This window comes from Trebonia kvetii, from assembly GCF_007827045.1.
Taxonomy (GTDB): domain Bacteria; phylum Actinomycetota; class Actinomycetes; order Streptosporangiales; family Streptosporangiaceae; genus Trebonia; species Trebonia kvetii.
This window is the reverse complement of the sequence record NZ_RPFW01000004.1, coordinates 742139-796226: the sequence shown is the minus strand read 5'-3', so window position 1 is coordinate 796226 and position 54088 is coordinate 742139. Positions and strand designations below refer to the sequence as shown.

The 54088-nt window shown below is 71.3% G+C and carries 56 protein-coding genes and 1 pseudogene (2 of these 57 cut by a window edge); 29 read left to right on the top strand and 28 right to left on the bottom strand.

What is annotated here, in order from left to right; genetic code table 11:
* Window positions 1-541, top strand: the 3' portion of a protein-coding gene (locus tag EAS64_RS23610) for a TetR/AcrR family transcriptional regulator (protein ID WP_145856108.1). Its footprint begins 152 nt before the window's first position; 541 of the gene's 693 nt are visible here — the last part of the coding sequence; its start codon lies off the left edge, out of view; the stop codon is at window positions 539-541.
* Here EAS64_RS23610 and EAS64_RS23605 read toward each other — a convergent pair.
* The 3 genes from EAS64_RS23605 to EAS64_RS23595 are packed head-to-tail and all read right to left on the bottom strand — an operon-like array spanning window position 538 to window position 3517.
* Entirely contained in the window at window positions 538-924 is a 387-nt protein-coding gene (locus tag EAS64_RS23605) for a nuclear transport factor 2 family protein (RefSeq protein ID WP_145856107.1), read from the bottom strand. The genes EAS64_RS23610 and EAS64_RS23605 overlap by 4 nt on opposite strands.
* A complete protein-coding gene (locus EAS64_RS23600) occupies window positions 921-1931 on the bottom strand; it encodes an LLM class flavin-dependent oxidoreductase (protein WP_145856105.1) in 1011 nt (336 codons plus the stop codon). The genes EAS64_RS23605 and EAS64_RS23600 overlap by 4 nt, the downstream gene beginning before the upstream one ends.
* On the bottom strand, window positions 1928-3517 hold the full coding sequence (locus EAS64_RS23595; protein ID WP_145856103.1) for a class I adenylate-forming enzyme family protein: 1590 nt from the start codon (window positions 3515-3517) through the stop codon (window positions 1928-1930). The genes EAS64_RS23600 and EAS64_RS23595 overlap by 4 nt, the downstream gene beginning before the upstream one ends.
* A gap of 47 nt (window positions 3518-3564) precedes the next feature.
* Between EAS64_RS23595 and EAS64_RS23590 the strand changes: the two genes are divergently transcribed.
* From EAS64_RS23590 to EAS64_RS23570, 5 genes are all read left to right on the top strand, one after another.
* The gene (locus EAS64_RS23590; RefSeq protein WP_246115825.1) at window positions 3565-4950 is read left to right on the top strand and encodes an aromatic ring-hydroxylating dioxygenase subunit alpha; all 1386 of its coding nucleotides are present in this window, start codon (window positions 3565-3567) and stop codon (window positions 4948-4950) included.
* Window positions 4947-5480 carry a 3-phenylpropionate/cinnamic acid dioxygenase subunit beta gene (locus EAS64_RS23585; RefSeq protein WP_145856101.1) on the top strand — a complete coding sequence of 178 codons (534 nt, stop codon included), beginning with the start codon at window positions 4947-4949 and terminating at the stop codon, window positions 5478-5480. The genes EAS64_RS23590 and EAS64_RS23585 overlap by 4 nt, the downstream gene beginning before the upstream one ends.
* Window positions 5477-5710 (top strand): dihydrodiol dehydrogenase, encoded by a 234-nt coding sequence (locus EAS64_RS23580; RefSeq protein ID WP_145856098.1) that lies wholly within the window; start codon window positions 5477-5479, stop codon window positions 5708-5710. The genes EAS64_RS23585 and EAS64_RS23580 overlap by 4 nt, the downstream gene beginning before the upstream one ends.
* On the top strand, window positions 5710-6489 hold the full coding sequence (gene hcaB, locus EAS64_RS23575; protein ID WP_246115824.1) for a 3-(cis-5,6-dihydroxycyclohexa-1,3-dien-1-yl)propanoate dehydrogenase: 780 nt from the start codon (window positions 5710-5712) through the stop codon (window positions 6487-6489). Before EAS64_RS23580 ends, hcaB begins: the two co-directional genes overlap by 1 nt.
* 122 nt (window positions 6490-6611) lie before the next feature.
* Window positions 6612-6977: a YciI family protein gene (locus EAS64_RS23570; protein WP_145856094.1), complete on the top strand. Its 366-nt coding sequence runs from the start codon at window positions 6612-6614 to the stop codon at window positions 6975-6977.
* Window positions 6978-6984: 7 nt separating this feature from the next.
* On the opposite strand, the gene EAS64_RS23565 is transcribed toward EAS64_RS23570, so the two are convergent.
* The 3 genes from EAS64_RS23565 to EAS64_RS23555 all read right to left on the bottom strand — a co-directional run bounded on the left by EAS64_RS23565 (window position 6985) and on the right by EAS64_RS23555 (window position 9703).
* Window positions 6985-7926: an RNA polymerase sigma-70 factor gene (locus tag EAS64_RS23565; RefSeq protein WP_246115823.1), complete on the bottom strand. Its 942-nt coding sequence runs from the start codon at window positions 7924-7926 to the stop codon at window positions 6985-6987.
* Window positions 7919-8482 (bottom strand): carboxymuconolactone decarboxylase family protein, encoded by a 564-nt coding sequence (locus EAS64_RS23560; protein ID WP_145856091.1) that lies wholly within the window; start codon window positions 8480-8482, stop codon window positions 7919-7921. The genes EAS64_RS23565 and EAS64_RS23560 overlap by 8 nt, the downstream gene beginning before the upstream one ends.
* A gap of 93 nt (window positions 8483-8575) precedes the next feature.
* On the bottom strand, window positions 8576-9703 hold the full coding sequence (locus tag EAS64_RS23555) for an alpha/beta hydrolase (RefSeq protein WP_246115822.1): 1128 nt from the start codon (window positions 9701-9703) through the stop codon (window positions 8576-8578).
* A gap of 102 nt (window positions 9704-9805) precedes the next feature.
* Between EAS64_RS23555 and EAS64_RS23550 the strand changes: the two genes are divergently transcribed.
* The 6 genes and pseudogenes from EAS64_RS23550 to EAS64_RS47560 all read left to right on the top strand — a co-directional run.
* A complete protein-coding gene (locus tag EAS64_RS23550; RefSeq protein ID WP_145856090.1) occupies window positions 9806-10387 on the top strand; it encodes a VOC family protein in 582 nt (193 codons plus the stop codon).
* On the top strand, window positions 10387-11880 hold the full coding sequence (locus EAS64_RS23545; protein ID WP_145856088.1) for a class I adenylate-forming enzyme family protein: 1494 nt from the start codon (window positions 10387-10389) through the stop codon (window positions 11878-11880). The genes EAS64_RS23550 and EAS64_RS23545 overlap by 1 nt, the downstream gene beginning before the upstream one ends.
* A gap of 21 nt (window positions 11881-11901) precedes the next feature.
* On the top strand, window positions 11902-12522 hold the full coding sequence (locus EAS64_RS23540; protein ID WP_145856085.1) for a TetR/AcrR family transcriptional regulator: 621 nt from the start codon (window positions 11902-11904) through the stop codon (window positions 12520-12522).
* Window positions 12523-12611: 89 nt separating this feature from the next.
* Window positions 12612-13850 carry an acyl-CoA dehydrogenase family protein gene (locus EAS64_RS23535; RefSeq protein WP_145856083.1) on the top strand — a complete coding sequence of 413 codons (1239 nt, stop codon included), beginning with the start codon at window positions 12612-12614 and terminating at the stop codon, window positions 13848-13850.
* Window positions 13847-14866, top strand: coding sequence for a phosphotransferase family protein (locus tag EAS64_RS23530; RefSeq protein WP_145856081.1), 1020 nt, complete (start codon window positions 13847-13849; stop codon window positions 14864-14866). The genes EAS64_RS23535 and EAS64_RS23530 overlap by 4 nt, the downstream gene beginning before the upstream one ends.
* Window positions 14866-15159, top strand: a pseudogene (locus EAS64_RS47560) (DUF6285 domain-containing protein); the annotation flags it as partial. The gene EAS64_RS23530 and the pseudogene EAS64_RS47560, both read left to right, overlap by 1 nt.
* A gap of 84 nt (window positions 15160-15243) precedes the next feature.
* On the opposite strand, the gene EAS64_RS43765 reads toward EAS64_RS47560, so the two are convergent.
* From EAS64_RS43765 to EAS64_RS23515, 3 genes are all read right to left on the bottom strand, one after another.
* Window positions 15244-15414, bottom strand: a complete 171-nt coding sequence (locus EAS64_RS43765; RefSeq protein ID WP_187366130.1) for a DUF8730 family Cys-rich protein — start codon at window positions 15412-15414, stop codon at window positions 15244-15246.
* Between the two features lie 39 nt (window positions 15415-15453).
* Window positions 15454-15834 (bottom strand): carboxymuconolactone decarboxylase family protein, encoded by a 381-nt coding sequence (locus EAS64_RS23520; protein ID WP_145856079.1) that lies wholly within the window; start codon window positions 15832-15834, stop codon window positions 15454-15456.
* Between the two features lie 102 nt (window positions 15835-15936).
* The gene (locus EAS64_RS23515) at window positions 15937-17238 is read right to left on the bottom strand and encodes a PucR family transcriptional regulator (protein WP_145856077.1); all 1302 of its coding nucleotides are present in this window, start codon (window positions 17236-17238) and stop codon (window positions 15937-15939) included.
* Window positions 17239-17396: 158 nt separating this feature from the next.
* On the opposite strand from EAS64_RS23515, the gene EAS64_RS23510 reads away from it, so the two are divergent.
* The 4 genes from EAS64_RS23510 to EAS64_RS23495 all read left to right on the top strand — a co-directional run bounded on the left by EAS64_RS23510 (window position 17397) and on the right by EAS64_RS23495 (window position 20387).
* A complete protein-coding gene (locus EAS64_RS23510) occupies window positions 17397-18392 on the top strand; it encodes an esterase/lipase family protein (RefSeq protein WP_145856075.1) in 996 nt (331 codons plus the stop codon).
* A 274-nt stretch (window positions 18393-18666) separates the two neighbouring features.
* Window positions 18667-18834, top strand: a complete 168-nt coding sequence (locus tag EAS64_RS23505; protein ID WP_145856073.1) for a MerR family DNA-binding transcriptional regulator — start codon at window positions 18667-18669, stop codon at window positions 18832-18834.
* 192 nt (window positions 18835-19026) lie between these two features.
* The gene (locus EAS64_RS23500; RefSeq protein WP_145856070.1) at window positions 19027-19572 is read left to right on the top strand and encodes a cupin domain-containing protein; all 546 of its coding nucleotides are present in this window, start codon (window positions 19027-19029) and stop codon (window positions 19570-19572) included.
* The gene (locus EAS64_RS23495) at window positions 19572-20387 is read left to right on the top strand and encodes an SDR family NAD(P)-dependent oxidoreductase (protein WP_145856068.1); all 816 of its coding nucleotides are present in this window, start codon (window positions 19572-19574) and stop codon (window positions 20385-20387) included. Before EAS64_RS23500 ends, EAS64_RS23495 begins: the two co-directional genes overlap by 1 nt.
* Before the next feature lie 117 nt (window positions 20388-20504).
* On the opposite strand, the gene EAS64_RS43760 is transcribed toward EAS64_RS23495, so the two are convergent.
* A complete protein-coding gene (locus EAS64_RS43760) occupies window positions 20505-20648 on the bottom strand; it encodes a hypothetical protein (RefSeq protein WP_187366129.1) in 144 nt (47 codons plus the stop codon).
* Between the two features lie 233 nt (window positions 20649-20881).
* Here EAS64_RS43760 and EAS64_RS23485 point away from each other — a divergent pair, with 233 nt between their 5' ends.
* Entirely contained in the window at window positions 20882-21130 is a 249-nt protein-coding gene (locus EAS64_RS23485) for a hypothetical protein (protein ID WP_145856066.1), read from the top strand.
* Window positions 21131-21135: 5 nt separating this feature from the next.
* The gene (locus tag EAS64_RS23480) at window positions 21136-21471 is read left to right on the top strand and encodes a hypothetical protein (protein WP_145856064.1); all 336 of its coding nucleotides are present in this window, start codon (window positions 21136-21138) and stop codon (window positions 21469-21471) included.
* A gap of 113 nt (window positions 21472-21584) precedes the next feature.
* Here EAS64_RS23480 and EAS64_RS23475 read toward each other — a convergent pair whose 3' ends face one another.
* Window positions 21585-22391 (bottom strand): DedA family protein, encoded by an 807-nt coding sequence (locus EAS64_RS23475; RefSeq protein ID WP_145856063.1) that lies wholly within the window; start codon window positions 22389-22391, stop codon window positions 21585-21587.
* A complete protein-coding gene (locus EAS64_RS23470; protein WP_145856061.1) occupies window positions 22388-22825 on the bottom strand; it encodes an SRPBCC family protein in 438 nt (145 codons plus the stop codon). The genes EAS64_RS23475 and EAS64_RS23470 overlap by 4 nt, the downstream gene beginning before the upstream one ends.
* 215 nt (window positions 22826-23040) lie before the next feature.
* Between EAS64_RS23470 and EAS64_RS23465 the strand changes: the two genes are divergently transcribed.
* Window positions 23041-25059, top strand: coding sequence for an IPT/TIG domain-containing protein (locus EAS64_RS23465; RefSeq protein ID WP_145856059.1), 2019 nt, complete (start codon window positions 23041-23043; stop codon window positions 25057-25059).
* Here EAS64_RS23465 and EAS64_RS23460 read toward each other — a convergent pair.
* The 3 genes from EAS64_RS23460 to EAS64_RS23450 are packed head-to-tail and all read right to left on the bottom strand — an operon-like array spanning window position 25053 to window position 27258.
* On the bottom strand, window positions 25053-25652 hold the full coding sequence (locus EAS64_RS23460; protein WP_145856057.1) for a TetR/AcrR family transcriptional regulator: 600 nt from the start codon (window positions 25650-25652) through the stop codon (window positions 25053-25055). The genes EAS64_RS23465 and EAS64_RS23460 overlap by 7 nt on opposite strands.
* A 2-nt stretch (window positions 25653-25654) precedes the next feature.
* Entirely contained in the window at window positions 25655-26125 is a 471-nt protein-coding gene (locus EAS64_RS23455; protein ID WP_145856055.1) for a nuclear transport factor 2 family protein, read from the bottom strand.
* Between the two features lie 59 nt (window positions 26126-26184).
* A complete protein-coding gene (locus EAS64_RS23450) occupies window positions 26185-27258 on the bottom strand; it encodes an MBL fold metallo-hydrolase (RefSeq protein ID WP_187366128.1) in 1074 nt (357 codons plus the stop codon).
* 88 nt (window positions 27259-27346) lie between these two features.
* Between EAS64_RS23450 and EAS64_RS23445 the strand changes: the two genes are divergently transcribed.
* The 3 genes from EAS64_RS23445 (at window position 27347) to EAS64_RS23435 (ending at window position 29649) form a co-directional block, all read left to right on the top strand.
* Window positions 27347-27787, top strand: coding sequence for a GNAT family N-acetyltransferase (locus EAS64_RS23445; RefSeq protein WP_145856718.1), 441 nt, complete (start codon window positions 27347-27349; stop codon window positions 27785-27787).
* Between the two features lie 180 nt (window positions 27788-27967).
* Window positions 27968-29140, top strand: a complete 1173-nt coding sequence (locus EAS64_RS23440) for a hypothetical protein (RefSeq protein ID WP_145856053.1) — start codon at window positions 27968-27970, stop codon at window positions 29138-29140.
* 287 nt (window positions 29141-29427) lie between these two features.
* The gene (locus tag EAS64_RS23435) at window positions 29428-29649 is read left to right on the top strand and encodes a hypothetical protein (protein WP_145856051.1); all 222 of its coding nucleotides are present in this window, start codon (window positions 29428-29430) and stop codon (window positions 29647-29649) included.
* 174 nt (window positions 29650-29823) lie between these two features.
* Here the strand turns inward: EAS64_RS23435 and EAS64_RS23430 are convergent, their stop codons facing one another.
* The 3 genes from EAS64_RS23430 to acnA all read right to left on the bottom strand — a co-directional run bounded on the left by EAS64_RS23430 (window position 29824) and on the right by acnA (window position 35684).
* Window positions 29824-31233: an alkaline phosphatase family protein gene (locus EAS64_RS23430; protein ID WP_145856049.1), complete on the bottom strand. Its 1410-nt coding sequence runs from the start codon at window positions 31231-31233 to the stop codon at window positions 29824-29826.
* Window positions 31234-31301: 68 nt separating this feature from the next.
* On the bottom strand, window positions 31302-32732 hold the full coding sequence (locus EAS64_RS23425) for a hypothetical protein (protein WP_145856047.1): 1431 nt from the start codon (window positions 32730-32732) through the stop codon (window positions 31302-31304).
* A 264-nt stretch (window positions 32733-32996) separates the two neighbouring features.
* Entirely contained in the window at window positions 32997-35684 is a 2688-nt protein-coding gene (acnA, locus tag EAS64_RS23420) for an aconitate hydratase AcnA (protein ID WP_145856045.1), read from the bottom strand.
* A gap of 429 nt (window positions 35685-36113) precedes the next feature.
* On the opposite strand from acnA, the gene EAS64_RS23415 reads away from it, so the two are divergent.
* Window positions 36114-36950 (top strand): LLM class F420-dependent oxidoreductase, encoded by an 837-nt coding sequence (locus tag EAS64_RS23415; RefSeq protein ID WP_145856043.1) that lies wholly within the window; start codon window positions 36114-36116, stop codon window positions 36948-36950.
* Between the two features lie 122 nt (window positions 36951-37072).
* On the opposite strand, the gene EAS64_RS23410 is transcribed toward EAS64_RS23415, so the two are convergent.
* The 4 genes from EAS64_RS23410 to EAS64_RS23395 all read right to left on the bottom strand — a co-directional run bounded on the left by EAS64_RS23410 (window position 37073) and on the right by EAS64_RS23395 (window position 43545).
* A complete protein-coding gene (locus EAS64_RS23410) occupies window positions 37073-37852 on the bottom strand; it encodes an NAD(P)-dependent oxidoreductase (RefSeq protein WP_145856041.1) in 780 nt (259 codons plus the stop codon).
* A gap of 74 nt (window positions 37853-37926) precedes the next feature.
* The gene (locus tag EAS64_RS23405) at window positions 37927-40953 is read right to left on the bottom strand and encodes a hypothetical protein (protein WP_145856039.1); all 3027 of its coding nucleotides are present in this window, start codon (window positions 40951-40953) and stop codon (window positions 37927-37929) included.
* A 1315-nt stretch (window positions 40954-42268) separates the two neighbouring features.
* The gene (locus EAS64_RS23400; RefSeq protein WP_145856037.1) at window positions 42269-43198 is read right to left on the bottom strand and encodes an LLM class F420-dependent oxidoreductase; all 930 of its coding nucleotides are present in this window, start codon (window positions 43196-43198) and stop codon (window positions 42269-42271) included.
* Window positions 43199-43203: 5 nt separating this feature from the next.
* The gene (locus tag EAS64_RS23395; RefSeq protein ID WP_145856035.1) at window positions 43204-43545 is read right to left on the bottom strand and encodes a hypothetical protein; all 342 of its coding nucleotides are present in this window, start codon (window positions 43543-43545) and stop codon (window positions 43204-43206) included.
* A 97-nt stretch (window positions 43546-43642) separates the two neighbouring features.
* Here EAS64_RS23395 and EAS64_RS23390 point away from each other — a divergent pair, with 97 nt between their 5' ends.
* A complete protein-coding gene (locus EAS64_RS23390) occupies window positions 43643-43933 on the top strand; it encodes a GntR family transcriptional regulator (RefSeq protein ID WP_145856033.1) in 291 nt (96 codons plus the stop codon).
* A 73-nt stretch (window positions 43934-44006) separates the two neighbouring features.
* Here the strand turns inward: EAS64_RS23390 and EAS64_RS23385 are convergent, their stop codons facing one another.
* Window positions 44007-45416: a class I SAM-dependent RNA methyltransferase gene (locus EAS64_RS23385; protein ID WP_145856031.1), complete on the bottom strand. Its 1410-nt coding sequence runs from the start codon at window positions 45414-45416 to the stop codon at window positions 44007-44009.
* A gap of 114 nt (window positions 45417-45530) precedes the next feature.
* On the opposite strand from EAS64_RS23385, the gene EAS64_RS23380 reads away from it, so the two are divergent.
* Entirely contained in the window at window positions 45531-46196 is a 666-nt protein-coding gene (locus tag EAS64_RS23380) for a potassium channel family protein (protein ID WP_145856029.1), read from the top strand.
* Window positions 46196-46855 carry a potassium channel family protein gene (locus EAS64_RS23375; RefSeq protein WP_145856027.1) on the top strand — a complete coding sequence of 220 codons (660 nt, stop codon included), beginning with the start codon at window positions 46196-46198 and terminating at the stop codon, window positions 46853-46855. Before EAS64_RS23380 ends, EAS64_RS23375 begins: the two co-directional genes overlap by 1 nt.
* 122 nt (window positions 46856-46977) lie before the next feature.
* Here the strand turns inward: EAS64_RS23375 and EAS64_RS23370 are convergent, their stop codons facing one another.
* Both EAS64_RS23370 and EAS64_RS23365 read right to left on the bottom strand, forming a co-directional pair.
* Entirely contained in the window at window positions 46978-47790 is an 813-nt protein-coding gene (locus EAS64_RS23370; protein WP_145856025.1) for a DUF3710 domain-containing protein, read from the bottom strand.
* A gap of 138 nt (window positions 47791-47928) precedes the next feature.
* Window positions 47929-49407 carry an AI-2E family transporter gene (locus EAS64_RS23365; protein WP_145856023.1) on the bottom strand — a complete coding sequence of 493 codons (1479 nt, stop codon included), beginning with the start codon at window positions 49405-49407 and terminating at the stop codon, window positions 47929-47931.
* 150 nt (window positions 49408-49557) lie between these two features.
* Here EAS64_RS23365 and EAS64_RS23360 point away from each other — a divergent pair, with 150 nt between their 5' ends.
* Window positions 49558-50094: a DUF3093 domain-containing protein gene (locus EAS64_RS23360; RefSeq protein ID WP_145856020.1), complete on the top strand. Its 537-nt coding sequence runs from the start codon at window positions 49558-49560 to the stop codon at window positions 50092-50094.
* Window positions 50095-50129: 35 nt separating this feature from the next.
* Window positions 50130-50399 carry a DUF4235 domain-containing protein gene (locus tag EAS64_RS23355; protein ID WP_187366127.1) on the top strand — a complete coding sequence of 90 codons (270 nt, stop codon included), beginning with the start codon at window positions 50130-50132 and terminating at the stop codon, window positions 50397-50399.
* A gap of 174 nt (window positions 50400-50573) precedes the next feature.
* On the opposite strand, the gene EAS64_RS23350 is transcribed toward EAS64_RS23355, so the two are convergent.
* The 3 genes from EAS64_RS23350 to EAS64_RS23340 all read right to left on the bottom strand — a co-directional run bounded on the left by EAS64_RS23350 (window position 50574) and on the right by EAS64_RS23340 (window position 53167).
* Window positions 50574-50873: a DUF4193 domain-containing protein gene (locus EAS64_RS23350; RefSeq protein WP_145856016.1), complete on the bottom strand. Its 300-nt coding sequence runs from the start codon at window positions 50871-50873 to the stop codon at window positions 50574-50576.
* A 291-nt stretch (window positions 50874-51164) separates the two neighbouring features.
* The gene (locus EAS64_RS23345; RefSeq protein ID WP_145856015.1) at window positions 51165-52079 is read right to left on the bottom strand and encodes an inositol monophosphatase family protein; all 915 of its coding nucleotides are present in this window, start codon (window positions 52077-52079) and stop codon (window positions 51165-51167) included.
* A complete protein-coding gene (locus tag EAS64_RS23340) occupies window positions 52076-53167 on the bottom strand; it encodes a ferrochelatase (protein WP_145856013.1) in 1092 nt (363 codons plus the stop codon). The genes EAS64_RS23345 and EAS64_RS23340 overlap by 4 nt, the downstream gene beginning before the upstream one ends.
* 128 nt (window positions 53168-53295) lie before the next feature.
* Between EAS64_RS23340 and EAS64_RS23335 the strand changes: the two genes are divergently transcribed.
* Window positions 53296-54088: the 5' portion of an MFS transporter gene (locus EAS64_RS23335; protein WP_145856010.1), read on the top strand. It continues 494 nt past the right edge of the window; the window shows 793 of its 1287 coding nt (coding positions 1-793); its start codon is at window positions 53296-53298; its stop codon lies off the right edge, out of view.

The window sequence follows — 54088 nt, the reverse complement described above, 5'->3', positions numbered from 1 at the left end:
GAGCAAGGACGACCTGATCCTGGCCATCGCGGACGCGATGATCGAGGAAGGTCTCAGCGGGATCGAGCCCTCCGAGTGCTGGATCGAGACGCTGCGCGACCTCGCCCGCCGAGCCCGCCACACCTCGCTGGCGCACCCGGCCGCCGCTTCGCTGACCAACTACCGGACCACGCAGGGGCCCGCGGAGATGCGCGCGGTCGACATCATCATCGGCGCGCTGCACCAGGCCGGCTTCACCGGGAAGGAGGCGGCGGTGGTCTACCGGGCGTTCGGCGACTTCACGCTCTTCTGGTCCGGCGGCGAGGCGACGTTCCTGGCACTCGACGAGGCCGCGCAGCGCAAGGACAGGGAAGCGTGGACGCGCGCGTACCTGGTCGCCGACCGCACGGTGTACCCGGACATCTGGTGCGTCCGCGAGGAACTGCCCGTCGTCAAGGACGACGACATCTTTGAGACGATCCTGTCCCTCGTCCTCGGCGGCATCGCGGCGCGCGCGCCGCGCCCGTGCGCGTGCGAGGCGCACGCGAGGGCGCCCCGCTAGCCCGCCATCCGTTCCCTGGCGGCCTTGATCGTCGCCCGCTGACCGGAATCGAGGTACTCCTCGATCCTGGTGATGTGCCCGTCGCCGACCCGCAGGTACATCGCGGCGTGCAACGCGACCTCGGCGCCGTCGGGCAGGCGGCCGCGCAAGACATGCTGCTGCAGCACGCCGTCCGGCGCCGGGACCCGCCGGATCACGTCATAGCGCAGGCCGGACACCACCCGGTGCAGGCCCGCGAGGACCTTCAGGTTCTCCTCCACGGGCTGCTCGAGCAGGTCGTCGTTGTGCCAGATCACGGCGTCCGGCGCGTAGATCTCGCGCAGCGCGGCGATGTCGCCTGCCTCCAGGGCGGCGAAGAAGCGCACCACCAGTTGCTCGCTCATCGCAGCACCTTTCCTGCCAACGCGGCGATCGTCTTCTCGTATCCCCAGTCGCCGCCCGCGGGCACCGGGAACAGGACCGGCAGGTCGACGCCCGCCGCCTGGTACTGCGCGACCCGTTCCAGGACCTCATCCGCGCTGCCGTGCGCCACGAACCCGTCGGCGACCTGCTGCGGCACCAGGGCGGCGGCGCCCGCGCGGTCACCCGCGAGCACCCGCTCGCGGGCAGCCCGCAGGCTCGGGCCGCCGTCAAGCTCGCCGAACAGCCGCGGCGCCGCGGGATGCAGCACGTAGCTTGGCACGATGCCCCGCGCCGCCGCCGCGGCCGCGGCCCTGCCATCGGCACCGTCGTCGGCGACGCGGCAGTGCACGACGCAGGCGACCTCGACCGACGCCGGGTCACGCCCGGCGGCCAGCGCCGCCGCGCGGACGGTCCGCGCCGCCTCGCCCGCCTGGGCCGGCGTCATGAGGTTGAGTATCACGCCGTCGGCGATCCGGCCTGCCAGCTCGAGCATCCGCGGCCCGAGCGCGGCCAGGTAGACGGGCAGGTCGGCGCGCACCGGCGGGCTGTCAAGGGGAACCATGCCCGCCCGGAAGACCCGGCCCCGGTACCCGCCCGTACTGCCGCCGAGTACCGAGCGGACCACAGCCGTGTATTCCTCGATCATCGTCAGCGGCGGGAACGGCTCGATGCCGAAGCGCGCGTTCATCACCGTGTTCGCCACGCCGAGGCCGAGGACGAGGCGGCCGCCGCTCGCGTGGTCGAGCTGCGCCGCGGTCTTGGCGGCAAGCACGGGCGGGCGCAGCGCGGCGTTGGTGATCGCGGTCCCGATCCGGACCTGCCGCGTCGCGGCCGCCACCGGGTGGCACAGCGCGAGCGCGTCACCGTGCCCCTCCGCGACGAACACCGCGCCGAAGCCGGCCAGTTCCGCGGCCTGCGCCACCGCGCCGACCCCGGCGGGCGGCAGCCCGCTGTGCGAGGCGATTGACAGGCCCAGGGGCATGGTCATGGACGCGCCTCTCCCATCTTCTCTGGCCCCCTCATTTCCTGTCGCGCCAGCTGAGCCCGCAGCTCTCGCTTGAGCACCTTGCCGGTGCTGGTGCGCGGGAACGAGTCGGCGAATTCGACGCTCTTGGGGCACTTGAAGTGCGCGAGCCGCTCCCGGCACCAGCCGATGATCCCGGCGTCCGACAGGGCGTCCGCCTGACCGGCCCGCGGGATGATCACCGCGTGCACGGCCTCGCCCCACCTGGCGTCCGGCCGCCCGACCACCGCCACGTCGGCGACCGCCGGGTGGGCGGCGAGCACGGCCTCGACCTCGGCGGGATAGATGTTCTCGCCGCCGCTGATGATCATGTCCTTGGCCCGGTCGAGTATGTAGAGATAGCCGTCCGCCGTCAGCCGGACGATATCGCCGGTGCGGTACCAGCCGCCGTCGGCGAAGGCCGCGGCTGTCGCGTCGGCGTCGCGCCAGTATCCGGAGAACAGGCACTCGCCGCGGATGAGCAGCTCACCCGGTGTCTCCGGCGGCAGGTCGCGGCCGTCAGGATCGACGACGCGCACCTCCCAGCCGAATGAGACCTTGCCAGCGCTGCCCAGCCGCGGATGGCCCGGCTGGTGATCGGCGGGGGCGAGCAGGCTGATCATGGACTGGCTCTCGGTGTTGCCGTAGATCTGCCGGAAACGGCAGCCGAATGTCTCGACCGCGGCGGTCAGCAGGGACGGGGTGATCGGCGCCGTGCCGTAGGCGATCTCGCGCAGGCTGGACAGGTCGGCCGCGTCGCGGCGGCGGACCTCCGCGACGAGCATGTCGATAAGCGAAGGCCCCGCGGTGAAGAACTCGATCCTGTCCGCCTCGATGGCGTCGATGGCCGCCGCGGGGTCGAACGCCGTGTGGATGTGCACCGTTCCCGCGGTGAGCAGCGCCTGCAGACACTGCCCGAAGCCGCCCAGGTGAAACAGCGGCAGGATCTGCAGGTGATGCGACCCGGCGACCTGGTCACCGATCTCGATGGCGAAGTCGGCGAGGCTCGCCATCAGCGCGCCGTGCCGCAGCGGTATCGCCTTGGCCCGTCCGGTGGTCCCGCTGGTGTGCACGAGAGCCAGCACGGTGTCGCCGGTCAGCGCGGGCCGGGGCGGAACTGGCCCGGCCAGCGCCGCGCCGTCACGCCACCCGGGCGGCACCGGCCCGCCGCCGATGATCGCACGGTCCGGCGCCTCTCCCGCGGACCTAGCGGCAGGCCAGGCCGCGTCGGCGAGGCCGGCGAACTCGGCGTCGGCCGCGATCGCGACCGGCTTGACCAGGTCGAGCACCTCGGTGAGCTCGCGGGCCGACAGCCGCCAGTTGACGAACGCGGGCGTGGCGCCCGCGCGCATCACCGCGAAGGCGTGCACCAGGAAATCGGCGCTGTTCTTCGCGAGGATCGCGACCACGTTCCCCGGGGCCGCGCCAAGGCCGGCCCAGCCACCCGCCAGGCGCTCCACCTCGGCACGCAGCCGCGCGTAGTCATAGACGGCTCCCCTGTCGTCGGCGAGCGCGGTCACCTGCGGGTGCACGTTCGCGCGCCAGTCGAGAACGTGGATGAAGCTCTGCATAAGGACGTATCGTTGCAGAAACGACTTCTGTAGGACAGACTTCCCGCATGAATTTTACCGACCTGGCCGGCGTGCTCGCTGACGTGCGGCGCGGCATGATCCCCGCGCACGTCTACGGCGACCCGGAGATCTTCGCCGCCGAACGGGACCGGCTGTTCGCCAGGTCTTGGGTGTTCCTCGCGCACGAGTCGGAGATACCCGAGCCAGGCGACTACGTGGTCCGCAGGGTGCTCGCCGACTCGTTCATCGTGGCCAGGGACGAGTCGGGCACGGTCCGGGTCATGTTCAACATGTGCCTGCACCGCGGCATGCAGGTGTGCCGCGCCGAGATGGGCAACGCCTCGCACTTCCGGTGTCCCTACCACGCCTGGACGTACCGCAACGACGGCCGGCTGGCCGGCCTGCCGTTCCACGCCGAGGCCTACGGCGGCGAAGACGGCTTCCCGCGGCAGGACCAGTCCCTGCTGTCCGCCCCGTCCATGGACATCCACAACGGCCTGATCTTCATCAGCCTCGATCCCGGTGCGCCGCCGCTGCGCGACTACCTCGGGGACTTCGCCTTCTACCTCGACTTCTACACCCGGCAGAGCCCGGCGGGCATCGAGCTGCGCGGCCCGCAGCGCTGGCGGATCAAGGCGAACTGGAAGATCGGCGCGGAGAACTTCGCGGGCGACAGCTACCACACGCCGCACACCCACGCCAGCGTGGTGGACATCGGGCTGTTCCGCGAGCCGAAGGCGAGCAAGCGCAAGGAGGGCGCGCTCTACGTGGCGGGCCCAGGCGCGGGCACCACCTACAAGCTGCCGCCAGGCGGCGACTTCGCCGGCCAGCTGCGCTACGTCGGCTACCCGGACGCGATGATCGGCGGCATGGCCGAATCATGGTCGGCCCGGCAACGGGCGCTCGTGGAGGACAGCGGCTTCATGGTGTCGGCGGCGACGCTGTTCCCCAACCTGAGCCTGGTGCACAACTGGCCGCAGATCGACGCCGACGGCACCGTCGCCCCGTTCATCTCGCTGCGCCAGTGGCAGCCGGTCAGCGAGCGAGAGACCGAGGTGCTGTCCTGGTTCGCCGTCGACGCCGCGGCGCCCGAGGAGTTCAAGCGCAACTCCTATAAGGCCTACCTGATGTGCTTCGGCAGCTCCGGCATGTTCGAGCAGGACGACGTGGAGAACTGGGTCTCCATCACCGAGATGGCGGCGGGCTCGATGGCGCGGCGGCTCAACCTGAACAGCCGGATGGGCCTCACCTCGGCCGGCCAGCCGATCAAGCCACCGCTCGCCGCGTTCGCTGGCCCTGGCGTCGCCTACCAGGGGTTCGGCGAGTTCAACCAGCGGCACTGGCTGCGCCAGTGGACCGATCACCTCGAGCGCGAGCCCGCGGTCAGCGCTGCCCCGGCAGGCGCGCGCACCGACATGGGCGGCGTGCGATGACCGCCCAGACTGGCAAGCCGCTGCCGCTCCCCTACTCCGACACCGCGCACCAGGCGGCGCACCAGTTCCTCGTCGAGGAGGCCGCGCTGCTTGACGCGGCCGACTACGCCGGCTGGCTCGGCCTGCTGTGCGAGGACATCCGCTACCTGATGCCCGTCCGGGTGACGACCGCCCGCGGGGCCGGCTTCGACACGCTTTCCGACATGGGTCACTTCGACGAGGACATGTACGCGCTGCGCAAGCGGGTGGAGCGGCTGGCCACCGACCACGCGTGGACCGAGGACCCGCCGTCGCGCACCAGGCACTTCGTCACCAACGTGCGGACCTTCGCCCGCGGCGACACGGAGCTGCGCGTCGAGTCGGCCGTGCTGCTGTTCCGCAGCAGGGGCGACACCCGCGAGGCCGACCTGGTCTCGGCCGGCCGCACCGACGTGCTGCGGGAGACCGCCGGCGGGCTGCGGCTCGCCAGACGGGAGATCCTGGTGGACGAGGCGGTGCTGCGCACCCAGAACCTGGCGGTTTTCCTATGACAGAAGTCCACCGAACGGGTGCGGCGTCCATCCGGCTGGGCAACGAGTTCACCGAGGTCGTGGTGGAGCCGGTGCGGACGCGTAACGGCATGCGGCTGCGCATCTTCGTGCCGAGTTCTGGCCGCCAGATCATGCTCTGCCCGCTCGAACTCGAGGCGCTGACCTGGCAGGGCCACGAGCTGTTCACGGCGTTGCTCAGGACGCCGCACGGGCCGGAGGGTGAGGACTGATGGGCTGGCTCGACGGCAAGCGCGCGCTCGTCGTGGGCGCGGGCTCCGGGATCGGCCGCGCGGTCGTGACCGAGTTCAGCCGGGAGGGCGCCCGGGTCGCGGCGCTTGAAGTGTCGCGGGACAAGGCGGACCAGCTGGCGGCGGAGGCGCCTGACTGCCTGGTCAGCCGCGGTGACGCCACGTCGATGGCCGACAGCCGGGCCGCCGTGGCGGCGGTCACCGGCGCGTTCGGCGGCCTTGACGTGCTGGTGAACTGCGTCGGGATCTTCGACTTCTACCGCGGCCTGTCCGATATCGACGACGACCAGCTCGACGCGGCGTTCGACGAGATCTTCGCGGTCAACGTCAAGAGCCACCTGGTCAGCGTGCGCGCGGCGCTGCCCGAGCTGCGCAAGTCCGGCGGGTCTGTCGTGCTCACGGTCTCGACGTCCGGCTTCTACCCCGGCCGCGGCGGGATCCTGTACGTGGCGTCCAAGTTCGCGGTCCGCGGCTGCGTGATCTCGCTCGCGCACGAGCTCGCGCCGGACGTCCGTGTCAACGGCGTTGCGCCCGGCGGCACGCTCGGCACCGAGCTGACCGGCCCGCGAAGCCTGGGAATGTCGGATCAGGTGCTCGGCTCGGCACCCGGCCGCGAACAGGAGCTGCGCGACCGCACGCCGCTGCGGGTCGCGCTCACCGGCGCGGATCACGCCGGCAGCTACATGTTCCTCGCCTCAGACCGGGCGCGCGGCATCACCGGCACGATCGTGCACTCCGACGGGGGCATCGGCGTCAAGTAGCGCCGCAGATCCTGGAGGCGATGTCACGAGCGGGCAGGCCTGGGTGTCGAATCGACACGAGCGCGTTCGTAGCGATGATGAGGGGCAGTCGTCCGGGCTGCCCGTGAGCAGAGGAGCATGAGATGGCGCTGTACCTGATCGCCTTCAACGACGAGTGGGTGCCCGAACTCACGCTGGAGGATCTGCGCGAGAGGGGCGCGTCCGGGCGGGCCGTGATCGAGGAGATGACGGCCGCCGGCGTCTTCGTCTTCAGCGACGGCGGGCTCGACGCGTCGACCGCCATCTGCAGCGTCGACCCGGCCAGCGGTTCGCCCGTCTTCACCGACGGGCCGTTCACCGAGACCAAGGAGCACCTTGGCGGCTTCGCGGTTGTCGATGTGCCCGACGATGCCCAGGCGCGGTACTGGGCAGGCAGGATCGCGGTCGCGGTCGGCTGGCCGCAGGAGGTGCACCGCTTCCCGCATCGCACGCTGAACGCCGAGCGCTGACACGCGATTACCTGAGCAGCGTGCGGCCGCTGGCGATCGCGCCCAGCTTGTCGGGGTTGGCGAGCAGCTGGATCGCGGTGATGCGACCGTCGGCGACGGCCATCGTCAGAACGGCGATCGGACGGCCGCCGGCCGAGATCAACGTGCCGGGGGCGCCGTTGATCTCGGCCGCGTCGATGCTCATGGCCGAGATGTCGGTACCCATGTACGGCCGGGTGGCAATGCCCGCGATGAACCGCGCCACCTTGGCCGGGCCGGTGATCGGCCGCAGCGCCGCCTTCGCCTTGCCGCCACCGTCGCTGAGCAGCGTCACGCTGGGCGCGAGCACCGACACCAGGCCCTCGATGTCACCGCCCGCGGCGGCGGCGAGGAACCGGTCGGTGACCTCACGCTGCTGATTCCAGTCCACGTCGAACCGCGGCCTGCGCGCCTGGACGTGCTCGCGCGCCCGGTGGGCGAGTTGCCGCACGGCCGCATCCGGCTTACCGAGCGTGGCGCCGATCTCGGCGTGGGAGAACCCGAACACCTCACGCAGCACGAAGACGGCGCGCTCGTCCGGCGACAGCGACTCGAGCACCACCAGCATGGCCATCGACACCGACTCCGCCAGCTCCGCCCGGTCGGCGGGATCTGGTCCCGTCTCGGTGAGCAGGGGCTCAGGCAACCACGGGCCGACATAGGCCTCACGGCGCGCCCGCGCCGCGCGCAGCCGGTTGAGCGCGGTGTTGACGGCGATCCTGGCCAGGTAGGCTCCCGGGTCAGCGACCTGCGAGCGCGGCGCCGCCGACCAGCGCAGCCAGGCGTCCTGTACCGCGTCCTCGGCGTCGGTGATCGTGCCGAGCATCCGATAGGCCACCGCGAACATGAGGTCCCGGTGCGCCTCGAAGACCTCCGCGTCTCTGATGCCAGGGTCGTCGCTCGCGTCAGGCGGGTCGCTGCCGTCAGGCACTGGCGCCCGCCGCGATCTCGCACCGGTCCTTGAAGCCCTGCGACGTGAGCCCGAGCGCGGCGTTGATCCGGGACCGCAGGTTCTCCACCGCCACGATCGCGGTCAGCTCGATAAGCCGCGCGTCGCCGAGGTGACCGCGCAGCCGGGCCGCCATCTCGTCGGTGACGCTCGGCGGGGTGGCCGTCATCGCCTCGGCGTATTCGAGCACCAGCCGGTCAAGCTCGGTGAAGACGTCGCTATCGCGCCAGCGCGGCACGGCGCGGAGCTTCTCGGCAGGCACGTCGTGCTTCATGACAGACTCCCAGTAGCCGAAGTCCATGCACCACGAGCAGCCTATCGTCGCGGCCGCCATCATGACCGCCAGGTCCTTCAGCCCTCGGTCCAGCTTGTGCCACCGCTCCACCTGGAGCTCGAACAGCCCGTAGGCGAGGCCGACCGGCGCGTTGTGCGCCACCGCGGCCACCGGATCGAGTACGGTGCCGTACCTGCGGCGGCTGAACCGGGCGGCGAGCCGGTAGCTGAGCGTCCGTGGCGGATCAAGTGATATGCGCGCCATAACGGGGTCCCTTCCTTGCTCCGAGTTCCGCACATACTTAAGACACGGGCAGGCCGTCCAGATGTGACAGGCGCGAACCAGGAGTGGATCCCGTCAGGAACCCGCTAACGACCGGTCCGCCACCCAGGCCGCGATGAGGTCGGCCGCTTGATCCCGCGCGCCGTCGGGCTCAAGCAGGTAGTGGTCCGCCTTGATGAACTCGAGCGTCTTGTCGGCGGCGCCGACCGCGTCGAAGATCCGCCGGGCGTCGCTGTCGTACACGCAGGCGTCGGCCGTGGCGTGCACGACAAGCGACGGCACGGCGATCCTGGCCAGGTGCGGCGCCGCGATGCACTGCGAGGTCCGCAGGCTCCACATGGACAGCCAGGTGCGCAGCGTGCTGACCATGCCGACGCCGAACACGCCGTAGTTGGCCTTCACCGGCTCGCCGAGGTAGCACCAGTTCGGCCGCCGGTCCGACGGCTCGATCGAGGGGTCGATCATGCGCAGGTCCGCCCAGTTGCGGGCGAGGAGGAACAGCTTGTCCCTGGCCCTCGTGCCGTCCAGGGCATCCAGTTCGGCGAGCGCCCAGTCGGTGATCCGGTCATTGCGCTCCCGCTGGGCGCCGCGGTAGCGGAGCTGGAAGTCCGCGCTGTAGGGCGGCCCGTTGCCCGGGTTGAACGGGTCGAGCGCGGGGTCCACCGACAGCGGGTCGCGCTCGTCGGTGACCGACGGGTCAAGCCACGCGGTCAGCACCTCGGGCCTGCCGGAGTGCGCGGCGAGCGCGACGAACAGGTCGCCAGGCGGCAGGTCATCGAGGGCGGCGAGCGGCCGCATCCCGGTGACCGGCGTGACGTTCGGCTCGACGGCCTGCGAGTGGTAGGCGGCCATCAGCGACCCGCCGCCCGAGTTGCCGAGCAGCACCACCCGCTCCACCCCGGCCTGCTCGCGCAGCCAGCGGACACCGACGCCGATCTCCGCGAGCGCGTGGTCGAGCAGGAAGTTGGCCTCGTTGCCGCGGAACCTGGTGTTCCAGCCGAGGAAGCCGTACCCGCGCTCGGCCAGGTAGCTGGCCAGGTAGTGCTCGGAGAAGTCGACGTTGTAGTGGGACGCGATGAACGCCGTCGTGGGCGCCTGGCCGGCCGGCCGGTGGTAAATGCCCTGACAGGGGTGACCGCCCGCGCCCGCCCGGCCGATCGCCGGTGACGGCAGGCCAACGAACTCCCTGACGATATCGGCCAAGAGACACCTCGCTTCGCTGCGAATGCTGTGCTGGAGCTTGACTGTACAGTTTCCGGGCGCAAAACTGAATCTAACTTCAGTTTTAGTTTCAGGGAGGCCCGCATGGAATGGCGGAACGAGGAGTTCGACATCGGCGGCGTCAACCACCTGGCGCTCGTCTGCTCGGACATGAAGCGCACCGTCGAGTTCTACACGCAGGTGCTCGGCATGCGGCTGATCAAGACGATCAACCTGGGCCTCGGGGCCGGGCAGCACTTCTTCTTCGACATGGGGGGAGGCAACGCGCTGGCGTTCTTCTGGTTCCCCGACGCGCCCGACGCGGTGCCCGGCGTCTCCGCGCCGGTCACGGTGCCCGGCATCGGCGAGTGGACGAGCGCGGTCGGCTCGATGAACCACGTCGCGTTCAACGTGCCTGAGGAGCGGTTCCTCGAGTACCGGGCCAAGCTGAAGGCCAAGGGCGTCCGGGTGTCCCCGATCCTCGACCACGACGACAGCGAGTTCGGCGTCGCCCGCGAACTGCACCCTGGCGTGTTCGTTCGTTCCTTCTACTTCCAGGACCCCGACGGAATCCTGCTCGAGTTCGCCTGCTGGCGACGGGTCATGGGCCAGCCGGGCGACGTGCGGCACGAGCCGAAGACCAGTGCTGACCGGACTGGTGCCGACCGCACCGGCGCGAGAGCCTGATGCTCTCCCTGGTCCACGTGCTCGAATGGCGGGCCGCAGTACAGCCCGACCTGGTGGCGGTGTCTGACGACCGCGGCGCTGAGCTGAGCTACGCGGCGCTGCTCAACACCGTGGAGGCGTCCGCCGGCGCGTTCGCGGCGGCCGGCGTCGGTCCTGGCGACGTGGTGCCGGTCATCGCGCGCAACCAGGCGGGCTGGGTGACGGCCGTGCTCGGCCTGATCAGGGCGGGCGCGCTGCCCGCCGCGGTCAACTGGCGGCTCGCCGCGCCTGAGGTGACCGCGTTGCTCGAGCTGATGAGGCCGGGGGTCGTAGTGACCGACGACGACTGCGCGGCGCTTGCCGCAGCGGGCGCCGCTCCCCTGGGCGTCCGCCTGCTGCCAGGTCTCGGCGGGGGCGGCCAGGCACTACCGCCCGCGCGTCCTGCCGACCGGCTGCGCGGCGCCGAGCCCGCCCTGCTGCTGCACACGAGCGGCACCACCGGACGGCCCAAGCTCGTGCCGCTGACGCACGATCAGCTGATCGGCGCGGTCACGTTCATGAGCCTGGAGGTGCCCGAGGCGGCGCCAGGCGCCAGGCACCTGAGCGCACTGCCGCTGTTTCACGTCGCGGGCCTGGCGAACCTGGTCTACGTGCTGTTCACCGGCGGGCACCTGCACCTGCTCGGCGGGTTCGACCCGGCCGGGTACGTCGACGAGCTGGCCAGCCGCCGGATCCAGCTGACGCAGCTGGTCCCCACGCTCATCGCGGCGGTGACGGCCGAGGTGAGCTCGCGCGCGCAGCGTCCTGACCTGTCGAACCTGATCGAGATCGTCTACGGCGCCTCGCCGATCAGGCCGGACGCGCTCGAGCGCGCCGTCACCGTGCTCGGCTGCCGCTTCCGGCAGAACTACGCGAGCACCGAGACCGGTCCGCTGCCGATCAGCTCGCTCTCGCCGCGCGACCACGACCCAGCGCGGGGGCGGCTGGCCACGGCCGGCCGGCCGTCGCTCGGCTGGGAGGTGCGGCTCGGCGACCTCGGCGAGATCCAGGTGTGCGGTGCGGAACCGCTGCCCGGCTACTGGAACGACGCCGAGGCCACCGCCGCGACCCTCACCCCCGACGGCTTCTACCGGACCGGGGATGTGGGAACCCTCGACGCCGACGGCTTCATCACGATCGTCGAGCGGCTCAAGGACATGGTGATCACCGGCGGCGAGAACGTGTACCCCGCCGAGGTCGAGGCGGTGCTCGCCGGGCACCCGGCGGTCGCCGACATCGCTGTGATCGGCATCCCCGACGCGCGGCGGGGCGAGACCGTGCACGCGGTGGTCGTCGCCGGGCCCGGCCTGGACACCGACGAGCTGCTGAGCTTTGCCCGCGAGCGGCTCGCCGGGTACAAGTGCCCCACCGGCGTCACTGTCGTCGAGGAGCTGCCGCGCAACGCGACGGGGAAGGTGCTGCGCGCGGAGCTGCGCGGGCCGTTCTGGGCCGGGCAGGACAGGCGCGTCTCGTGACAGTCGCATGACGGGGGCCTCGTGACCAGGACGGGGCGCAAGGGACGTGCCACCGATGAGGCCTTCAAGGAGGCCGCCCGGGTGGTGTTCGCGCGCGACGGCTACCTCAACGCCAAGATCGGTGACATCGCGGCGGAGGCCGGCCGGTCGGCGGCGTCCTTTTACAACTACTACGACACCAAGGCGGACCTGCTCATCGCGCTCGCCGAGGAGTTCCACGAGGAAGCGACGTCCCTGGCGATGCTGCCGTTCCGGGCCGGCCTGGCCGGCCCGGACGCGCTGCGCGAGGCGGTCGCCGGGTTCTGGCGGACCTACGCAAAGCGGCGCGGCGAGCTGATCGGCATCTTTCAGGCCGCGATGGTCGAGGGCAGCTTCCACGACCGCTGGCTTGAGCTGCGCGGCGAGGCGATCAGGCGGATCGCCGGCGAGGTACGGCTGGCGCAGGCGCGGGGCTACTGCCCGGGTGTCGATCCGGTCATGACGGCCTCGGCACTGTCGGCCATGCTCGAGCACTTCTGCTACATCTGGCTCGGGCAGGGCGGCGAGAAGGGCGTGCCGCTCGACGATGAGCGTGCCCTGGACGCGGTGGCCACCATCTGGGTTAAGGCGGTCTACTGGCGAGCCGAGGACGGGCGCGCCTAGCCGCGCGCGGTGGCTGGCAAGGGCATCCTCGACATGTTCAACTAGTCCTATCGAGTGATCGGTACAGTCACGTTCAACGGAGAACATACGTGAACTTCGACCTGCCAGACCACCTGCCGCCGCTGCTCCAGCGCATGGACGCGTTCATCGAGGCGGAGATCGTGCCGCTGCAGGAGCAGCACAAGCAGTTCTTCGACGAGCGGCGCGAGTTCGCGCGTACCGACCTTGATCGCGGCGGCCTGCCCAGCCGGGAGTGGGAGGAACTGCTCACCCAGATGCGCAGGCTCGCCGACGCCGCCGGCTGGCTGCGCTACGGCCTGCCCGCCGCGCTCGGCGGCCAGGACGGCAGCAACCTCGACATGGCCGTCATCCGCGAGCACCTGGCCACCCGGGGTCTCGGACTCCACAACGACCTGCAGGACGAGTCCTCCATCGTCGGGAACTTCCCGCTGGTGATCATGATGGACCGCTTCGGCACCGATGCCCAGCGCGCGGCCTGGGCGCAGGCGATGCTCGCAGGCGAGCGCTCGCTTGCCTTCGGCCTGACCGAGCCGGAGCACGGCACGGACGCGACATGGCTGGAGACCACCGCGGAGGCCGATGGCGACGGCTGGCGCATCAACGGCACCAAGCGGTTCAATACCGGCGTGCACCGGGCGACGCATGACCTGGTCTTCGCCCGTACCTCCGGCCGCGCTGGCGAGGCACGGGGCATCACCGCCTTCATCGTCCCGGTCGGCGCACCCGGCTTCGAAATCCCGTTCTACTGGTGGACCTTCAACATGCCGACCGACCACGCGGAGGTCGTGCTGCATGACGTCCGCGTCCCGGCCGACGCGGTACTCGGCAAGGTGGACGGCGGGCTCGACGTCGCGCAGGCGTTCGTCCACGAGAACCGCATCAGGCAGGCCGCCTCCAGCCTGGGCGCGGCGCAGTACTGCATCAACGAGGCCGTCCGCTACGCCAAGGAACGCACGGTGTTCGGCCGTCCGCTGGCTGTCAACCAGGCCATCCAGTGGCCGCTCGTGGAACTGCAGACCGAGGCGCAGATGGTCCGGCTGCTTGTGCGGTCCACCGCGGCGGAGCTCGACCGCGAGCACCACATGGCGGTCTCCGATCACGTCGCGATGGCGAACTACCGCGCGAACCGGCTGGCCTGCGACGCTGCTGACCGCGCGATGCAGGTTTTCGGCGGCCTTGGCTACACCAGGCACCAGCCGTTCGAGCACATCTACCGCCACCACCGCCGCTACCGGATCACCGAGGGCTCGGAGGAGATGCAGATGCGCCGGGTCGCGCAGCGGCTGTTCGGATTCGGCCGCGGATGACCGGCCCCGGCCAGTCCTCGGCGGCGATCGCGGACCGGCTGCCCGAGCTGCTCGCCCCGGTCCTCGGACCCGGCCTGCGCGTCGGCCGGGTGGAGCCGCTGTCCGGCGGGGCGAGCAGGCAGATCTGGGGAATCCAGGTGCACGGCGGCGACGGCCGCAAGCACGAGCTCGTGCTGCGGACGGGCAAGCCAGTCGACCCAGACGGTGACACCAGCGGGGGCCTCAACGCCGGGATGGAGCTCGAGGCGGCCAGCCAGCGGGCCGCCGCCGCAGCCGGGATGCCCGTGCCCGCGGTGCTCTGCGCGAGTGACGACACCAGCGCTCTCGGCTGCGGATACCTGGTCAGCGCCCGGGTTCCCGGTGAGACCATCCCCCGTCGCATCCTGCGGTCGGCCACTCCCGGCGCGCGCCAGCGGCTGCTCGCGCAGTCCGCGACGGCGCTCGCCGCGCTGCACGCGGCCGACCCTGACTCCGTCCTCGGGTTGCCCGAGCATGACCCGCTCGTGCTGTGGGGTGACTGGATGGACTCGCTTGGGCAGCCCAGCGCCGTCTTCGAGGTCGCGCTGCGCTGGCTGCTGCACCATCGCCCAGCGCCTGGCGGCAGCGCCATCGTGCACGGCGACTTCCGACTCGGCAACCTGATGGTGGACGACTCGGGGCTCGCCGCGGTGCTCGACTGGGAGCTGGTGCACCGCGGCGATCCGCTGGAGGACCTTGGCTGGTTCTGCGTCCGGGCCTGGCGTTTCGGCGCGGACGACCGGCCGGCGGGCGGTCTCGGCTCGATCGAGGAGTTCGTCGCCGGCTACGAACGCGCGGCGGGCAGGGCGGTCGACAGGGACGCGCTGCGCTGGTGGCAGGTACTCGGCACGCTGCGCTGGGGGGTGCTGTGTCAGTACCAGGCCCACCGTCACCTGTCCGGCCAGACCCGCTCCGTCGAGCTCGCCGCCGTCGGCCGCCGCGCCTGCGAGAACGAGTGGGACCTACTTGAGCTGCTCGCGGAACAGGGGATCGCCTGATGCCTGCCTCCTCAGCCGCCGGCCACACCGTCTACGGCCGGCCCACGCTCGGCGAGCTGGTGGCCGCCGTCAGGGAATCCCTCGCGGCCGCCGCCGCGGGAAGCGCGCCCCCGCCGTCCGGGTTCGGCGCCCGCGTCGCCGCGAACGCGCTTGCCATGGTCGAGCGGGAACTGGCGCGCGGCGAAGCCGACCAGCGCGCCTACGCCGGCCTGCTCGCCCGGCTCGGGGCCGCCGACGAGGCGGAGCTGGCCGCCGAGATCCGGGCCGGCCGCCGCGACCACCAGCTCGCCGAGATCGCCAGGGAGTTCCGCGCCATTGTCGCGACCCGGCTCGCCGTCGCGCACCCGGGCTACGACACGCCGCTGCGACGTCAGGGGTTAGCGCAGGCGGAAAAGCTTGGCCAGGCGGCCCTGCTGCTTCCCTGCCGCGGCCGGGTGCCCGGCACACCACTGGTCTGCGGGGACGCCGGCCTTGACCTGAGCCACGTGCTGGCCGCAGCCGGCCCAGCTGGTCTTGCCGCAGGTCTTACAGGGGACGGGACGGCACATCGAGGCTTCCTTTTTCTTCGCTATCTGGTGGGGTGGCCGTCAGGCCGCGTTCTCGCCAGCCTCGCGGGCCTGCGCGAACTCGCAGAAGGCATCGTAGGCGCGCGGACCGTAGATCGTGGCGGGGCCGCCCTTCATCAGGAAGGTGACGCCGATCGCCTCCGCGGCCTCCTGGCGGGTCGCGCCGGCCTGTGCCGCCGCCTGGGCGTGCGAGGCGATGCAGCCGTCGCAGCCCTCCACGACTCCGATCGCCAGGGCGATGAGCTCCTTGGTCCGGACGTCGAGCACCCCGTCGGCGAACGCCGCCCGGTGCAACTCGCCGAAGCCCGCGTAGACGTCTGGGATGGCGCGGCGGAGCTCGCGGTGAAGCGGAGATTGCTGGCGAAGCACGGTCTTGCCGTGTGCGGAGGCGTGGTCAGACATGCGGTGGGACTCCTTCCGTTGAACATCCCCCCACGGGGATACCACGATCGTACCCTATCCCCCTGGGGGGATGTGCGTGCCCTGGCCTGACGCCGCGACGAGCTACGCGCCGAGCAGCAGCCTGGCCCGCAGGGCGAGCAGCAGCCTGAACCGCGTGTCCGGCTCGCCGAGAGCGTCACCGAACAGCTCGCTTACCTGTCGCAGCCGGTAGCGGATCGTCTGCGGATGCACGTGCAGCAGGCGGGCCGCGGCATTGGCGTCGTCGGCGCTCTCCAGCCAGGCCAGCAGCGTCCGCGCCAGCCGGTCAGCCTGGTCGGGGCGCAGCCCGCGCAGCGGCGTGAGCGCCTGCCTGCTGAGCGCCGCCGCCAGGTCCTCGTCGGCAAGCAGCACCAGTGTCGGCAGGTGGTCCTCGCACCAGGCGATCCCCGCCGCCCCGCCGGCGCTGCTCTCCACCCGGATGAGGCCCCGCCCGGCCAGAGCGAGCGCCCGGCCCGCCCAGCGCAGCGACCCACCCGCTCCGGTCAGCGACACCAACGGCCCGACCGCGGCCAGCTGCGCGTGGGACGGCGCGCGGCCGCCATCGGGTTCAGCCGTTGTCAGCCAGCCGCCAAGCAGGGTCGCGAGCTGCTGCCGTCGGCCGGGGCCGTCCGGGTCGGCGATGAGCAGGCACGGGTCGCGCCGCGTCAGGTCGGCGAGCACTCCTGGCGGCAGCGGACCGCAGGCACGCCCGGCAAGCGGGGTGAGCGCCACCGCGGCCACCCGCCGCGGCAGCGGCCAGCCGGCCGCCCTGGCCAGGCCCGCGATCGCCGGAGCGGGAGGGGCCGGGCTCGACGTGAGCATGTCGAGCAGGCGCCGCCGCAGTTCGTTCGTGTCACCGGCGAGCTCGGCCCGTGCCTCGGCATAGCCTGCCGAGCAGGAGGCGGTGAGCTCATCGAGGTACCAGAAGACCGTCTCGCCGACGCGGGTGAACGTTTCCGGGTTCCCGCTGCCCTGCCTCGCCTGCTCAAGCAGGCGGTGCCAGGTGACCCGCGCGCCGACCCGCAGTGCGGCGTGCAGCGCGCCGAGGCTGCGCCCCTCCATGGCGAGGAGCCTGCCAAGGTCGCGGAACATGCCTGCCGCCGACGCCGCCCCCGGCGGCTGTGCCACCGGAGACGCCGCCGGGCCGGTGAGGCGGGCGGCGAAGCCCGCCACGGCGTCCCTGGCCACGCGGCGCACGGCCCGGGCGGCCTCCTCGTCGGCTGGCTGCGCGTACTCCTCGACCTCGCTCATGACGGCGGCGGCGATGTCCTCGGCGAGCGTTCCGAACGCGGGAGGCAGCCAGCCCGCTGCTGCAGCCGAGCCTGGCGCCTGGCCATCGGGGCCTGGCGGCTGGCCGGTCAAAAGTACTTCGGCGTACTTTTCCACACCGCTGATGTTACTTGCGAGTAATTCCGCTGTCACTGGCTGGTTTTTATTGCGGAGTGATAAGTGGCGGCCGGACTCAGTCACCGTGGTGAGCAGACGCGCGCCGGGCCCGGATCTCTAATGAGGTGACTAATAACCCCCAAGGAAGGGATCCGCCGATGCGTTCGTCACGTGTGCCGGGCGGCAACCGCCGCGTTCTGTTCCGCGTCGCCACCGTGACCGCGGCGGCGACGATGGCAGCGGCCGTCGCGCTCGGGCCGGTACTAGCGGCCCCCGCCCGGGCGGCCACCGCGCTGCCGGTCAACTACGACTTCATCGCCGGGGCGACTGTCGCCGCGCTGGCACCGCAGACGCCGCCGCCCGGCGCCAACAACTGGTCCTGCCAGCCGAGCGCCGCCCATCCCTACCCGGTGGTCCTCGTCCACGGCACATTCGCCAACATGGACGACAACTGGCAGGCGGCATCGCCGCTGCTCGCCAACCACGGCTACTGCGTCTACGCGTTCAACTACGGCGGCGCATCGGCCTCGTCGGCCATCCAGGGCACCGGCGACATCGCCGCCTCGGCGGCCCAGCTCGTCACGTTCGTGAACACGGTGCTCGCCGCGACCGGCGCGTCCAGGGTCGACCTGGTCGGCCACTCCCAGGGTGGCATGATGCCCAGGTACTACCTCAACTTCCTCGGCGGCGGCGCCAAGGTCAACGACTTCGTGGCATTGGCGCCGTCCAACTACGGCACCACACTCGACGGCATCACCGAGCTCGCCACCCTGCTCGGCGTGGCCGGCCAGATCAACGGACCGCTCAGTTCCGTCTGCGCGGCCTGCGTGCAGCAGGAGCAGGGATCGGCCTTTCTCGGCGGACTCAACGCCGCGCCGACGGTTCCCGGCGTGCATTACACCGTGATCGAGAGCGTCGACGACGAGGTGGTCACGCCGTACACGAACGCGTTCTTGCCCGGCGCGGCCAACGTCACCAACATCACCGTGCAGCATCAGTGCGTGCTCGACGGCAGCGACCACCTGGAGATCGCCGCCGACCCGATCGCGATGGCCGACATGCTCAACGCCCTCGACCCGTCGCACCGGGTACGCGTCCCCTGCCTGGTCGTGCTGCCGGTCACCGGCCCCGTCGGCCCGGTCCCCGCTCTCTAACTTGCCCGGCCGCCAACGGCGGCTACGCGTTGCGGGCGGCGAGGGTCGCGTCAGCGGCGGCGCCGGCCCGGGACGCCGCCTCACGACCGCGTGTCAGTGCCGCCCGCCGGCCACGGCTCGCGGAATACGCCGGCTGGGTTCGCGCGGCGGAGTAGACGAGCGCGGACGGGTCGCACGGGTTAGCACATCAACCAAGCTGCCAGGAGTGCCGGTCTTTGTCGCTAACCGCGAAGGGCTTGAACCTGACGTTACGTGAGGTGGCATCCTCAGGGTCATGGCGACCGATGAACGCGCGTGGCGGATCGGGGACGTGGCGGTCGCGACCGGGCTGACCGTCCGGGCGCTGCACCACTACGACCAGATCGGCCTGGTGGTCCCGTCCGAGCGGAGCACCCGGACCCCGCGTCGACGCCGGAGCAGGCGTGGCTGCGCCGGATCCTGACCGAGGCGGCGGCGTCGCTGCCCCCGGTGGCGGCCGACTTCCCGCTCCCCGGGCCCTGGCGGCCCTGCCCACCTGACGGGGCCGGCCAGGCCGCGCGCCGCGATTGACAGTCAGCGCGATTGATACCAGGTATTCACGAAGGCGATCGCCACGGTAGTGACCGCGCGGCCGCCGGGTGCTTCGATGGGGCGCATGCCTACTATCCCCCGCCGGGTCGTCACCGGGCACGACGAGCGCGGCGTGTCCGTCTTCGCGTCCGACGGACCCGTCGCCGTCACAAGGAACGCGCCTGACGGCGCGTACTTCTACGAGATCTGGTCCACCGCCGCGATGCCCGTGTCCATCGCGGCGGCCGAGCCCGATCCGACGCTGTCCGCGCTGACCGTGCCGCCGTCGCCGAACGGCACCAAGATCCGGATCAACGAGTTCCCGCCAGGCGTGGTCTCCCCGGTGCACCGCACCCAGTCGGTCGATTACGGAATCGTGCTGTCCGGTGAGGTCGTGCTGGTGCTCGACGACAGCGAGACGGTGCTGCGGGCCGGTGACGTCGTGGTGCAGCGGGGCACCAATCACCGCTGGGAGAACCGGTCGGACGGCATCGCGCGGATGGCGTTCATCCTTGTCGACGGCGCGTTCGCGCCGGACCTTCTCGACACGCTCGGCAGCGAGGTGCTCGGCGGCCTGCTGCACGACCCCATGCACGCGCCGAACACTCGTGTTCACGAGGGAGAGGCCTGATGGACTACGAACTTGCCGGGCGGACGATCGTCGTCACCGGCGCCGCCCGCGGCCAGGGCGCCGCCGAGGCGGAGATCCTGGTGCGCGAGGGCGTCCGGGTGGTCGGCGCCGACATACTCGACGACGAGGGCGAGGCGCTCGCCGAGCGGCTGACGGCGGCCGGGCCAGGCACGATGGAGTACCGGCACCTGGACGTGTCGAGCGAGGCCCAGTGGGCGGACCTCGCGGCCTACCTGGCCGCCGGCGCTCCATCGTCCGGCGGTGTGCTGCACGGACTGGTGAACAACGCGGGCATCCCGTACCGGGCCAAGCTCGCCGACATGGACCTGGCCGGCTGGGAGCGGGTGATCGGCATCAACCTGACCGGCACCATGCTCGGCATGCGGACGCTCGCGCCGCTGATGCCGGATCACGACGGCGCGTCCATCGTCAACATCGGCTCGATCGCCGGCCTCACCGCGCACTTCGCGCTCGCCTACACGGTCTCCAAGTGGGGGCTGCGCGGACTGACCAAGGCAGCGGCGCTCGAACTTGCGCCGCGCGGCGTCCGCGTCAACATCGTGCATCCCGGCCCGATCGAGACGCCGATACTCGACGACGCCAGCCCCGTCTTCGTCCAGGCCAGCATCGAGCAGACCCTCGCGGGCCGGTTCGGACAGGCCAAGGAGGTCGCCGACGTAGTGGTGTTCCTGCTGTCGGCGCGCGCGTCCTACCTGAACGGCGCGGAGATCCCCGTCGACGGCGGCCACACCTCGCACGGAGGCGCCAAGGCGATATCCGACGCCCTGGCCCGCGCGGCGAAGGCCGCGGGGTAACGCGGCCGCAGATGACGGCGGAGTGACGCCCGGCACCGGCTTGCGCAGGTGCCGCGTGTCTCCGAACCGGCCACAGCCCGCCACGCCGCGGACCGGCCGGAGCCGGAAAATTGGTCCCTAGTGCCGGGGACCGCGGGGCTGGCCGCGACGGGCCTGCGGAATCGGCGGGCAGGGCGCGGACTCGACGATCATGTTGCGGACCGTGCCGAGCCCCTCGACCTCCAGGGTGACCACGTCGCCGGGCACGAGCGGCGGCGGCACCCGCCGCCCCCTGCGCCGCGAACTCAAGCGCCGCCGCGGCCCATGCCACGTGCGGTCCCGCTGATCAGCGCGACCTTCCCGTCAGGCTTGCCCATCGGCTGTAACCCTTTCCTGGCGCGCTGCCCTGGGCAGATCACACCGGTGCGACCGTTCCCGAGCGACGTTAACAACGCGCGCCAGCGCTGGAGAAATCACCAAGCCGTATGGCAGCTATGCGCAAATGGCGGCTTCCGATGCTGGTCGCGGTCAACTCCGTGGTCGGCAACACCGGCGACAGCGGCTATGGCACCTACGTCATCGGCAACGCCACCGAGTACCTGCTCGGCACCCAGTTCAACGTGGGCACCTACGCCACCATCTTCACCGGCGGCACCGCCACCTACGCACCGCAGCCACCCTGGCCGGCGACTTCTACAACGGCTACCGCGGCGGCCCGGCCACCGGCGGCGGCGGCCCGGGCCCGGCGCCGGCCAGCGGCCTGAACCTGGTGGTGAACCTGTCGGCCTCCAGTGTCACCGGCACCCTCACGGCGGCGCTTTCGACGCACTTCGTGGCCACGATCGACTCCGACAACTGGTACGACCTCGGCAAGGTCAGCAACGCCCCGCAGGCGGCCGTCAACAACGGCGTCATCGTCTCGCTTGCCAGCCACAGCAAGTGGAACGTGACCGGCACGTCCTACCTGACCGAGCTGTCGCTCGACGCCACCTCAGCGGTGACCGGGCAGCACGGCAAGAAGGTCACCATGACGGTCGACGGCACCCCGACCGCCATCAACCCCGGCGCCAGCTACACCGGCGCCATCGTCGTCACCGCGACCTGAGTAACCGTTGCCTGCTCAGGCGGAGCACGCACCCGTTCGGGATGATCCTTAAGACTTTCCTCCCGAACGGGTGCGGGTGGCTCTCCCCCGCACAACCCCGCGCTGGCGGCTGGTCAGCCGCGACGCGTGCCAGGATTCTTCGGGTAATCCAGCACCGGCTTCCCGGCCGCCCTGGCCTCCGGAATCTCCGCCGCCTGGCCGGCATCCGGCGCTGTGCCGCCTCCCGGCCGGGCGGTGACCGGCGCCGTGTCGTCGCCGGTCAGCTCGGAGAGGGCCGGCGCGCGCTCGGCGAGCAGCCGCAACCCGATGCACGCCGGGCAGACGGCCTCCGTCCAGGTTGCCCGCCGTCGCCGCTTGGCGAGCCAGAACGCCGCCATCGCGACGGCCAGGGCGGCGATGGCCGCGAGCGCCGGGCCCTTGGCCTGGTCGAAGGCGCGGACCGCGAGGGGACCGAGCAGCAGGCCCAGGACCAGGTGCAGCTGGAGGAACACGCTGCTGCCGAGGATGAGCGCGGGCAGCGCACGGCGTCCGCGCACTCCGGAGACGCCCGCGGCGATCACGGTAAGCGTCCGCAGTCCCGGGGTGGCGCGCCCCACCGCGAGCCCGATCCTGCCGCGCCTTTCCGCGAAAGCGGCCGCGCGGCCGACGCGCGCATTGGTCAGGCCGACGCGCGGCCCGTACCTGTCAATGAGCCGGTGGGCCGGTCCACGGCAGGCCGCGAACAGCGCCGCCGTCCCGGCGACCGCGATGATCTCGAACGCCGCCACCGCCAGCCACAGCGGGAACTGGCCCGCGCCGACCCGCTCCCCCACCGTGAACATGACCAGGTCGGCGGGGAGCGGAACCGGGATGCCCGCCTCCATCGGCAGCAGCAGGATCACGGCCGCGAACCCGCTCACGCCCGCTGCGGCGCTCTTCATGGCGCGGGCGCCGGGACCTCGCGCTCGACGAGGCGGGCGAGGCCGGCGATGCCCTCGGCGGACTGGTTTTCCATGGCCGCGTGGATCACCGGCCCGAGTTCGGGGAAGTCGAGGTCGCGCTGGAGGCGGGTGCCGCCGAACCCGGCGCTGGTGAGCTCGTAGCCGATGCGCAGGTGGCCGAACGACAGGTCGGCCTCCAGGGCCATGCCGTGCGGCGGGTTGTGCTCGGTGACCGTCCAGATGCCGGTCCCCTCGATGCCCGCGATCGTGACGTGCTCGGTGATCTTGTCACCAAGCTGGGCCGAATGGTCGATGTCGCCCTCGACGCCCCGGGTGGCCGGATGCCATTCCGGCCAGAACCGGGCCGTGCTGACCACGGCGAATACGTCCTGGATCGGACGGTCGACGACGAAATGATGACTGACACGTGGCATGCCTGGTTCCCCTCCCTTGAGTCGCGCCGCTGGGGGCGGGGCTCTCAAGGACAATGCGTCGCCGCGACCGCCGGCGGATCACCGTGACGGAGGGCGCACTCAGAATTCACCGCGAAACGCCTGTTTCTTGTTCAGTTCTGTCCCTAAGATCCCGCTAGTGGATCAGCGCCACAAGGGGCCAGCCGGGCCGGGCGCCGTCAGGAAAGAGTCCCCCTGTGAAGTCGCAGTTCCGCGGCCGTGGCCGCCTGCTTACCCTGGTCACAGCCGTCGTGGCCGCGGTGACCACGGTTCTGTCGTTGTCGCTGACCGCCGGGCCGGCGACCGCATCCGCGGGACCTGGCAACAGCGGGTGGCAGGCGGTTAGCCTGCCCGGCCCTGTGGTGCCGGGTGTGCCTTCGCTTGCCTCCTGCACATCGGGAACCTCGTTCTGCCTGACTGTTAGCCAGCTGAATAACCTCGGGTACACCGTCAGCGTGACGGCGGACGCCGGGGCAAGCTGGCAGCACTACGCCACCTTGTCGGCCGCGATGTCGTATCCCAATGCGGCGTCCTGCCCGACGACGACCGTCTGCTGGCTGGCCGGGTACTCCCCTGCCCCCGCGTACGGCCCTGGCGTTGCCGAGACGACAGACGGCGGCAAGACCTGGACCGACATGACGCCGGCGAATCTGCCCTTTTCGTGGCAGCTAACGTCCATCGACTGCGTTTCCGCCACCACGTGCTGGATCGCGGGCGACGACTCTCCCGGCGTGGCTCCGGGCTTCACGCCGGTCCTCGGCGAGACGACGGACGGGGGCGCGAACTGGACCTGGTTCACGAACCTGCCGGCGATCACGCAGTACGACCCGCAAGGGACCTATGCGCTCGACGCCATCGCCTGCACGTCAGCCCTCGACTGCGTCGCGGGCGGCGGCCTGGATGTAGGCGACGGGCTCGCGCAAGTCATCTTCACCACCGATGGCGGCGAGACATGGTCGCGGTCGACTGACCCGACGCTGACCGGCCTGCAGGAGATATTCGGGCTGTCCTGCGTGAACGGCTCGGGTGGACTGCCGACGTGCTACGCCGCCGCCGCTGCGACCTCGGCGGCCGGACCTGTCGTGATCAGCTCGACCGACGGCGGGGCGACGTGGAGCGGCATGGAGACCTACGACAACACCGGCTGGATGTACTCGATCGCCTGCCCGGATGCGGCGCACTGCCGGGCGACGGGCGCGGGGACCACTGTCGGGCTTGTCGGCACAGCCGACGGTGGCAACTCCTGGACAGTCGCCACCTCGGACACGTCCAACGAGGAGGGCAGCGTCGCCTGCGCCTCGGTCAGCTTCTGCGTGACGACCACCGACAACGCGCTCTGGGAGACAACAACCGGTGGCGGCGGTTCCGGCGCGTCGAAGGCGGCCGCCGGAACGCGGCTGTCGGGCGTCGCGGCAGCCGTCAAGCTGGCCGCGAGGTGGCTGCCTGAGGTCAGCGGACCGACCGTGGCCGCCCTGGCCGGCCGGACCGCGACCGTAACCGGCCAGTACCGGGCCCTCCACACGGGCACCGCCCGGGTGACGTTCACCCTGCCCACGGGAACGGTGAAGACCGGGTCAGCCTCGATCGGGCTCAACGGGTACTACACGGTCACCGTCGCCGGCACCCCCAAGGGCGTGACCAAGGTGCAGGTATCCATCGCCGGGAAGGTCTACCAGACCGTCGTTGTGCACGGCTACCCGGCTCCCGCCCCGGCCGTGACGTCCATGTCAGTGCACGCCGGGCCGGCCGGCGGCGGGACGGCCGTCACAATCAAGGGCACCAACTTCCGTCACGTCTCTGGCGTGTACTTCGGCTCCGCCCTGGTCAGGACCGTCGCGGTCAGTTCGCCGACCGAGCTGACCGTCAAGGCGCCGGCCGGGAAGCAGGCGAGCTACCTGACGGTAGTGACCAGAGACGGCGGCCCGAGCCCGCTCACCGGGCGGTCAGTGTTCAACTTCCTGGCCAAGCCCGCGCTTGGGAAACTTTCGCCCGCGTCAGGTCCGGCCGGCGGCGGGACCACGGTCACCATCACCGGGTCCGGGTTCGCCTTCGTCAAGAAGGTGTACTTCGGCACCAAGCTCGCCGCTCACTTCAAGGTCGTCTCTTCACGCGAGATGAAGGTCAGCGCGCCCCCGGGCACCGGCACGGTGCAGGTCAGGGTCGTCACCGCTGGCGGCACCACTCCCGTGACGGCAGGCGGCTCCTTCAGCTACTGATCGTCGGAGGCGGACGCGGCAGCGTTGAGGCGGATGCGGCAGCGCTCGATTAGCCGCGGGAAGATCTCCGGGTCATCCAGGGCGCGCGACAGCACGATCGCGCCCTGGATGGCGGCGACCGTCTCGATCGCGGTCACGCGGGCTGCTTCCGCACTGCCACCCGCGGTACTGGCGCCCACGGCGCTGAGGGCCGCGGCGAGTGCGGCGATCCAGCGCTCGAAGTAGTCGGCGATCGTCGCCGCGAACAGGTCGCGCTCCCCGCCGAGCGCGAAGGCGCCCTGTAGGCAGACGCGCCTGCCGGACTCGAAGTAGCCGGTGACGGCGTCGAACATGGCGCCGATCGCGCCGGCATCACCCGCCTCCGCGTTACCCAGCGGCTCGAAGACGCTGCCGGTGAACCAGGCGTCGACATCGGCGAGCACGGCGGCGGCCATCTCTTCCTTGCCGCCGGGGAAGAAGTTATACAGGCTCCCCTTGCCAAGGCCGGTGGCCGCGCAGAGCACGGCGAGGCTCGCACCCTCGTATCCATGCTCGCGGAAGGCCTCCGCGAGCGCCGGGATCGCCGCGGCCCGTTCGGTCATGAGCCGCGGCACGGTCACAAGCCCAGGTCGCTGAGGCCCGGATGATCGGCCGGGCGCGGGCCGCCGCGGTCCCAGTGGAACTTGCGGTCGGCGTCGGCGATCGGGACGTCGTTGATGCTCGCGTGGCGCTCTGCCATGAGGCCGTCGGCGTCGAACTTCCAGTTCTCGTTGCCGCAGGCGCGGTACCAGTGGCCCGCGTCGTCGTGCCACTCGTAGCAGAACCGCACCGCGATGCGGTCCCCGTCGCAGGCCCACAGCTCCTTGATCAGCCGGTACTCGTGCTCGCGCGCCCACTTGCCGGTGAGGAACTCGACGATCTCCTCCCGCCCGTTGATGAACTGCGCACGGTTGCGCCACCTGCTGTCTGGCGTGTAGGCGAGGGAGACCCGGTGCGGATCGCGCGAGTTCCACGCGTCCTCGGCGGCCCGGATCTTCTGCGCGGCGGTCTCCGGCGTAAACGGCGGGACCGGGGATCGCTGTGCCATCGCGTCCATCCCCTCAGTTGTACCGAACGGTAAAACCGTACCACGGGGGCGCCGGAGGGTCAGTCAGGGAGCTGGCCGGCGGGTGCGGCGAGTTTGAAGGACGAGCCGCTGCTGCCCGCGACCCAGGCATCGGGCATGGCGGCCGCCAGCGCGTGCTGCGCGCGCCAGCCGGTGCAGTGCCCGGGCACGACGAGTCCGGGAGCAAGGCCGGTGAGCGCGTCCACGGTGCGGCCGATGATCGGCTCGAACGCCGTGCCGCTGAGATGGAACCCGCCGATGAGGGCATGCAGCTCGGGCACCCCGGTGAGGCGCTGGGCATGCCGCACGATGTTCACCACTCCGCTGTGCCCGCAGCCGGTCAGCACCACGAGCCCGCGGTCGCGCACGTTCACCACGAGCGCCTGGTCGTCAATGACGAGCGGGTCGTGTTCCCACGCATCCCCGGTCCACCGCTGATGCGCGGGCGGCATGCCGCGCTCGTATTCCGTGGTCCTGTCGACCTCCCCGGTGATCAGCACGCAGCCGTCCACGAGCAGCGAGGGCTCGCGGCGCTCGAGCACCGCGAAGCCCTCGCCCTCGAGCGCCCGCCTGCTCAGGGTCGGCAGTTCCATGGGCTCACGGCCCGGCACCGACAGCCGCCGCCGGGTCCAGATCATCGGGTGCACCACCATCGGCAGCGACCGGACTCCCCGCCGGCCGGCCAGTCCCGCCAGGCCGCCGGCGTGATCCCAGTGACCATGGCTCAGGATGACCGCCTGGATGTCGGATGGGTCAATGCCGAGCCTGCCGGCATTGGTCACCATCGCGTCAGGCGACAAGCCGGTGTCGAAAAGCAGCCGGGTGGTGACCGCACCGCGCCGCACGCTGACCAGTGCGGAAAATCCGTGCTCCGCCATGAGCCCGACGGTGGTGGTCCCCGTCTCGAACTGCGGCGCCTGCACCGGGCCGACGCCGAGCGGGGTCCGGGTGGTGCGCTCGTCGCCGGCTAGCAGGGCGTCGAAGACGTTGTCGACGAGCGTGGTGACCACGATCTCGTCGACCGGCTCAAGACCCACCGGGTCGACCGCCGTCCCCGCGGCGGGACGCGGAACGGCCATGGCGACCTCACGCGGATCGGTCGGTGCTTCGCACATCGGTCGTGGTCCTCCCTGGGCTGTCGGGGCTGGTTACCAGTATCCGACCCGGGTCTTGTCCTGGTACGCCGGTACTCTCGGGCTGGTGATGATGTTCCGGGACGCGCGGCGCGAGGATGTGCCGGCCATCGTGGCACTGCTTGCGGATGACGTGCTCGGCGCGGAACGCGAGGGCGACGCGGATGACGCCTACCTGGTCGCGTTCGAGCAGGTACAGGCGGACCCAGGCAGCCGGCTCATCGTGGCCGAGGCGGACGGACAGCTCGCCGGGACGCTGCAGCTGAATTACCTGCCAGGGCTGAGCCGGCACGGCATGCTGCGGGCGCAGATCGAGGGAGTCCGGGTCGCGGCCGCACACCGTGGCCAGGGGCTGGGCCGGGCGATGATCGAATGGGCGATCGGGCAGGCACGCGAGCGCGGCTGCGGGCTGGTGCAGCTCACCTCCGACAAGCGACGCCCGGACGCGCTCCGGTTCTACGAGTCACTCGGCTTCACCGCCTCCCACGAGGGATTCAAGCTCTCCCTGTAGAAAGAGTCGAGGTTCCCGCGCCGCCGGGCCGCGGGGCTGACGCCCGGGCGTATGGTTGCGGCACCCATACGCCTATAGGCGGCTGGTTGCCACAACCATCGCCCGACGTCCGCGCTCCGCCGGGCAAGGAAGACCGGATCGGGTGGTTTCGGCGGAGCGGGCGGCGGTGGATGATGAATTGTGCGCAGTGATGACAGCTCCCGCCGCCGGGCGCTGGACGAGGGCGATCAGGTCAGCTTTGGACCGCGGCGCCCGGTTGGCCGCTGGCGGCCGGGCCGGCTGCTGATTGCCTGCGGGGCCGTGCTGGCCGCGGTGGCCGCGGCGGCCGTGACGCTGATCATCGGGCACGGGAACAACCCGCCGCGGGCTCGGCCGGCGAGCACGGGCGCGGTGAGCACGGGCGAGGCAGGCCCCCGTCTGCTTGGCGTGCGGGCCAGCTGGGAGCTGTTCGGCTATGGCGATGGCCGGGTGGTGCGGATTCAGTTCGCCTCGGGCCGGATCACGCAGACGGCCGTCCCGGTGCAGAGCGGTGGACCGGTCTCGCTTGTCGTTGGCCCGCACGAGGCCATCATCAGCCGGCTGGATTACCTGCCCGGTTACCTGGTGCCCGATGGCCGGCCCGCCCGCCCCCTTTCTGGTGTGCTTGGCACTGGCGGAATTGTGATCCCGGGACCGCAGCCAGGGACAGCATGGGTGCAAGCCGGACCCTCGGCCACGTCGATGCCACTGGTCCGGATGGACGGCACCGAGACCGGGGTGTCCGCGCGCCTGCCGCCGTTCGGCACCACTTCGCAGGCGTGGCCGGGCGGCTATTCGCAGGCGACCTCGGACGGCCGGGGCGGTGTGCTGGTCAGCGTTTACTCCGAAACGGGTGTCACGTACGACGACGTACGGCTCGGCGGCTTCCAGCGGATCGCCGGACCGCTGGCCGCGGTCGGCCCGACCCGGTGGCTGGCCGTTGACTGCCCCGCTGGCCGTCGCTGCTCGAACGTCGTCGTGGACCCGGCCACCGGGGCACGGCGCGCGCTGCCCGGTCCCTCGGCCGAGTTCCTGACCGCGGCGGGGCCTGGCGTCATCGCCCCCGACGGCTCGGCCGCGGCGATCGCGGCGGCCAGCGGCGACCGGGTAACCCTTCACCTGCTCAACCTGGTGTCCGGATCCGATCAGCAAATCCCGGTTTCCCTTGATGCGGAATCGGCGGCCGACCAGACGCTTGCCTGGTCACCCGATAGCCGGTGGCTGTTCGTCGTGACCGCGCAGGGCAAGCTGGCCGCGGTCGATGCCCGCACCGGGCACGTCGAGGGCCTCGGGGTCTCGCTCCCCCGCCTCAGCCTGATCGCCGTCCGGAGCTAGCCATCCCGTTGGGCATGCTGGCACCCTGGCTCGGTAAGGGTGCCCCCCTTGCCGGGGACGGCCAGGCGGTTCACACTTCAGCTGACATGCGGGTGCCGCCGGCCAGCCTGCGGGCAGGCCGGCGGCGCGATCGCGCTGGAGGCGCGGATGACACCCCGGACTCTTCGCTGGGTGACCGGCGGCGTGGCGGCGCTGTCGACCGCGTTTCTGCTGAGCGCACTGCCGCTGTCGTACCTCAGCCGGCACACGGTGCCGGGCGGCTGGAACGTTCCCGACGCGGGGGCTTCGTGTTCGTGCTGCTCGGGTTCCCCGACGGGCGGCTGCCGTCGCGCCGCTGGCGCCCGGCCGCCTGGTTCGTGGCCGCCGTGTACGTGCTGGAAGCCCTGGGCTTTGTGATGCGAGCCGACCGGGTGTGGGGGGACCCGTTCGTGTCGCAGAGCCAGGACTGGGACTCGGGCCTGTGCCTTGCAGCCCTAGTCTCGCGCCCGCCGCTAGCGCCGCGGCAATAATCCCGCCTGGTTCCATCTCCCCGCGCCCTAATGCTGCCGTCCCGGACACGGCATGTCTGGTTTCAGAGGGCGTAGCTTGCCTCGATCGTGAGGCGGCGGGTTGGGTATTGGCGTGTCCCCCTATAACCGTATGGTTGCCACAACCATCGGGGCTGCCTGCCAGCGGGGGGCAATCTAGGAGGCGGGGCGCTGGTCTGGGTCCTGGACGACGGTGCCGGGCGCGTACGCGGGCTCGGCGTCGGCACGGGCGCCAGGGGTGTAGCGGGCGACGAGTTCCTGGCGGATGGCCTCCAGGTGGGAGACCTGGCCAGCGGACGGGCCCGCGCTGCCGGAAACGGGGACGGTGACGCCGGCCAGCACGTCGTCGGCGCGCGGGGTGGCCAGCGTGATGACGTTGCCGAAGCCAGGTGCGGCCGCGTCGCGGGCGGTCAGCGGCTGCAGGTTCCAGCGCTGCTCGACGGTCTTGAGCACGGACGTGTGGTCAAGCGGCGTGGTGCCGTCGGGCACCCGGTAGACGGTGCCTGGAGCGATCAGCGGCGAGATGAGCAGCGTCGGGACGCGGACGCCGAACCGGTCGAAGCCGAAGCTCAACTCGCCCGCGCTGTTGTCCGGCACGGTCGCGCCCCACGGCGGCGGCACGTGGTCGTAGCAGCCGCCGTGCTCGTCATAGGTGAGGACGAACAGGGTCTGGTTCCAGCCGGGACCTGAGCGCAGCGCCTCGTAGGTGTCGTGGATGAGCTGCTCGCCGAGCGCCACATCGTAGTTCGGGTGCTGGCTGTTGCCCGTGGAAGACCAACTCGGCTCGAGGAAGGTGAACGCGGGCAGCGTGCCGGCCGCGGCGGCGGCCTTGAAGTCGGTGAACAGGCCGAAGTGCGACGCGTCCGCGCTTGTGATGTCGGGGAAATCGGCCTTGGTCAGCGGCTGGGCGTTGTAACCGAAGACTCGCCAGCTCACGCCCGCCTTGGTCAGCGTGCCGAAGATGGACGGGCAGGTGTAGGTCTTGGTGTGGTCGTCTATGTGCCCCTGGCTGGTGGCGGCCAGGGCGAGGGCGCGGTTCGGCAGCGTCTCGGTCGGCGCGGAGGAATACCAGTGGTCGCAGACGGCATAGCCCTTGGCGAGCGCGGACATGACGGGAAGCGCCTGCGGGGTGAAGCAGCCCATGATCCAGCTGGCCGTCGTGCCTGGGACGATCGTCCACTTGTTGTTGGTTTCCCAGTTGATCGTGTAGGCGAAGTCCTTCACGAACCCCTGCATCGTGGCCGGCGTGCCGCTTGCCGGGGCGGTGGCCGAGCCCCAGAGCTGGTTGTTCGTCGCCGTGTAGCCCTCGCCGGGATCGGCGCCAGGCATGAAGTAGGCGTGCGGCGTCGCCGGCGTGATCTGATAGACGGCGACCGGATTCCCATTGCTGTCCGGGCAGGACTCGTTCCCTGACAGACCCTCAAACGGCTGGCCGGATGGCGAGACGTTGCCGCTGTCGGCGTACAGGTAGCCGAGCATGTGATCGAACGAGCGGTTCTCCAGCATCAAGACCACGATGTGCTCGATCGCGGCCAGGCCGCTCCCGTTTCCCGCGGACGTCGTCATCGGCGCCTTCTCCCTGTAGCTGCCATCGGGCCGGCGCTCTCCCGGCCCGATGACAACGTTAGCGGGAACTAACCGCGACGCGAGGCGGCTTTGTGGGCGGCGCCGCGCGCCGCCTTCGCGACCTGCTTGTCCGGGTGGTACTCACCCAGGTGGGTGAGCACGTCCACCGCGTCCGGGTGATCGCTGCGGGCCATGCCCTCGAAGAGCATGCCCTCACGGCCCGCGGGCACCGCCTCGCGGAAGCTGACCGCGAGGTAGTCAGGGTCGGGGAACTCCTCGTCGATGGCGAGCGAGAGCAGGTCGGTAGCGACCCAGGCGAGGTCCTCCGGCTCCATCTCGAGCTCGGCGGGCAGGTCGGCGGGGCCGGTTCCCTCGGCGTCAACGCCGGACAGCTGGGCGAGCGCGACCTTTGCGTAGGCGCGGACCTGCGGCACCGCGAGGCTCGCCCGCCAGGCGGGCTCGGCTGGCGGGCCGATCCTGGTGACGGCGGCGACCGCGAGCATCCGCTCGCCGGGCTCCGCCGTGGCCGCGAGCTCGAGCAGTTCCGTGGCCGCCGCGTCGTTGCCGCGGGCGGCGGTCCACCCGTCCACCTCGGCCTCGAACTCGGCGTCGGTGACGCCGCCGGCCATGGCAAGCAGCTCGGCGCCGGACAGTTCCGCCGCGGTCTGCGGCAGCAGCGGGATCTCCACCCCGGCCTCGACGAGCTGCTCGTGCAGCGCCGCCAGGGCGAGCGGGGTGAGCCGGATCAGCTCGTCGGTCTCGGTGATCGCAAGGGTGTCCGCGAGCTTGTCGAGCAGCAGCCGGGCAGCGTCGCCGTACTCGGACTCCCACTCGGCACGGGCCTCGGCTATCTCGCCGTGCGCCTCTTCGTCGTCCTCGTCGTGCCCGCCTGCCGCGTTCTCCCACAGCACCTCGGCGAACTCCTCGAGGGTGAGACCTTCCCTGCGGGCGAGGAAAAGCAGGACCGCGATCGCCATGCCCTGCCCGGCGAAGTCGAACTCGAGCTCGTCGGGATCCTCGTCGGCCTCGAGATCCGGCCCGTAGAGGTCGAGCGTCTCAGACAGCACGGCGGCCATGGTCCCCGACCACGCGGCGAACACCCGGTCGTCGTCACCCGACGTCCAGTCTTCGGCGGTCTCACCGGGCACCACCCGGTCGTCGTCCTCCGGGTCGAAGACGAGCCACTCCACGCCGAGCGCGTATTCCCACAGGAAGGCGAAGTCCGTCGGCTCCACGCCGAGGGTGGCGATGGCTTCGGTGAGGCCATCGGGGGTCAGGTCGCCGGCTTCGTCGATCTCCCTGCCGTCCTTGCCGACCCATTCGGCGAGCGCCGCGAGCTGGCCGGCGATCGGCGCCGTCCGGGCGCGGGCGGCCAGTTCATGCAGTGGTTGCAGGCGGATCGGCGGCAGGGCGTCGGGCAGACCGAGCGCCTCCTTGATGTCGATGTCCTCGAAGTCGAAGTCATCGTCGGCGACGTCATGGTCGTGGTCGTGGGCCATGCCATGAGCCTATCGGCAGGCGGCGCGGGTTTTCGCCGCCTGCGCCAGCCAGGGCGTCCGGGTTCTGGACGCCCTGGCTACCGCAACCACAAGGCCTTAACCCAAGCCACAGCGCGGGGGGCGCCGCGCTGGGCGTTGCGGGTTATGCAACGCCTGCCCACAGCAACCACAAGGCCTTAACCGCCCCCACCGCGGGGGCTATGGGGGGCCGCGCAGGCCCCCCATGACCGGGGGGTGCAGGGGGGTCGTCCCCCCGCGGGCAAATCAGCGCAGTGACCGCAATACATACTGCATGATTCCGCCGTGACGGTAGTAGTCCGCTTCGCCGGGGGTGTCGATCCGGACCGTGGCGGTGAACTGCTTGCCGTCCGCGGTCACCACGACCTCGTTCGGTATTCTCCCGTTGTTGATTTCGGAGATTCCCTCGATCGAGAAGGTCTCCTGGCCGGTGAGGCCGAGGGACTCGGCGCTCTCGCCCGGCTTGAACTGGAGCGGTAGCACGCCCATGCCGATGAGGTTGGAGCGGTGGATGCGCTCGAACGACTCGACGAGCACGGCGCGGACCCCGAGTAGCATGGTGCCCTTCGCGGCCCAGTCGCGCGACGAGCCGGAGCCGTACTCCTTACCGCCGAGGATGATGAGCGGCGTGCCCTCGGCGATGTACTCACGGGAGGCGTCGTAGATCGACATCTCCTTGCCGTCCTTGACGGTGACCCCGCCCTCGGTGCCGGGCGCGAGCTGGTTGCGCAGCCGGATGTTGGCGAACGTGCCGCGGATCATCACCTCGTGGTTGCCGCGGCGGCTGCCGTAGGAGTTGAAGTCGGCGCGCTCGATGCCGTGCTCGGTCAGGTACAGGCCCGCCGGGGCGGTGGCCTTGATCGCGCCGGCCGGGGAGATGTGGTCGGTGGTGACCGAGTCGCCGAGCTTGGCGAGAACCTTGGCGCCGCTGATGTCCTGGACCGGCTCAGGCTCGGCGGGCATGCCGTCGAAGTACGGCGGGCGGCGGACGTAGGTGGAGTCACCTGCCCACTCGAACGTGTCGCCGGTGGGGACCTGCAGGCCGCGCCAGTTGTCGTCGCCGTTGAACACGTCGGCGTAGTCGGCGGTGAACATCTCGGCGCGGACGGCGCTCGCCACGACGCTGGTGACCTCGTCCGGCGACGGCCAGATGTCGGCGAGGTAGACCGGCTTGCCCTCGCTGTCGGTGCCGAGCGGCTCGTGGTCCAGGTCGATGTCCATCGTGCCCGCGAGCGCGTAGGCGACGACGAGCGGCGGTGAGGCCAGGTAGTTCATCTTGACGTCGGGGTTGATCCGGCCCTCGAAGTTCCTGTTGCCCGACAGCACGCTCACCACCGTGAGGTCGTTGTCGTTGACCGCCTGGCTGATCGCCGGTGGGAGCGGGCCCGAGTTGCCGATGCAGGTGGTGCAGCCGTAGCCGACCAGGTTGAAGCCGAGCTTGTCCAGGTACGGGATCAGGCCGGCCCGCTCGTAGTAGTCCATGACGACCTTCGAGCCCGGCGCCAGCGTGGTCTTCACCCAGGGCTTGCGGTTCAGGCCCTTCTCCACGGCCTTCTTCGCCAGCAGCGCGGCGCCGATCATCACGTACGGGTTGGAGGTGTTGGTGCAGGAGGTGATCGCCGCGATGACCACGTGGCCGTGGTCGAGTACGGTCTCCGCGCCGTCCTCCAGGGTGATCTTGACCTGGTGGGTCGGGCGGGTGTCGCTGTTGTCGATGGCGTCGGACGCGGGGAACGTGCCGTTGAGGCCGTTGCCGCCGGTGTAGGTCGGCAGCGCGTCGCGGAACGCGGGCTTGGCGTTCGCCAGCTCGATCCGGTCCTGCGGGCGCTTCGGGCCGGCGATGGACGGCACGACGGTGGACAGGTCGAGGGTGAGCTCCTCGGAGAAGCGCAGCTCGCGGTCCGGGTCGTGCCACAGGCCCTGCGCCTTGGCGTACTGCTCCACCAGGTCGAGCTGGTCGTCCGGGCGGCCGGTGAGCCGCAGGTAGTCGATCGTCGCCGCGTCGATCGGGAAGATCGCGCAGGTCGAGCCGAACTCCGGCGACATGTTGCCGATCGTCGCCCGGTTGGCGACGGGGACCTGGCCCACGCCGTCGCCGTGGAATTCGACGAACTTGCCGACCACGCCGTGCTTGCGCAGTATCTCGGTGATGGTGAGCACCAGGTCGGTCGCGGTGGTCGCCTGCGGGAGCGCTCCGGTGAGGCGGAAGCCGACGACCTTCGGGATCAGCATGGAGATGGGCTGGCCGAGCATGGCCGCCTCCGCCTCGATGCCGCCGACGCCCCAGCCGAGGATGCCGAGGCCGTTCTCCATCGTGGTGTGGCTGTCGGTGCCGACGCAGGTGTCTGGGTAGGCCTGGCCGTTATGCGTCATGACGACGCGCGCCAAGTGCTCGATGTTGACCTGGTGCACGATGCCGGTGCCCGGCGGGACGACGCGGAAGCCGGTGAAGGCGTCCTGGCCCCAGCGCAGGAACTGGAAGCGCTCCCTGTTGCGCTGGAACTCCAGCTCAACGTTGCGGGTGAAGGCGTCCGGGGTGCCGAAGAGGTCGGCGACCACCGAGTGGTCGATGACCAGTTCGGCGGGGATGAGCGGGTTGATCTTCGTCGGGTCGCCGCCAAGCGCCCGCATCGCCTCGCGCATCGCGGCCAGGTCGACGACCGCGGGGACGCCGGTCAGGTCCTGCAGGATCACCCGGGCGGGGGTGAACTGGATCTCGGTGTCGGGCTCCTTGTGCGGGTCCCAGCTGGCGAGGGCGTTGATGTGCTCCTTGGTGATGTTGAGCCCGTCCTCGTTGCGGAGCAGGTTCTCGAGCAGCACCTTCAGGCTGTACGGGAGGTTCTCGCTGCCGGGGACCGCGTCCAGGCGGTAGATCTCGTGCTTGCCGCCGCCCGCCTCAAGCGTCGCGCGGCTGCCAAAGCTGTTCGCAGTCATCGTAGGTTGAGCCTCCTCGCCCAAAGTCATGCCTTGTTTGTCACCATTTACTGGCTTATGTCTTATCGCCCGGCGTGGGCTTGCGCCGTCCCGCGGTCCAGGCGGCTTCCGCTCCCTTGCGGAGCGTGCGAAGCGAGGGTTGCCCGGTTCGCCGGTATGTAACCTACAGTATCTCGATATCAAGGTACCTCTTCAGTATCTCGACATCAAGCTACCTCACCAGGGATCACCGCTTTATTCTGGGGCCCCCCACAGTCGCAAGGCCTGCAGGCGCGGCGTAACGTCGGTTTCGGCTGAGCGAGTCCGCCCGGGAAGCCCCGGGCCGTGCTCGCCTGCGAACCCCCCCGCGCCGACCTATCCGGGCGACCTTATCCGGACCGTCGGCCGATGACCGGCGAGCACTTCACTTCGTAACGGAAAGGTTCTTCCATGCGCTTCGCAGTCAAGACGCGACCCGAGCACCAGACCTGGGAAGAGCTGCGCGACATCTGGGTCGCGGCCGATGAGGTCCCGCTGTTCGAGTCGATATGGAACTGGGACCACTTCTACCCGCTCACCGGGGATCTGCACGGACCCAACTTCGAGGGCTGGACGATGCTGTCGGCCATGGCCGCGCTGACCTCGCGGATCAGGGTGGGCTGCCAGGTCACCGGCATGCCCTACCGGCACCCGGCGGTGCTGGCCAACATGGCCGCCACCGTGGACCACATCTCCGGCGGCCGGCTCATCCTCGGGATCGGCGCGGCGTGGAACGAGATGGAGTGCACCGCCTACGGCATACCCCTGCCCCCGCTGAAGGAGCGGTTCGACCGTTTCGACGAGGGCCTCGAGGTGATCACCCGGCTGCTGTCCTCGACGGTGTCGGACTTCTCCGGCCAGTACTTCACGCTGACCGACGCCTACTGCGAGCCCAAGCCGGTGCAGCGCCCCTACCCGCCGATCACGATCGGCGGCAACGGCCCCAAGCGGACGCTGCGGGCCGCGGCACGGTGGGCGACGGAGTGGAACGGGACGATCCAGGACCCGGCCAAGTTCGCCGAGCTCAAGGAGATCCTGCGCGGGCACTGCACGGACCTGGGCCGCGACTTCTCGGAGATCACCTGCTCGTGCCTGCTCCGCTGGGACGGCGGCGACACCGACGCGCTGCTCGCCACCGTCGCGCAGTGGCGGGACGCAGGGGCGGACCTCGCCGTCATCGGCCTGCCGACGCACGCCAAGCCCGAGGCGCTGTCGACCCTCGCCGAGGCACTCGGCACGTTCGCGTAGCCGGTGCGCTTGCTGGGTCGGCGCGCTTGTTGGGTCGCTGCGCCGTTGCGCTCCGCGCTTGTTGCTTGAAAACTTGTTGCTGTTATCCTCGGCAGTAGCGCGGCGCGGGATGGCGGAGATCGCTATTCGTGGGACGGGTCCGTGGCTAGGCGTTCGTGAAGGTGCTGGCTGGCGGTGGCCATGACGGGGGCGATGCCGAGGTCGGTCAGCATCTCGGCCGCGGCGGCCATCTCGTGGCCGCGGCGGACGGCGTGCTGACGGGTGCCGGTGACGATCCTGGCCAGGGTCGAGGCGTCCTGCCTGGCGAGGTCCTCCGCGATGTGACTGGTCAGCCAGCCTTCGAGCCCGGCGGCCCTGGCCGCCTCAAGCGCCTCGACGATGGACGCCGCCATGCCCTTGTAGAAGACGCTGCGCAGCAGCTTGCGAGTCGCCGCGAGGCCGGGTGGGCCGTCGAGCACCTCGATGTCCGCGCCGAAGCCGCGCAGGATCGCCGCGACGTCCTGCGCGGCGTCGCCGCTTGCGAGCATGGGGACCCGCAGGCCCTTGCCGGGGACCGGGGCCATCATGGCGATGTCGGTGACCCGGACGCCATGGGCGCGGCCGATCTCGGCGAGGCGCTGCTTGACGCTGGGCGCGGCGGTGTTGAGGTCGGCCCAGACCGCGCCGGGATCAAGCGCGCTCAGCGAGGCCTCCAGGGCGGCGACCGCGTCACTCGCGCTGTTGACGCTCAGCACCAGGCTTGCTCCGGCCACCGCTTCCGCGTCGCCGCCTGCACCGGTGACACCGGGCGGCGGGGACACCTTCGGGTCGAAGCCGCGCACCGCGGCCCCCGCCGCCACCAGGTCGCTGGCGAGCAGCGAACCCGCCTCGCCGAAGCCCAGAACAGCGATGACATCGCCCATGAGAACTTCCCTTTCGCCTAACCGCGCCGTTGCGGAGGGCGCTGACTTGGTGCGGCCGCGACCGGTAAGCGGGCTTAGCGGGAAGTCCGCAGTTCCCCGCGCAGGCCCGTCAGGCTCTCCGCGGAGTCGAAGCCGATGCTCACCGGTGGAGCATCCGGGTCAGCGGGGCCGAGGTCACCTGGCTTCGTGAAGTACTCGGTGATCAGCATCCGCTGCCTTTCGAGCAGCCGGTCGAGGTTCCTTTCCAGGCGGTCGGAGGCGATCGCTTCCGCCGTCTGATACAGGTTCCTCAGGCCGCCAAGCGCGCCGTCGACCGGATCGTCGGGCCCGAGGTCCAGAAGATCCGGCGTTTCGAAGCCTATCGGGTCGAATTCAGGCATTTCCGACAGGTCGACATCCGGCATAGCCGCGACGCCGTCGGCGTCCTCGGCTGGCTGGCCTGCGGGCGCCAGTTCGTCGTGGCGGGCCGGCTCGAACGGGCCGCGCCTCGCTGGCGACCCTTCCGCCTCCGCTTCTAGCTCCGGTGCGACCGACTCGACGGGCGCCTCTTCGGTCCTGCGGTACCAGTCGGGGCCGGGAGGGCCGTAGCCGGGGTCATCGGGGCCGTAGGCGAGATCCGGATCCACGGCGCTGCTCGCGACCTCCGCCGGCGCGGGACCGCCAAGCGGGATTGCCGCCGAGGCGCGTGCCTCATCCGCGGTCGCGCCCGTGCTGAGTGCGGATGGACCTGCGGCTGCTGGGGCGGTCTCCGCGCGTGAGTTTGCGACGTCCGGTGCGGCGGTCACGAAAGCGCCGGCGGCCGGAGTGCTGGTGGCGGAGTTATCGGAGGCTGGCTCAGGCGCGGCGCCGACGGTGATCGCGCGACCCCGGACGCTTGGCAAGCCCGCGGGTGCGCCAGACGATGGCGTCCCGCCGGGGACCTGGCCGTTGTCCTGGCCGGGTGCGGCGTTGCCGGGCGACCACTCGCCGAGGCGGCCCCACGCGGGACGCGACCGGGACGATGAAGCGGCGGGGTCGTCTTCGCGGATGACGTACGCGTAGTCGCCGCCGTTGACGAACTTGTCTTGTCCGCCAGGACCGAGGGGGCCGCCGGGGGCGCCGCCCGCCTGCCAGTCGGGGAACCCGGTGTAGGGGGCGGCGGGAGCGCCGTAGCCTGCCGCCATTGGGTACCCGGGGGGATCGGGGAAGCCCTGTTGTCCGGGGAAGCCGCCGGGCGGGAAGCCACCGGGGCCAGGGAACGGAGCGGGCTGCTGGAAGGAGCCATGGCCGGGGTACGTGCCGGGATCCTGCGGGCCACCGGGACCGCGCTGGCCGGGCGCGCCGGAATATCCCGGCCCCGGGTACCCGGCCGGGCCCGCGAGGCGCGGGTCGCCAGCGAGGCCCAGATTGCCCGCGAGGCGGGGGTCGCCCGGGTACGGCTGGCCGCCGCGGACCGGATAGGCCTCACCGGGCGGGAAGCCACCCGGGCCGCTCCATCCCGGAGAACCGTGCGCAGACGGGCCGGGTTCCTGGCCTGGAACGGGCGCCCAGGGTCCCGGTTCCTGGCCGGGATAGGGCTGGCCGGGATAGGGCTGGCCGGGATGGGGCTGGCCCGCGAACGACTGACCAGCAAATTGGTGACCGTGGGACGGCTGGCCCTGGTACGGCTGGCCGGCGAACTGCTGACCAGTGGGTTGCTGTCCGTGGAATGGCTGATCGGGGAGCTGTTGTCCCTGGAACGGTTGTCCCTGGTACGGCTGGCTCTGGAATGGCTGGCCCTGGTACGGCTGGCCCGCGAACTGCTGCTCGGTGAACGTGCCTGGAACCGGCCCGGCGAACCCTGAGCCCTGCGGACCGTGGCCGAAGCCAGGGACGGGACCTTGGTGGGCTGCGCCGAGGGAGCCGGGGAACGGGACTCCCCCGTTCGGCTGCTGGTGGTCGAATCCGGCCTGCCAGTATCCGGGGTGGGCAAGTTCCGGCGCGCCCGGGTAGGGAGCGCCGGGAGCACCGGCGAAACCCGGTTCCTGCGCACCTGGGAATCCGGACGCGGAAGCGCCCTGATAGCCGGGGCCGGCGAAGCCTGAGTGCGGTAGCCCCTGCGCTGGATAGCCGACCACTCCAGGGCCGGCGACGGGTGCTGGGCCCTGACCGGGAAGGCCGCCTGCGCCGTAGGGGGCGCCCGCGGGAAACGCGAACTGCTCCGCGTAGCCATGGGCGCCTGGGACCTGGCCGGAAGCACGGCCTATCACGGGGTAGGAACCGCCGGCGGGGTAGGCGGCTTGGTCCGGGTAGCCGACGGGACCGGGGACTGGGCCAGGGCCGGAGAACGGCGCGGCGCCTGGGAAGGGTGCGGCACCCTGGAATGGGGCCACCGGCTCCCGTGCCGGGTAGCCGCTAGGCGTGACGAAGCCACCAGCGGGCGTTCCGTGGACCGGAGCGCCGCCGGGGTAGCCGCCGGGGTGCTGAAGTCCGCCTGACGCAGTTCGCGGCTCGCCGGGATGCTGGACATAGCCGGGCTGCACGCCGAAGCCCGGCTGCGGCCCGTAGTCGGATTGCGCACCATAACCGGGCTGCACGCCGATGCCGGGCTGCGGCCCAAAGTCCGGTTGCACACCGTAGCCAGGCTGCATGCCGTAGCCGGGCTGCACACCGATGCCAGGTTGAGGCCCGTAGCCGGGCTGTGCCCCGTGGCCAGGCTGCACACCGCGGGGGCCCGCGTCGTCCGCGCCCGGTGGGGTGACCAGGCTTCCTGGTGCGTAGATGGTCGTCGGCGTCAGGATCCGGTCGGGATCATCGACGTTGACGGGCATGGACGGACCTGGCCCTGACCCGCTGGAACTGCCGTCGGGAGCGGGCCCGCGGCCGGTGAACTGGCCCTGGGTGAACTGGCCGGCCGGCGTCGGACCGGCGGAGAACTGCGACTGCGCGAAGTGGCCGGCATTCATTGGCCCAGCGGAGAACTGCGGCTGGGCATGGCCGTCCGTGGCGAACTGGCCGGGAACAGGGGCACTAGGCTGGGCCATGCCCGGCGCCAGGTAGGGCGGCGGTGAGCCGTGCTGCAGCTGGCCGTTCGGAGGGCCAGGCTGGTACGGCCCGCCGGGTACGTCCGTTCCTTGGCCCATCGGGCCGGGGTAGCCCGCCGTACCGGGGTACCGCTGCGGGTTTTCGCTTGGAAACCCACCGGCGCCGTAGGCGGCCGGGTTCTGGCTGGGAAATCCGGAGGCACCGTACGCGGGCGAATGGCCACCGGGAAATCCGGGAGCGCCGTACCCGGGTGGCTGATCTCCCGGAACCCACTGGCCAGCCGGTCCTGAGCCCTGCCCTCTCGGGTACTGCGCGAACGGCGCCGCCTGCGCCGGACCGCCAGGAAACGCACCCTGCGGCTGCTGCCCAGGACCGAGTGGTCCCGCGAAGTGCGGCGTTCCTTGCGGCGGACCGGCGGCAACGGATGAGCCGTCGGGGTGCACGCCCCCGGGAAACGCGCCGTGCGATGGCTGCCCGTGGTCGAAAGGCCAAGCGAAGTGCGGCGCGCCCTGCTGTGGGCCGCCGGAAAGATGTGTGCCATCGGGTCCGGGAAAACCGCCGGGGAAGGGCGCGGGCCCGCCGTATCCGCTACCGGGACCACCGGGCTCGGATCCGCCGAAGCCGGGGCCACCGAAACCGGGCCCGCCGGAGCCAGGCCCGCCAGAGCCAGGATCGAAACCGGGCCCGCCCCAACCTGAGCCGCCAGAACCGGGCCCACCGTAGCCGGGCATGCCGGAGCCGGGCCCGCCCATACCGGGGCCACCGTAAGAACTCACGTCGCCGTAAGGTCCTGGTCCGCCGTGCTGCCCAGGCGCACCGTACGGACCGGGGCCGTCATAGGGGCCGGGGCCACCGGGCGGCCCGGGCGCACCGTACGGGCCTGGGCCGTCGTAAGAACCGGGCGGGCCGCCAGGCCCGCCCGGAAAGGGTCCGCCGGGAAATCCACCGGGAAAAGGGTGGCCTCCTGGCGGGACAGGCGCTCCCGCGAAGCCTAGATCCCCCGCGAAGCCGGGCTCTGCCATGAATCCTGGTTGCCCCGGGTAAGGCCCTGCCCCCCAGCCGTGCCCTGGGCCCCCGCCCTGTGCCGCGCTTTCCGGTTCAGAACCGCCGCCCCAGCCGCGATGATCCCCCTGATGGCCACCGCCGTCCCCCTGGCCGGCGTCGCCGCCTGGCCAGTTCCCCGCCTGCGGCGCGGGTCGCCCGCGCCGCCCCCCTGAAGACTTTGCCACGACAACGATCGTAAGCAACCGCGCGACCGCAGGCATCCCGCTCCGCGCAATCGCGCTCAAGGCTTCGGGCCATCCGGACCGTGTCACGGAAGGCACGAGGTGGACCCGGCGACAACGATGGACCCGGTCGAGGCATACGGCGAGGCATACGGCGAAGCAACGAGGCGAGGAATCCGCGGCGGGATCAGACCTGGGGCAGCACCTGGGCGGCGAGGTCGGACAGGTGGTCGAGATCGGCCAGGTCGAGCACCTGGAGGTACATGGTCTGCGCGCCCGCCTCGGCGAAGGCGCCGATCTTGTCGACGATTTCGGCAGCCGAGCCGCCGAGCGCCCTGGCGCGCAGGTCCTCCACCGACTGGCCGATCGCGGCCGCGCGGCGGAAGAGGGTGGTCTCGTCCGCGCCGCAGCAGACCGTCTGCGCGGCGGAGTAGACGAGGGCGGACGGGTCGCGGCCCGCCGCGGCGCAGGCCTCCCGCACCCGGCCGAACTGCGCCGCGGCCTGCTCGACCGAGGAGAACGGGATGTTGAACTCGTCGGCGTACCTGGCGGCGAGCTCCGGGGTCCTGCGCGGCCCGTAGCCGCCGATGATCACCGGCGGGCGCGGGCGCTGCACTGGCTTGGGCAGCCCGGGCGAGTCGGTGACCTGGTAGTAGGCGCCCTCATAGCCGAACGTCTTGCCCGCCGTCGTCTCCCACAGGCCGGTGATGATCGCCAACTGCTCCTCGAGGCGGTCGAAGCGCTCCTTGGTGGGCGGGAACGGGATGCCGTACGCCTTGTGCTCGCCGTCGTACCAGCCGGCGCCGAGACCGAGCTCAACCCGCCCGCCGCTCATCTCGTCGATGCCGGCGACGGCGATCGCGAGCGGCCCTGGGTAGCGGAAGGTCGCCGAGGTGACAAGCGTGCCCAGCCTGATCCTGCTGGTCTCGACGGCGAGGCCGGCCAGGGTGGCCCAGGCGTCTGACGGTCCCGGCTCGCCAGAGCCGGGACCGAACCGCATGAAGTGATCGGAACGGAAGAACGCGTCGAACCCCAGGTCTTCCGTCGCCTTGGCGACGCGGCGGAGGGTGGCGTAGCTGGCGCCCTGCTGGGGTTCGGTGAAGATCCTGAGTCGCATGCGCCCTATCGTCTCGCACCTGGCTGCGTCTCGGGTTCCGCGCTCAGATCCTGGACCCCAGGCGCGGAGTAGGCGATGTCGGGGTCGACGGGGCTCAGGGCTTGCGCCCAGTGCACGCCGCCGCGGTTGTCGCGGCGGCCCGCCCACTCGCGCCCGGTAGGCACGTAGATCTCCTGCAGGCCGACGACCGACAGGCGGGGCACCACCTCGACGATGCGGCCGATGAAGGCGCGGTGACTGAGCAGCACCGGCTCGAGCGTGCGCATGATCTCCGGCAGGCTGCCGCCGATGCCCGCGCGCACCGTGCCCTCTGCCGTGTCATGACCGACCAGCGTCCACAGGTACATGGCCGCGAGCATACCGCGAATGGATCGCTCACGTCCACTGTCGACTACTGTCGAAGCGTTGCGATTGGCAACTTTGCCAATCGAGTACTGTACAAGGATGTCGATAGGTGACGAATCAGACCCAAGGGCGTACATGCAACTCGCCGCGGTCCTGCGCAAGGCGATCGCGGACGGCACGTACCCGCCGGGCACGGCGACGCCCTCGATCACCACGCTCACCCAGGAGTACGGTCACGCCAGGCAGACCTGCTCCAAGGCGCTCGGCCTGCTGGTCAAGGAGGGCCTGCTGACCCGCTACCCAGGTCTCGGCTACTACGTGACGGGCAAGGGCAGCGAGGGACGGCCGGCCAATCCAGCGAGCGCCGCGGGCCGGACAGACGAGCCGTAACCGGGCAGCGCGAAGACCAGAACCCCTACTACGGAACGGGTTCCGGCTTCCCCTGGCCGCGCACGCGGAACCGTCAGTGCCCGCGGGACAGCACCGCGACGCACTCGACGTGGTGCGTCATCGGGAAGGCGTCGAACGCGCGCAGCTCATCGAGCCGCCAGCCGCCTTCGAGCAGCAGGCCAAGGTCGCGGGCGAGGGTGGCTGGGTCGCAGGACACATAGGCGAAGCGCTCCGCCTGGCCCTCCCCCGTCAGGTAGCCGATCACCTCGCGGGCGAGACCGGCCCGCGGCGGGTCGGCGATGATCAGCCTGGCGTCCGGCAGGTCGCCGTCCTCCGCCGCCTTGGCGACGTCCGTCTTGCGGAACTGCGCCCACGGATAGTCGGCCAGGTTCTGCCTGGCGTTCCTGACCGCGGCCTGGTCGGACTCGATCCCCGTCACGGCGCCGCCCTCGCCGACGAACGGCGCGACCGCGCCTGCGAACAGTCCCGCGCCGCAGTACAGGTCCACGACCGAATCGCCTGCCTCCGGCCGCAACCCCGCCACGACAGCCGCGCAGAGCGTGTCCGCGGCGGCCGGATGGACCTGCCAGAAGCCGTCAGAACCGACCTGCCAGATGCGGCCCGCCGCGTGCTCGGCCAGGTACGGCCGGCCCTCCACCAGGGTGCGCTTGTGCCCGGGCAGCCGGCCGGCGCCGCGCTGATTGCGGTTGCCGTGCGTCTTGCCCTTGGACGGCGCGCCGCCGGAGATGACGGTGACCGCCACGTTGTCCGGCACGTCCGCGCTGCCCGCGGCCGCCTCCACGGTGGCCGCGCCGCTCCAGTCGTGGCCGGGTATATCCAGCTCGCGGATGGCGTCGTGGGCGATCAGGCAGTCGCCGATGTCGATGACCTCGTGCGAGCGGTGTGCGCGCAGGCCCGCGATGCCCTCCCTGCCCACCGCGAACTGCACCCGGGTACGCCAGCCAAGACCAGGCGTCCTGTCCCCCAGTGTGCCGTCGCCCGGCAGCGGCTCGACGGTCACCGCGCGGTCGATGCCGGCTAGCCGCTTGAGCTGCTGCGCGATCACCGAGGCCTTGAGCGCCCGCTGCGCGGGCAGCGACGCGTGCTGCCAGTCGCAGCCGCCGCAGCCGCCTGGGTGGGCGGCCGGGCACGGCGGCGTCACCCTGTCCGGTGACGCCTGCCTGATCTCCACCGCGTCGGCGCGGGCGAACTTCGCGGTGACTTCCGTCACCCGGGCGAGCACCCGCTCGCCGGGCAGCGCGTGCCGCACGAAGATGACGGGAAGCCCGTCAGGCCGCGCCACGCACCAGCCGCCCTGGGCGGCGTCGCCCACCGTGACCTCGATCTCCAGGCCGACGCGGTACGGCCCCTCGTCCCGCGGCGCGGTCGTCGCCGACCGCGGCACGGCGCCGCCGACGGCACCCGGGCGCCTCCGTTCTCCCTGGCGAGAACGCCCTTGTGCTGACGGCACGACACCCGGCATCAGAATCTCCTTCTCGGTGGAGTCGCATTCTCCCATGTGAGGGCATAACTTTGGCGGGGCGCGCGGTAAGACGCGCCTCCGCAGGGCGGTGACGGACCGTGAAAGGACGGGTTCGTGCATATCGTGATCATGGGCTGCGGGCGGGTCGGCTCGACGCTCGCCCACATCCTGGAAGATCGTGGCAACACTGTCGCGGTGATCGACCGGGATCCCGAGGCGTTCCGCAGGCTCCGCCCGTCCTTCAAGGGCGACCGGGTGACCGGCATCGGCTTCGACCGCGACGTGCTCGCCAGGGCGGGCATCGAGCGCGCCGACGGCTTCGCCGCCGTCAGCAGCGGTGACAACTCCAACATTATCGCGGCCCGGGTGGCGCGCGAGACCTTTGGCGTCAGCCAGGTCGCGGCACGCATCTACGACCCGCGGCGCGCCGAAGTCTACGAGCGGCTCGGCATCCCGACGGTGGCGACCGTGCGCTGGACAGCCGACCAGATGCTGCGCAAGCTGCTGCCGGAAAGCGCGGAGCCGCAGTGGCGCGACGCCACCGGCAAGATCATCCTCACCCAGGTGGCCGTGGCGCCGGCCTGGATCGGCGAGCCAGTCAAGCTGGTGGAGGCCTCGGTGGGCACCCGCATCGCCTACATCGACCGGCTGGGGGAGGCGATCGTGCCGCAGCCCGCCACCGTGCTGCAGCACGGCGACGTGGTGCACGTCATCGCCAGGGAGATCGACATGGAGCGGGTCGTCGCGTCGTTCGCCAAGCGGGATGGGAGTGGTCACTGATGCGGGTCGCCATCGCCGGAGCCGGCGCCGTCGGCAGGTCGATCGCGCGGGAACTGCTCGAGAACGGTCACGAGGTGCTGCTGATCGACCAGATGCCGAGCGCGATCAAGGTGGACAGCGTGCCGCGCGCTGAGTGGCTGCTCGCCGACGCGTGCGAGATCAGCTCGCTGGACGACGCCGCGCTCGACCGCTGCCACGTGGTGGTCGCCGCGACGGGTGACGACAAGGTCAACCTGGTCGTTTCGCTGCTCGCGAAGACCGAGTACGGCGTGCCCCGCGTCGTTGCCCGGGTGAACCACCCCGGCAACGAGTGGCTGTACAACGAGTCGTGGGGCGTCGACGTCGCCGTCTCGACGCCGCGCCTGCTGTCGGCGCTCGTCGAGGAGGCGGTGAGCGTCGGCGACCTGGTGCGGCTGATGACGTTCGGGCAGAGCGAGGCGAGCCTGGTGGAGATGACCATGCCCGCCGACGCGCCGCTGACCGGCCAGCAGGTGGGCTCGATCGACTGGCCCGCGGACGCCGCGCTCGTCGCCATCCTGCGCGAGGGCCGGGTGCTCGTGCCGCAGCCGCAGGACCCGCTGCAGGCGGGCGACGAGCTGTTCTTCGTCACCTCGCAGGACGTCGAGGATGAACTGGAGCGCCTCTTCGCCGCCGACTGACGCCGATTGGCTCCGGCCGCAATCGCGGATATACGCCGACCGCCCGCCCGACATTTCCGGAATGTCGGGCGGGCGGGTCGCGTCGCATCGCTCTCTTCGCAGCCTAGGGGGCCTGTGCCGTGTCACCCGCTGTTCGGGTCGACGGCTGGCATGGGCCCAAGCGCCGGCGCGTGGGCAGGACCGCCGCGCACTAACCGCGTCTCGGTCATCTCCGGGCCGCGGTCGAACGGGTTGGGCGTCTGGGAGAAACGGTTCTCCTCCTCCTCCTGCTGTGCCCTTGCCTGCTCCTCAAGCGCTGCCTGCGCCTCCGCGGGCAGCCGCAGCTCGAGCAGGTCGCGCGGCGGCATCGGCTGCTCGCCGCGGACCACGACCACCTCGCGCAGTACCGCCTCGAGCGGCGCCGCGGCCGCCGGGTCATCCGCCGCCGCCCCGGCGAACAGCCCGCGCAGGAACCAGCGCGGTCCGTCCACGCCGGTGAACCTGACGGGCCGCAGCCCGGAGGACGGCTGCCCGGGCTCGGCGGGGACGAAGGCGAGCAGCTCGGTGCCGAACGGTCCCTCGCGCTCCGCGCTCTGGCCGCCTGCCCCGGTGATCTCGGCGGCGATCTCGGTGCGCACTTCCTCCCACAGGCCGCTGCGCTTGGGCGCGGCGAATGCCTGCAGCTGAAGCTCGCTGAGCTGGTGGCGCACCGTCACCCAGGCCCCGTGCTGCTCGGCAAAGACAAGCTGGATGTCGGTCCCCTCGACCACGGGGACCTGCAGGCTGCCGAGATCGACCCGAGGCAGCTCCGGGTGCGGCTCGGCCACATCCCACGGGCCACCCGCCCGGGCGGTGGCCTCTTCGCCCGCTGCCTCGTCCGTCTCCGTCGCCTGATCGGCCGGCTGGCTGTCAAGCTCACGGTCACGGTCACCGGCGCTGCGTCGCCGACCGAACACTGTGCGTCTCCTCTAGTAGTCGCCTCACGGCAATGACTCAGTTGATTCTGAGCCTACGCCACGCCACTGCCCGATGCGTCGGTCGCGTCCCGCCCGTCGGCCTGTCCGCCGCCGTGCGCGGTGCCCTGTCCGCCGGGCCTACGCGGTGCCCTGCCCGTCGGCCTGTGCGGCGTCCTGGCCGCCGCCCTGCCCGTCGGCCTGCGGGTCGCCCTGGCCGCCGCCCTGCCCGCCGTCCTGCCCGTCGGCCCGCGGTTCGCCCTGCCTGTCACGCCGCAGTGCCCGGCTCGCGCTGGTCAGCGCGGCGGTGATGGGGACGGCCACGACCGCGCCCGCGATGCCGGCGACCACGCCGGCCACGGCGAGCACGAGGATCACGGCGAGCGGGTGCAGCCGCACCATCTTGCCGACGACTTGCGGCTGGAGCAGGTGTCCCTCCAGCTGGTTCATCACGATCATCACGCCGAGCACGATCACCGCGGCGACCAGCCCCTTGGCGGCGAGCACGATGAGGATGGCGACGGTGCCCGCGATGAGCACGCCGGCCAGCGGGACGAACGCGGCGACGAACATGAACAGCGCGAGCGGCGCGACAAGCGGCGAGCCGATGACGGTGAGCGTGATCCCCATCACGACGGAGTGGATCGCGGCGACAGCGATGGTGCCCCTGATGTAGTACACGACGGCCTGCCAGGCGGCCCGCCCGGCCACGTTGGCCCGCCGCCTGCGGTCCGCGGAGAACCCGCTGACCAGCCAGGACCAGATGCGTTCGCCGTCCTTGATGAGGAAGAACGAGATGAAGAAGCACAGCACGATGCCGGCGAGCAGCTCGACCACGATCCGGCCGCCGGTCAGCGCGGCGCCCTCGAGCGTCGAGCGGTGCGTGCTCAGGTAGTTGACCAGGTTGTCGGAGATCTTCTCCAGGTTCCCCGTCCTGACGTGGAACGGGGCGCCGGCCAGCCAGTGCTGTATCTGGTTGCTCGTGTGCCGCACCTGGACGAGCAGCGTCGGGTACTCGGCCTCCACCCGCGCGGTCACCAGCCACACCGCGCCGCCGATCAGGACGAACGCGAGCAGCAGGGTGCACCAGGTCGCCGACAGCGGACCCAGGCCCGACCGCTTCAGCCGCGCCGTCAGCGGCTGGAGCAGCGCGGTCAGCAGGATCGCCGCGGCGAACGGCACGATGACGAGATAAAGCAGCGAGGCGACCCGCCCGGCCACGTAGAGCAGCGCGGCGATCAGCAGCAGCCGCCAGGCCCACCCGGCGCTCGCCCGCAGCCAGCGCGGCACGTCGCCGTCATGACCGCCGCCGCCTTGCCGCGCGGCATGCGTCGCGCTTTCCGGCGCTCGACTGTCCACCGCTGGGCTGTCCGGAGAGGGGCTGCCCTGAAGTGGGCTGTCCGGCACTGCGCTGTCCGGCACTGGGCTGTCCGGCGCCGAAATCGGCTCCGCGGTGGCCTGCGCGGGGGCGGCGCCGTGCCCGATGGGCTCGGCAGGCGCGACGGAGTCCGTGGTCATCCGGGCGGCGGTCCAGGCCGCCCAGAGGGCGAGTGACCGGCTTCCGGCCGCACGAAGCCCGGCCACGCCCTGCGCGACCCGCTTGGCTGCCTGCCCCCTCATGACTCCATTCAACCAACTAACGTGGAGTGGGTGTGCTCGCCTCGCGACGGGGCAGGCAGACGCGCGGGGCGCGTCCACGCAAGGAACCGCGACCGCGCGGCCGGCCACGGAGGCCGGGAACCGACCCCTCAGACGACTGGAGGCTGCCAGATGGGTGCGTACCGCGAGCGGCTGCTCGTGCCGGTGAGCTACTGGCTGCTCGCCGCCCCCTGCGTGGTGGTGCTCGGCGCCGAGGCCTACTTCTTCGTGGACGGCTGGATCCCCCCGCTGGTCATCGGCCTGCTCGCGGTGCTCGTCGGCACCCTTTACGTGCGCTGGAGCCTGGCGACGATCGAGGTCGCCGGCCCCGTGCTGCGGGCGGACGGCGACACCCTGGCGCTGACCGAAGCCGGCGACGTGATCGCGCTCGACGAAAGGCAGTCGGCGCAGCTGCGCGGCCCGCGTGGCGACCCCGCGGCGCACCTGCTGCTGCGCCCGTACCTGAGGCGGGCCGTCTACGTCGCCATCGCGGACCCGGGCGAGGGCGGCGTGCCCTACTGGCTGATCGCCACCAGGCACCCGGAGCGGCTCGCGGCGGCAATCTCGAGCGCCCGCGACGCCGCGGGCAGCACCGATGCGGACGGCACGGATACAGATGAGGCCGGCACGGGCAGTCACCGGCCGGCCGGCCAGCAGTCCGTGGGATGATGGCGCCTTACCGAACTGGGGCGAGGAGATTACGGATGAGCAAGAAGAAGGGTGACGGCTCAGGCGGCAGGCTGGCGACCACGGTGGCCATGGCCGGCGGAGTGTTCCTGCTGCGCAAGCTGCTCGCGATGGCGTGGACCAAGGCAACCGGCAAGAACCCGCCGACGGACATCAACGACCCGGACCTCAAGCTGGCTGAACTGCTCGCATGGTCCATCGCGACAGGCATCGTCGTTGAATCCGCCCGGTATGCCATCGCGCACGCCACGGCGCGCAAGGTAGTCACGGACGGCGCGGTGGAATAACACCTGCGCCGAGTGCCGGCCTTTGGCTGGCCAGGCCCGCCAGCCAGCCCGTTACGGCTGGAGCCCTCCGACCGGTCCGGATACCGCGGTTCCCGGGTTAACGGCGCCGTTGCCGCCGCCGGTTTACCGCGAAACGCTGGCCCCGCGGGCGTCATGCCCGCGGGGACCGCACACTCAGGCCGCGCATTCGCGGCAGATCAGCTGGCCCTTGCTCTCCTCCGCAAGCTGGCTGCGGTGGTGCACAAGGAAGCAGCGCGAGCAGGTGAACTCGTCCGCCTGCCGCGGTATGACCCGGAACGAGAGCTCCTCGTTGGACAAATCGGCACCGGGCAGCTCAAGGCCCTCCGCGGCGTCGTCCGGGTCAAGGTCAATCGTGGACGACGACTTGTCCATCCGGCGCGCCTGCAATTCCTGCAGGCTGTCCTCGCCAAGGTCGTCATCTGTCTTGCGCGGGCTGTCGTAGTCCGTAGCCATGGCCGTCCATCCCCCTCCATCAGTGGCGCGCAATCGTTGCGCGGGTGTAACGCTCCGGGAGCCTCAGTTGTGCCCGATTCCGGCGGGGAATTCTGCCACGTTCGCGGCTGTCTTGCACGCAGCACGCGAACCGGCGCGAAAGTGTCCCGCGGGGAACGTCTCCGGCCGCTGGTAAACCTCGCATACCGGCCATCTATTCCATGCCACGGGCACTGTTTTGAGGTCTTGCTCACAACGCAGATCAACAGCCGCAACCAGCGAGAAGAACGGGTGCGGCTGACCCCGGCCCCGTCACGCGTCGCGCTCCGGATTCAGGGCCGCGAGAGCGTCGCTGAGCGGCCCGAACAGCCCAGGACCGGCGGCGACCGTCATCGAGGAAGAGACGGGCGCACCGTGCAGTCCGCCCACCCGCGCGCCCGACTCGCTGGCCACGAGGGCGCCCGCGGCCCAGTCCCAGTAGTTCAGGCCGCGCTCGTAGTAGCCGTCGAGCCGTCCGGTGGCGATCGCGCACAGGTCGATGGACGCCACGCCGGCCCGCCGGATGTCACGCACCTGCGGCAGCAGCGCGCCGACGACCTCGCCCTGGACCTTGCGCCGCGCCGTCTGGTAGCCGAACCCGGTGCCGACGAGCGCCTGGCTGAGCGGCACGCCGGGACGGCAGTGCAGTCGGACACGGGGCAGTTGGACGCCGGGCGGCGCAATCGCCGCGGATAGTGACATTTCCGACTCAAGCCAGGCGCCGCCGCCGAGCGACGCGCTGAACAGCTCACCCCGCATCGGCACGTACACCGCGCCGGCCACGATAGTCCTACCGACCTCCCCGCCCGCCACCCCGCCGACCTCCCCGCCCGCCACCCCGCCGACCTCCGCGGCGATCGACACCGCCCAGTCGTGCAGCCCGTAGAGGTAGTTGACGGTGCCGTCGAGCGGGTCGACCACCCAGCGGACGGGCGCAGCGTCGGAATCCCCCGTCTCCCCCGCCTCCTCGCCGAGTATCGCGTCGCCCGGTCGCGCCGCGAGCAGCCGCGCCCTGATCAGGTCCTCGGCCCTGCGGTCCATCTCGGTGACCACGTCGGTCGGGCTGGACTTGGTCGCGGCGACCTCGACCCGGCCGGCCCGCGACGCGAGCAGTTCCCCCGCCTCCCTGGCCACGCCGACCGCCAGGTCGCGCAGCTCCGCCAGGCCCGGGACCGCAAGGCCACTCATGCGCCACGACCCGGACGGGACGGGACATACCGGCAGCAGTCGGCGGGACAGAAGTTCGCCAGATCGTCATCGGCGCCATCCTCGCTCGCGATCCGCTCCGCGACGAGCTCGGCGACCATCGCGGCGAACTCCGGTGTCAGCCCCGGCGCCTGCGCCCGCGCGAACGGCAGGCCGAGCGAGGCCGCGGTCTGCGCCGCCTCCACGTCGAGGTCGTGCACGACCTCCATGTGGTCGCTGACGAAGCCGACGGGCACTGCGACCACTCCCGGTGGCGGGCCCTCGGGCAGCGGCTCTCCGTTCGTCTGCGTGCCGTTGGCGAGGGCCGCCAGGTGGTCGTTGACGTCCGGTTCAAGCCAGGGCACGCTCGGCGGCCCGCTGCGGCTCTGGAAGACCAGGTCGAAGGGGTGGGAACCACGAACCCGTTCGGTGATCAACCGGGACGCCTCGCGCAACTCGGCCGCGTATCTGCCGCCCACGGCGCCGGGGAGAGCCGAGCCCGCGCGCACGCTGCCCGACGAGGCGGCCATGCCGAGCGGCACGCTGTGCGCGGTGAAGACTAGCCTGGCGCCGTCCCGCGCGGCGGCGGGCAGCTCGGCCAGGGCCGCCTCGACGCTCGCCGCGAACGGCCCGATGAAGCCGGGCCTGGCGTAGTACGGACGGATCTTGTCGATGCGCGGCGCGCCGTCGCCCGCCTCGGCGACCGCGCGGTCGATGTCGTCCAGGTACTGGCGGCAGGCGGAGTAGGAACTGTAGGCGGAGGTGGCGAACGCGATCACCCGCCGCGCGCCGTCGGCCTTCAGCTGCCGGACCGTGCCGGCGAGGAACGGGTCCCAGTTCCTGTTGCCCCAGTACAGCGGCAGGTCGATGCCTGCCTCGCCGAACGCCGCGGCGATCGACTTGAGCATCTCGCGGCACTGGGCGTTGATCGGGCTGACACCGCCGACGGCGTAGTAGTGCTCGGCCACTGCCTCGAGGCGCTCCCGCGGCACGCCGCGGCCGCGGGTGACGTTCTCGAGGAACGGCAGCACATCGTCGGGCCCCTCGGGACCGCCGAAGGACAGCAGCAGGAACGCGTCGTAGGACGGCATGCACTCATCCAACCAGGGGCACCCGGTGCGGCGGTAAGCGGCCCGCGGACCGGCCCGGCCGGGACATGCCCGGGGAACAGCTGGCCAGATAAACGGGTTGCTACCGCGAGTACCGTGGGTTGCACTGGATGGTTGTGAGGGTCGGGCACGCGATGACGAGTGAGGACGCCACGGTGTCGCTTGGTGCCCGGCGCGGTTTTCTGGCGCCGTACCAGGAGATCTTCGCCATTCCCCGCGCGTGGCGCTTCTCGCTCGCCGGGATCATCGGCCGGATGCCCATGTCCATGTACGGGCTCGGCATCGTGCTGCTCATCTCCGCGGGAACCGGCAGGTACGGCCTGGCGGGCACCGTGTCGGCGGCCGGCGCGCTCGGCGGCGCTCTGTGCGCGCCGCAGCTCGGCCGGCTCACCGACCGGCTCGGCCAGCACCGGGTGCTCATCCCGGTCTGCGTGACCTTCACACTCGCGGTGGCGGGCATGGTCGCGGCCGTCGCGCTCGGGGCCCCGGACTGGACCCTGTTCCTTTGCGCCATCGCCGGCGGCGCCACGATGCCGCAGACCGGGCCGATGGCCAGGGCCCGCTGGTCGATGCTGCTGTCCGGGTCACCGCGGCTGCACACGGCCTTCTCGCTCGAGTCGGTGGCCGACGAGGTGTGCTTCGTGGTCGGGCCCGCGGCGGTCACCATCCTGGCCACCCAGGTGCACGCGTGGGCCGGGGTGGCCAGCGCCGCGCTGTGCGCGCTTGCCGGGTCGCTATGGTTCGCGTCGCAGCGCTCGACCGAGCCGCCCGCCGTCGCCGTGGTGCGGCAGACCGCGGCGGAGCGTGCCGCCACTGGCGTCAGACGGGCCAGGCTCGCCGCGCCTGGCCTGACGGTGCTGGTGCCCGCCTACCTGTTCCTCGGCACGATGTTCATCGCCATCG

What these genes read in the sequence shown, in the direction of transcription:
- EAS64_RS23355 (WP_187366127.1), top strand. Translation starts at nt 50,130, where the DNA reads ATGAGCAAGAAGAAGGGTGACGGCTCAGGCGGCAGGCTGGCGACCACG.
- EAS64_RS23415 (WP_145856043.1), top strand. Translation starts at nt 36,114, where the DNA reads ATGCGCTTCGCAGTCAAGACGCGACCCGAGCACCAGACCTGGGAAGAG.
- EAS64_RS23550 (WP_145856090.1), top strand. Translation starts at nt 9,806, where the DNA reads ATGGAATGGCGGAACGAGGAGTTCGACATCGGCGGCGTCAACCACCTG.
- EAS64_RS43765 (WP_187366130.1), bottom strand. Translation starts at nt 15,414, where the DNA reads ATGTGCCGTCCCGTCCCCTGTAAGACCTGCGGCAAGACCAGCTGGGCC.
- EAS64_RS23580 (WP_145856098.1), top strand. Translation starts at nt 5,477, where the DNA reads ATGACAGAAGTCCACCGAACGGGTGCGGCGTCCATCCGGCTGGGCAAC.
- EAS64_RS23570 (WP_145856094.1), top strand. Translation starts at nt 6,612, where the DNA reads ATGGCGCTGTACCTGATCGCCTTCAACGACGAGTGGGTGCCCGAACTC.
- EAS64_RS23400 (WP_145856037.1), bottom strand. Translation starts at nt 43,198, where the DNA reads ATGCGACTCAGGATCTTCACCGAACCCCAGCAGGGCGCCAGCTACGCC.
- EAS64_RS23425 (WP_145856047.1), bottom strand. Translation starts at nt 32,732, where the DNA reads ATGGCCCACGACCACGACCATGACGTCGCCGACGATGACTTCGACTTC.
- EAS64_RS23445 (WP_145856718.1), top strand. Translation starts at nt 27,347, where the DNA reads ATGATGTTCCGGGACGCGCGGCGCGAGGATGTGCCGGCCATCGTGGCA.
- EAS64_RS23475 (WP_145856063.1), bottom strand. Translation starts at nt 22,391, where the DNA reads ATGAAGAGCGCCGCAGCGGGCGTGAGCGGGTTCGCGGCCGTGATCCTG.
- EAS64_RS23360 (WP_145856020.1), top strand. Translation starts at nt 49,558, where the DNA reads ATGGGTGCGTACCGCGAGCGGCTGCTCGTGCCGGTGAGCTACTGGCTG.
- EAS64_RS23585 (WP_145856101.1), top strand. Translation starts at nt 4,947, where the DNA reads ATGACCGCCCAGACTGGCAAGCCGCTGCCGCTCCCCTACTCCGACACC.
- EAS64_RS23545 (WP_145856088.1), top strand. Translation starts at nt 10,387, where the DNA reads ATGCTCTCCCTGGTCCACGTGCTCGAATGGCGGGCCGCAGTACAGCCC.
- EAS64_RS23350 (WP_145856016.1), bottom strand. Translation starts at nt 50,873, where the DNA reads ATGGCTACGGACTACGACAGCCCGCGCAAGACAGATGACGACCTTGGC.
- EAS64_RS23495 (WP_145856068.1), top strand. Translation starts at nt 19,572, where the DNA reads ATGGACTACGAACTTGCCGGGCGGACGATCGTCGTCACCGGCGCCGCC.
- EAS64_RS23520 (WP_145856079.1), bottom strand. Translation starts at nt 15,834, where the DNA reads ATGTCTGACCACGCCTCCGCACACGGCAAGACCGTGCTTCGCCAGCAA.
- hcaB (WP_246115824.1), top strand. Translation starts at nt 5,710, where the DNA reads ATGGGCTGGCTCGACGGCAAGCGCGCGCTCGTCGTGGGCGCGGGCTCC.
- EAS64_RS23450 (WP_187366128.1), bottom strand. Translation starts at nt 27,258, where the DNA reads ATGTGCGAAGCACCGACCGATCCGCGTGAGGTCGCCATGGCCGTTCCG.
- EAS64_RS23560 (WP_145856091.1), bottom strand. Translation starts at nt 8,482, where the DNA reads ATGGCGCGCATATCACTTGATCCGCCACGGACGCTCAGCTACCGGCTC.
- EAS64_RS23595 (WP_145856103.1), bottom strand. Translation starts at nt 3,517, where the DNA reads ATGCAGAGCTTCATCCACGTTCTCGACTGGCGCGCGAACGTGCACCCG.
- EAS64_RS23500 (WP_145856070.1), top strand. Translation starts at nt 19,027, where the DNA reads ATGCCTACTATCCCCCGCCGGGTCGTCACCGGGCACGACGAGCGCGGC.
- EAS64_RS23470 (WP_145856061.1), bottom strand. Translation starts at nt 22,825, where the DNA reads ATGCCACGTGTCAGTCATCATTTCGTCGTCGACCGTCCGATCCAGGAC.
- EAS64_RS23505 (WP_145856073.1), top strand. Translation starts at nt 18,667, where the DNA reads ATGGCGACCGATGAACGCGCGTGGCGGATCGGGGACGTGGCGGTCGCG.
- EAS64_RS23590 (WP_246115825.1), top strand. Translation starts at nt 3,565, where the DNA reads ATGAATTTTACCGACCTGGCCGGCGTGCTCGCTGACGTGCGGCGCGGC.
- EAS64_RS23605 (WP_145856107.1), bottom strand. Translation starts at nt 924, where the DNA reads ATGAGCGAGCAACTGGTGGTGCGCTTCTTCGCCGCCCTGGAGGCAGGC.
- EAS64_RS23390 (WP_145856033.1), top strand. Translation starts at nt 43,643, where the DNA reads ATGTCGATAGGTGACGAATCAGACCCAAGGGCGTACATGCAACTCGCC.
- EAS64_RS23600 (WP_145856105.1), bottom strand. Translation starts at nt 1,931, where the DNA reads ATGACCATGCCCCTGGGCCTGTCAATCGCCTCGCACAGCGGGCTGCCG.
- EAS64_RS23365 (WP_145856023.1), bottom strand. Translation starts at nt 49,407, where the DNA reads ATGAGGGGGCAGGCAGCCAAGCGGGTCGCGCAGGGCGTGGCCGGGCTT.
- EAS64_RS23385 (WP_145856031.1), bottom strand. Translation starts at nt 45,416, where the DNA reads ATGCCGGGTGTCGTGCCGTCAGCACAAGGGCGTTCTCGCCAGGGAGAA.
- EAS64_RS23375 (WP_145856027.1), top strand. Translation starts at nt 46,196, where the DNA reads ATGCGGGTCGCCATCGCCGGAGCCGGCGCCGTCGGCAGGTCGATCGCG.
- EAS64_RS23510 (WP_145856075.1), top strand. Translation starts at nt 17,397, where the DNA reads ATGCGTTCGTCACGTGTGCCGGGCGGCAACCGCCGCGTTCTGTTCCGC.
- EAS64_RS23485 (WP_145856066.1), top strand. Translation starts at nt 20,882, where the DNA reads ATGCTGGTCGCGGTCAACTCCGTGGTCGGCAACACCGGCGACAGCGGC.
- EAS64_RS23405 (WP_145856039.1), bottom strand. Translation starts at nt 40,953, where the DNA reads ATGGGCCAAGGAACGGACGTACCCGGCGGGCCGTACCAGCCTGGCCCT.
- EAS64_RS23530 (WP_145856081.1), top strand. Translation starts at nt 13,847, where the DNA reads ATGACCGGCCCCGGCCAGTCCTCGGCGGCGATCGCGGACCGGCTGCCC.
- EAS64_RS23410 (WP_145856041.1), bottom strand. Translation starts at nt 37,852, where the DNA reads ATGGGCGATGTCATCGCTGTTCTGGGCTTCGGCGAGGCGGGTTCGCTG.
- acnA (WP_145856045.1), bottom strand. Translation starts at nt 35,684, where the DNA reads ATGACTGCGAACAGCTTTGGCAGCCGCGCGACGCTTGAGGCGGGCGGC.
- EAS64_RS23345 (WP_145856015.1), bottom strand. Translation starts at nt 52,079, where the DNA reads ATGAGTGGCCTTGCGGTCCCGGGCCTGGCGGAGCTGCGCGACCTGGCG.
- EAS64_RS23455 (WP_145856055.1), bottom strand. Translation starts at nt 26,125, where the DNA reads ATGGCACAGCGATCCCCGGTCCCGCCGTTTACGCCGGAGACCGCCGCG.
- EAS64_RS23430 (WP_145856049.1), bottom strand. Translation starts at nt 31,233, where the DNA reads ATGACGACGTCCGCGGGAAACGGGAGCGGCCTGGCCGCGATCGAGCAC.
- EAS64_RS23395 (WP_145856035.1), bottom strand. Translation starts at nt 43,545, where the DNA reads ATGTACCTGTGGACGCTGGTCGGTCATGACACGGCAGAGGGCACGGTG.
- EAS64_RS23340 (WP_145856013.1), bottom strand. Translation starts at nt 53,167, where the DNA reads ATGCCGTCCTACGACGCGTTCCTGCTGCTGTCCTTCGGCGGTCCCGAG.